Consider the following 56,162-nt stretch of genomic DNA (forward strand, 5'->3'; position numbering starts at 1 on the left):
GCTGGCCTCGATATCGATGAACTTGCCGTGGCGGGTCACGTTGTCGACGAGTGTGCCCTCGACGGCGGTCAGCGGCGGGTCGTAGGTCTTCAGCGCGCTGAACTGCGCGACGTGCACCTTCGTGATCGCACGGTCCCTGAGGCGCCCGCGCAGGTCCTCGGCGAGTGCTTCCACCTCGGGGAGTTCCGGCATGTTCGCGAGTCTAGATCGTCACGCTTGCGCGCGGGGAGGAAATCCGACTATCATCGAACACACGTTCGACGCTGGCGATCGATGTAGGAATCTTCGCCTTTCTAAGATTGGTCCTAGAAAGGCGAATAGAGACCTACGCTCGCAAATGATGTGCCTCGCTAGCGAAATCTAAGACGCGCCCTATATATGCGGATACCGTCTGATCATGGACCCCATCCGCAATCCGTACGCTCCCGGCGCCGGCCAGCGGCCCCCGGAGCTCGCTGGTCGTAACGAGCAGCTCGGGCAGTTCGACGTCGTGCTGGAACGGGTGGCGCGCGGCCGCCCGGAGCGGTCGCTGGTGCTCACCGGTCTGCGCGGCGTCGGCAAGACGGTCCTGCTCAACACCCTGCGCTCCGCGGCGGTCCGCAAGGGCTGGGGCACCGGGAAGATGGAGGCGCGACCCGACCAGTCGCTGCGCCGGCCGCTGTCGAGCGCGCTGCACCAGGCGGTGCGCGAGCTGGGCCATCCGAACTCCGACGACGTCGACCATGTGCTCGGCGTGATCCGGAGCTTCGCCCAGCGGGAAGCGGGCCCCAACGCGAAGCTGCGCGAGCAGTGGTCGCCGGGCATCGAGGCACCGGCGGTGCGAGGCCGGGCCGACTCCGGTGACATAGAGATCGATCTGGTCGAGCTGCTCACCGATGTCGGTGGGCTCGCCGCCGACGTCGGCAAGGGCGTCGGGGTCTTCATCGACGAGATGCAGGACCTCGGTCCGGACGACGTCTCGGCGATGTGCGCGGCCTGCCACGAGATCAGCCAGTCGGGGCTGCCGGTGATCGTCGTGGGCGCCGGCCTGCCACACCTGCCGGCCGTGCTCTCGGCGAGCAAGTCCTACTCCGAGCGGCTCTTCTCCTATCAGCGCATCGACCGCCTCGAGCGCGAGGCCGCCGACCGCGCCCTCGCCGCCCCCGCGGGCGAGGAGGAGGCCGAGTTCGAGCCCGACGCCCTCGCGGAGATGTACGCCGCCACTGGTGGTTACCCCTACTTCATCCAGGCCTACGGCAAGACCGTGTGGGACCAGGCGCCTCGCTCCCCGATCACGGCCGAGGACGTGAAGGTCGCGGCTCCCGAGGCCGAGCGCGAGCTGGCGGTCGGCTTCTTCGGGTCCCGCTACGAGCGCGCCACCCCCGCCGAGCGGGACTACCTGCGCGCGATGGCCGACGCCGCCGTCGAGCTCGGCGCCGACGACATCGGCACCGTCGCGACGGCCGACGTCGCCGCCTTCCTCAACAAGAAGCCGCAGTCCCTCTCCCCTGCGCGCGACGCGCTGATGAAGAAGGGCCTGATCTACTCCGGTGAACGCGGCCGGATCGCCTTCACCGTCCCTCACTTCGGCCGCTACCTGCGTCAGCAGGGCTGAGACCGGCCGGGCCATCGGTCACGTTCGCGAAGGCCGTACGACCCTCCCCGCAGCCTGACGAAATGCCGCAGCGTGGTGACCCCATCACCTGCGAAGGGAAGCCCGATGGCGCACTCCGAGACCCTTGCCGTCGGCGACATCGACCCCGGCGCATCCCGTTCGACGCATCCCGCGCTGGTGTTCCTCGGGGCATCCGGCACGGTGACCGGAAGCCGGTTCCTGGTCACAGACGGCTCCGATCGGCTGCTGGTCGATGCCGGCCTCTACCAGGGGTTGCGCGAGCTGCGGCGGCTCAACTGGGCTCCGTTCCCGGTGCCGCCCGCGGACATCGACGCCGTCGTGCTCACCCACGCCCACCTCGACCACACCGGCTACCTGCCACGGCTGGTGAGCGACGGCTTCTCCGGTGAGGTGCTGTGCACGCCGGGCACCGCCTCGCTCACCGCCATCGTGCTCCGCGACAGCGCCCACCTCCAGGAGGAGGATGCGCGCTATGCCAACGAGGGCGGCTGGACGAAGCACGACCCGGCCCTGCCGCTCTACACCTCGGCAGACGTGGAACGGACGCTGGAGCGCCTGCACCCGGTGGCGTTCGGAGAGCCTCGGCCGGTTGACGGGATGACTGTGACGATGCAACGCGCCGGCCACATCCTGGGCTCGTCGGTGGCGGTGGTCGACGTCGGTGGTGAGCGGGTGGTGTTCAGCGGCGACCTGGGTCGCCCGGGTCACCCGATCCTGCGGTCGCCCGCCAGACCTCCCGCAGCCTCGGCGATGGTGCTCGAGTCGACCTACGGCGATCGACGGCATCCGCCGGCCGACCCCGATGCTCTCGCCGACACCGTACGCCGCACGGTGGACCGGGGTGGTGTCGTGCTGATCCCCGCGTTCGCGGTGGACCGGACCGAGCTGGTGCTGCTCGAGCTACTCCGGCTCCGCCGTGCGGGCCTGATCCCGCAGGTCCCGATCTTCGTCGACAGCCCGATGGCCCTGGCCGCGCTAGACGTCTACCGGGCGGCGCTGAGTGCGCACAGCGACGAGATCGACGGCAAGCGCGCGGCGCCGCTGCAGGACCTCGAGCATCTCGAGGTCTACCGGATCCGGGACGCCGCCGCCTCCGAGCAGCTCAATCGCCCCAAGAGCCCGTGCATCATCATCTCCGCCTCCGGCATGGCCACCGGCGGCCGCGTCGTCCACCACCTGCTCCGCCAGCTCCCCGATCCCCGCAACAGCGTCGTGCTCACGGGCTATCAGGCGCAGGGCACCCGCGGCAGGCAGCTGGTCGAGGGTGCCCGGGCGGTGAAGATGCACGGCCGGTACGTCCCGGTCCGGGCGGAGGTGGTCGCGATCTCGGACTTCAGCGTGCACGCCGACGCCGACGAGCTGGTCGAGTGGGTCGCCTCGGCGCCCGAGCTTCCCCAGACCGTCTACGTCGTGCACGGCGAGCCCCCGTCGTCCCGGGCTCTGGCGGACCGGATCCAGGACGAGCTGGGGATCGTGGCCGTGGTTCCCCGGCTGGGTGAGCGAGTGCTCCTGGGCTCGTGAGGCCGGTCGGTCTCACCGGTGCTCTTGCGGCCCGGCCTCGTGCTCGAAATGCTCCACGAAGGCATCCGGTCCCGGAAACACCAACGCCTCATGGCCGTTGTCGGACCAGCGTACGACGTAGGGCGGGCTGCCGTCGTCGTGGCGGACTTCGAGGATCTCGGCGTCGCGCACGGGCTCCCCGACGTGGTGGCCACGGACCACCAGTCGGTCACCGACTGCTGCGTACATCATCTCGGGTCTCCATCCTTCTTCAGTTGCGCTTGCGTAGCCGGTTCATCTGGCGCGCGATGCCGTTCCGGTCGTCCATGGTGACGTCCCCCTTCGGTCCGTTGTCCCACGTTCGTCCTCGACGCTAGGGGCCGGCCATGCCGGGAGCAGCGGTCCAAAGGCCCCCTCCGGTGAGTCCTCGGACCCGTCGGCCCGTGACGCGCCGGCTCCGCCTCCGGATCGGGGACCACCGTCCCCGGGTGCGGGAAGTTCGTCCCTCCACGGTGGGGCGTGGGAGCACCTAGCGTCGACGGCAAGCGCAGTCGTGGACGTACCGGAAAGGTGGGATCGCCATGACGATCATCTGGTTAATCGTCTGGTTCATCGCGAACATCGTGGGGGCCCGCGAGCCCCTCCAGCTGGACCCGGTCAACGTCTGGACCGGCACCCTGATCCTCGCGATCGCTCTGGATCTCGGCGGGTCGCATGCCGGAACGGTCTCGTCGAGGCGAGAACGGTGAGCGTCGCTGGCGCCGACGGTAGGGGCCGCCTCAGCGTCGACCGGTGCCGCCGCGGCGGTCGGGGACCAAGGACCAGCCCTAGCGGCACTTCGTCTCTGGGTACGCCCCGTCGTCTCGTCGGATGCTCGACCGAGACGAAAAGGAGACAGTCATGGCACATCCTGTGGTGCACTTCGAGATCGCCGGCCCGGACGGGGAGCGACTCGTCGAGTTCTATCGAGACCTGTTCGGCTGGGAGATCCAGGGGGCCGGTCCCGACTACTGGCTCGTGACGGCCGGTAAAGAGGGAATCGGTGGCGGCGTGATGCAGACCCGCGACGAGATGCCCTCCTACGTCACCGTGTACGTCTCGACCGACGACCTCGAGGCCAGCCTCCGTCGTGTCGGGGAGCTGGGTGGCGAGACCGTTGTGCCGCCCATGGAGATCCCCGGTACCGGGTTCTTCGCCATGTTCCGCGACCCCAACGGCAACATCATCGGCCTGTTCCGTGAGTGACGGGCCTGGACAGCAGAGAGAGGTTCGACCGATGACGAGTGAACGAGCCGCGGAGTCTCTCCCGGACCGACCGCGCTGGACTGCTGGGCGGGTCATCGCCGTCGTGGCGGGCAGTGTCCTCCTGCTGATCGCGTTCGGTCTCATCGCCGGTGGCGGCGCCCTGGCTGTGGCCTCGGCCCAGCGAGACGCTGACGGCTACCTGATGACCGACGAGACGACGATCTCAGCCGCCGGTTACGCGATCACCACGGAGACGATCACCATCGAGACCGATGCCGGGGTCGACGTCCCCGGCAGGCTGATCGGCGATACCAAGCTGGTCGTCACCTCGGCCGAGGAGGGACCGTTGTTCGTCGGTCTCGCTCCCACGGCAGAGGTCGACGCCTTCCTCGCCGACGTCGGACATTCGACGATCGACGGCTTCGACGGCCGGCGCCCGACGTACGACGTCGTGGACGGCGGTTCGCCCGCGATGCTTCCCGCGGAAGCCGGCTTCTGGACCGCCTCGACGTCCGGCACCGGGACCCGGACGCTGACCTGGGAGGTCGAGTCGGGCGACTGGACCCTCGTGGTGATGAACGCCGACGGGCATGCTCCGGTGACCGCTGAGGCGGCCGTCGGTGCCACCCTGCCGGCGCTCGGCACGGCGATCGGTGTGCTGCTCGGCTCCGGTGGCGTACTCCTGCTGGTGGCGCTCGCCCTGCTGCTCGGTGGCCTGCTGTCGGCGAGTCGTGCGGAACAACGGGCGCCCGCGCCGGCCAGGTGACGTGTTCGCCGCGCGCAGATAGCCCGAAACGGTCGTCCGTTCGGTCAACGGGTTCACCCAGCCGCGGCCCGTACGTCAGCTCTTCTTCTTGGCGGTCGCTTTGCCGCCTTTGCTACCCGCCTTCTTCTTCTGGGCGGTGGTGCCGCCCTGTCTACCGTCGTTGTTCTTCTTTCCGCTGCCGCTCTTCTTGCCGCCCTTCTTGGAGGCGTCAGGAGTGTTGGCGATCTTGGCGGCGCGCTGCTTGGACATCCCCTTGTCCTTGAGCGCCTCATACTGCTCTTCGTTCTTCACGTTGGCGGACTTGCTGGGCATGGCTCCTCCATCGTCCGTGGTCTGCCAACGGCGGTACCCGCGGTCCGGGTCGGCATGCACCTCCCGGGGATGACCCCGGACGAGGTCGACGTCGACGTCGAGTAGAGCCGGACGCCGGCCGGTGAGGCTCTCCGGCACGCGAGTGCGGGCTGGAGTGCTCGTCACTACCGATCGCGCCCCGCGGTCTCGAGCAGACGGAGCCAGATCTCGCTGACGGTCGGGAAGGCGGGGACCGCGTGCCAGAGCCGGTCGAGGGGGACCTCGCCGACGACCGCGATGGTGGCGGCGTGCAGGAGCTCGGCGGTGTCCGGGCCGACGGCGGTGAAACCGACCAGCGTCTTGCGCTGCTCGTCGATGACCATCCGCGCCTTGCCGCGGTAGCCGTCGGCGTGCAGCGACGCACCGGCGACCGAGCCGAGGTCGTAGTCGACGACGCCGACGTCGATGCCGGCCGCTTCGGCCGACTCGGCGGAGTGTCCGACGGCGACGACCTCGGGATCGGTGAAGATCACCTGGGTGGTGGCGCGCTCGTCGGCGGTGGCGGCGTGACGCCCCCACGTGCTCAGGTCGGGCTCCTCGCCGCGGGCCTTGGCCGCGATCAGGTCGCCGAGGGCGCGGGCCTGGTACTTCCCGTGGTGGGTCAGCAGCGCCCGATGGTTGACGTCACCGGCCGCATAGAGCCAGCCGGCCTCGAGCTGGCCGTCGTCGTCGACCACGGCCAGGGAGTCGTCGACACTCAGCCAGCTGCCGGGTTCGAGGCCGACGTGCTCCAGACCGAGGTCCTTGGTATTCGGCACCCGACCGGTGGCAACGAGGACCTCGTCCGCGGTCACCTCGGTCCCGTCCGAGAGCGTCAGGTGCACCTCGCCGTCATCGTCGCGACGGACCTCGTCCGCGCCGACGTCCAGATGCAGCGAGACCCCGTACGTCCGGAGCGCACCGGCCACCTGCTCACCCGCGAACTTCTCGACCCCCGGCAGGAGCCGGGTGCGCGAGATGAGGGTGACCTGCGACCCGAGCGCGCTGAAGGCGGTCGCCATCTCGGCGCCGACCACACCGCCGCCGATGATCGCCAGGCGACCCGGGACGGACGTGGCGCCGGCGGCTTCGCGGTTGGTCCAGGGCGAGGCGTCGGCGAGCCCCGGGATCGGCGGGACGAGGGCTGCGCTGCCGGTGGCGATCACCACCGCGTGACGGGCCTGGAGGTCGGTGGTGGTGCCGTCGGAGGCGGTGACCGTGACGGCACGGGGACCGGTGATCCGCCCGTGCCCGCGCACCAGCGTGATCCCGGCGCCGGTCAGCCACTCGACCTGGCCGGAGTCGTTCCAGCTGGCTGCGAACTGGTCGCGCCGGGCGAACACGGCGGCTGGGTCGAGTTTGCCGGTGACCGCCTGGCCAGCGGCCGGAAGCGCCTGGGCGGCGCGCAGCGCCGCAGCGTCCCTGAGCAGCGCCTTCGTCGGCATGCAGGCCCAGTAGGAGCACTCGCCACCGACGAGCTCGTTCTCGACGATGGCTGCGGTCAGGCCACCCTGCGCCACGCGGTCGGCAACGTTCTCGCCCGTGGGTCCGGCGCCGACGACGATGACGTCGACGGTGAGATCTTGGCTCGTGCTCGTCATGTCAGTCGACCCTACTCGCGCGCCTCATGTCCGCCGGGCGTCAGTTCACGCCGTTGTCGGCGAGGAACTCCTTGGCGACCGTGGCCGGGTCGGCCTTGTCGACCTGGACCTTCGCGAGGGCCTCGGTGAGGTTGTCGGTGGTCAGGGCCTCCGAAACGGCGTTGAGCGCGGTCTCGGCCTCGTCGCTGAGCGCCTCGGAGCGGATCAGCGGGACGACGTTCTGGGAGAGGAAGAGGTTCTTCGGGTCCTCCAGGACGACCCAGCCGTTGGTAGGGATCTGGGAGTCGGTGGAGAAGACGTTGGCGACGTCGATGTCGCCCTTCTTCAGTGCGCTGGACGTCAGTGGACCGCCGGCGTCGAGCGGCTTGAACTCCTTGAACGTGACCCCGTAGACCTCGTCGAGACCGACCAGTCCCTGGTGGCGCGTCTTGAACTCCGGGGCGCCGCCGAGGGTGAGGTCCTTCGCGACCGGTGCGAGGTCCTCGATGCTCGTCAGCGAGTACTTCTCGGCCGTCTCCTTGGAGACGGTGAGCGTGTCCTTGTCCTCGGCCTCGGACTGCGGCAGGGTCTCGCTGCCCTCCGGCAGGACGTCCTGAAGCGCCTCGTAGACGTCCTCGGGAGCGGAGACGTTCTCCGGCACGCCGTCCGGCTTCAGGTAGGCCAGCAGGGCGCCGTTGTACTCCGGCAGCAGGTCGATGTCGCCGCTCTTGAAGGCCTCCATGTAGACCTCCCGGGATCCGATGTTGGGCTTGGTCTCGACCTTGACGCCCTCGGCCTCGAGAGCCTGGGCGTACATCTCCATGAGCAGCTCGCTCTCGGGGAAATTGGCCGAGCCGACGACGATCGTGCCGCTGCCGGAGTCGGAGTCCGACCCGGAGTCGAGCGGGTCACCGCCGCAGGCGGTCAGGGTGCCTGCCACGGCGAGCGTCGCGAACAGGTACGCGGTGGTGCGGATTCGGCGGGACATTGAATACCTCTCGGGTTGCTGGATTGGTCAGCCGGCGAGTGTGGGTTCGGGGCGGGCGGTGGCGGGGCGGTCGCCGGCGCTGCGGCCGTCGACGCCGGGCGACACGAGGAGCCGCTGCGCCCCGGCGAGCGCGAGGTCGATCAGGACCGCGAGCACGGCGAGCACGATCGCGCCCGCGACCACCTGGTCGTACTGGAGGGTCGCCAGGCCGTCGAAGAGATAGCGGCCGAGGCCGCCGAGACCGGCGTACGCGGCGATGGTGGCGGTCGAGACCACCTGGAGCGAGGCGTTGCGCAGGCCGCCGATGATGATCGGCAGCGCGATCGGGACCTCGACCCGCCAGGCGATCTGGGCCTCGGTCATCCCGACGCCTCGCGCCGCGTCGACGGTCTCGTCGGCGACGGCCCGGATCCCGGCGTACGTGGTGGCGAGGACGGGTGGGATGGCGAGCACGACCAGGGCGATGGTGACCGGCACCAGGCCGATCCCGACCAGGCCGAGCGCGAGCATGAGCACGCCGAGGGTCGGGAGTGCGCGGCCGGCGTTGCCGAGGTTGATGGCGATCAGCGCGCCGCGTCCGGTGTGGCCGATCAGGAGGCCGATCGGGAACGCGATCACGGCCGCGATCGCCAGCGACAGGAAGGTGTAGCCGAGGTGCTCGAGGATGCGCTGCGGGAAGCCGTCGGGGCTGTTCAGCGACCAGTTGGCCGCGTCGAGCAGGTAGTCGAGAGTCATCGTGCACCCGCTCTCGACCACGGGGTGAGCCCGCGCTGGACGATGACGATCAGGACGTCGGCGACGACCGCGAGCACGACCGAGAGGATCAGTCCGATGATGATCGGCGGCAGGTAGAAGCCGAGCTGGAACCCTCGGGTGAAGAGCTGTCCCAGACCACCGATGCCGACCAGGGCCGCGATGCTGACCATGCTCACGTTGGCCACGGTCGCCACGCGCAGCCCGGTCAGGATCACCGGCATCGCGAGGGGCAGCTGGACCGTGAACCAGCGGCGCAGGGGCCGATAGCCCATCGCGGTGGCCGCCTGGAGGACCGTGCTGTCGACCGCGTCGAGGCCGTCGGCGGTCGTGCGGACGAGCAGAGCGAGCGAGTAGAGCGTGAGCGCGACGACCACGTTGAGCGGATCGAGGACGCTGGTGCCGAGGATGCCCGGGAGCAGCAGGAGCAGCGCGAGCGACGGGACGGTGTAGACCACGCTGCCGGTGGTGAGCGCGATGTGTCGCACCGGGAGGTAGCGGTGGACGAGGGCGCCCAGGGGCAGCGAGAGGACGAAGGCGATCGCGACCGGCAGCAGTGCCAGCCAGATGTGCTGGACGAGCGCGGTCAGGACATCACCGCTGTTGGTCTCGAGATAGCCCCAGATATCGCTCACCCGAACTCCTTCGAGGAGGACAGGGCCGCGAGCCGCTCCCGCTGCTGCGAACGTACGCCTCCGGCCAGGTCCTCGAGCAGGACCAGCCCGTCGGCACGACCCTCGGCGTCGACCCGCACCGCGGCGCCCGCGGGCGAGAGGATGGCCAGATCCGCGACCGTACGCAGGTTCGCACCGTCGCGGAAGGTGCCCTCGGTCGGGAGGAGGCCGTCCGGCCCTCGCCAGCCCAGTGGCCGGCCGTCGGCGTCGACCTCGAGGGTGAGCCCGTCGACACCGTGGTCGATGGTCTTGAGCACGATCTCGTTCCCGTCGGCGAACGAGAGGCCGCGGAAGCCGCGGTCGCGGCCGACGAGCGAGGCGACGAAGTCGTCGGCGGGTGAGGCGAGGATGTCGGCCGGAGGGGCGAACTGGGCGGGTCGGGCGCCGTTCGCGAGGACGGCGACCCTGTCACCGAGCCGGATCGCCTCGTCGATGTCGTGGGTCACCAGCACGATCGTCTTGCCGAGCTCGCCCTGGAGCCTGAGCAGCTCCTGCTGGAGGTCGTCGCGTACGACCGGGTCGACCGCAGAGAACGGCTCGTCCATGAGCAGGACCGGCGGGTCGGCCGCGAGCGCCCTGGCCACGCCGACACGCTGCTGCTGGCCACCGGAGAGCTGGGCGGGGTAGCGCTTGCCGAGGTCGGAGGAGAGCCCGACCCGCTCGAGCAGTCCGAGCGCGCTCGTGCGTGCGTCCCGGCGGGAGACGCCCTGCAGGATCGGGACGGTCGCGACGTTGTCGAGGACCGTGCGATGCGGGAAGAGCCCGGCACCCTGGATCACGTAGCCGATCTCGCGGCGCAGCTGCGCCTCCGGGCGGGTGGTGATGTCGTCACCGTCGATCAGGATCCGGCCGGAGGTCGGCTCGATCATCCGGTTGATCATCCGCAGCGCGGTCGTCTTGCCGCATCCCGATGGCCCGACGAACACAGTGATCTCACCGGTCCCCACCTTCAGGGTGAGGTCGTCCACGGCCACTGTGCCGTCCGGATAGCGTTTCGTGACGCCCTCGAACTCGATCACAGCCACCGCTCCTGTCTTTCGTTCTCCACCTGCGGACGCTGTTGCACAAGATCCTCAGCCTGCCAGATCGACGGGCGTAACAGAAAGTATTAAACGGATAGCCGAACTGGGGTTTGCCGTCCGAGCGCCGGCCCTCGATGCTTGAAATGTGCCACAGATGGCCCGATCCGTCGCTCAACCGGGACCCGGCGCCCGAGATGTCGCCCACTTCGCCTTCAATCGCAACGACGTCGACGTACGTCTCATTCCAGACGACCTCGACCGGCTGGTTGAGCCGAGTCAGTCCTCCAGCGGGCGCAGCTCGTCGGCGTAGGAGACCGAGACGCGGCGCATCACGCCGTCGTCGCCGATCGCGTACTGCCCCATCCGCCACAGCGGGGGCGAGTAGGCGTGGATCGAGGTCGATCCGTCGACCGCGCCGCTCATCCGGTGGATGTGGTCGGGGCCGAAGCCGAAGCTGCGCCCCGCGCCGATCTCCCGCTGCACGGGCTCGCCGCCGAGCCTCGGCTGCTGCTCGACGACCGCTCCCTGGGTCACCGCGACCGCGCCCGAGGAGATGTCGTGGTCGTGCCAGCCGGTGTCGTCGACGGTGTTCCAGCACAGCAGCCAGATGTCGATGTCCTTGTCACGGTAGAGCGAGACGTAGTGGCGCTCACCGGTGTCGTGGCGCACCAGGTGCTCCCACAGCTCGGGGTGCGCGGCGAGCTCGTCCACCCAGGCACGGAGCTGGCCGGGGGTGAGGGCCCGGCCCGGCAGGGCGGGCAGGTCCGCGGCGCTCAGCACCGTGTCGACGATCGGTCCGGTGACGGTCATCGGTCTCCTCCGGTGAGCAGATGGTGCGGGTTGGCCACGAAGATCGCCCGGCCCAGAGCCTCGCCGAGGCCGGGCTCGAGGGCGGGATCGATCGGCTCGGCGTACGGCCGGTCCGAGCCGTTGACCAGCGGGTCGACACCGACCACGCGGGACATCGCGTCGATCGCCTGGGCGCCGTAGGACGAGGTCTCGTAGTAGACGTGCCGGTCGATCGCGCCCAGGTTGCCGCCGCGCTGGGCGAGGCGCTCGTGGTGGAGCGGCGCGAGTCCGGCCAGCGCCACGAACGCGATCCGCAGGGTCGGGAGCAGCGACCTGCCGGCGACGTGCCAGGAGTGCCACGCGGCGCTCTGCTGGGCGACGTACGAGGTCAGCGCGGGCCACCAGCCGGGCAGCTCGACATCGCCGGCCGTGGCGCCGGCCGCGGCGTCGGCGGGGCCGGGATGGACGAGGACGGGCAGGTCGGCCTGTTGGGCGGTGGCGAGCACCGGAGCGAGGGCCTCGAGCGCGGACGGCGTCGCCAGGGCCGTCGCCGGCACCTGGAGGCCATGGACGCGGTCGTTCGTCAGGACCGTCGCCAGATCGTCGAGATCCGGCTCGACGAGCCCGGGCGCCGCCCAGAGCCCGTAGTCGGCGGGGAGGTCGTCGGCGAGGCTGTGCCAGGCATCCAGCAGCCGGCGGGACTGGTCCGGCACGAGCGACTCGATGCCCAGCGGGCTGGAGAGCGACAACAGCACCAGCCCGTCCTCCCGCGCCGCACGACCGGCGAGGTCATGATCCGCGGGATCGACAGGGTAGGGCGGCTCGCCGTCGAGATGCAGCACCCAGCCGTCGAGGTAAGGAGGCCGCCGTCGGCGGCGCAGCTCCTCGACCAGTGCCGGCGGCCACAGGTGCTGGTGGACGTCGACCGAACGTTTCATGAGTTAAGTCAATAAGATTAATCGTGATTAAGCAAGCCTGCCCGCCGGTGAGGCACCATGGCCGGATGACCGACACGAACACCCAGATCCTGCTCCGCGCCCGCCCGGTCGGCGAACCCACCGCCGACGACTTCTCGATCGTCACCTCCGAGGTTCCGTCGCCGGCGGAGGGCGAGGTGCTGCTGCGTACGAGATTCCTCTCGCTCGACCCCTACATGCGCGGACGGATGAGCGATGCGCCCTCGTACGCCGAGCCGACCGCTCTCGGTGACGTGCTGCCTGGTGCGACGGTCGCCGAGGTCGTCGAGTCGCAGGACCCGTCGCGGCAGGTGGGCGATGTGGTGCTGGCCTACGGAGGCTGGCAGTCGTTCTCGGTGGCGCCGGCCAGGCACACCCGTCGCCTCGACCCGTCCGCCGCGCCGGTCTCCACCGCTCTGGGGGTCCTGGGGATGCCGGGGTTCACGGCGTACGCGGGGCTGACCCAGATCGGGCAGCCGAAGCCCGGCGAGACCGTCGTCGTCGCGGCCGCGACCGGTCCGGTGGGTGCCACGGTCGGGCAGATCGCCAAGATCCTCGGCTGCCGGGCGGTGGGGATCGCCGGAGGGCCGGAGAAGGTCGCACACCTGACCGAGCTCGGCTTCGACGTCGCCCTGGACCACCGTGCGCCCGACTTCAAGGACCAGCTGAAGGCGGCCGTCCCGGACGGCATCGACGTCTACTTCGAGAACGTCGGAGGGCACGTGTGGAACGCGGTGCTGCCGCGGCTCAACAAGTTCGCCCGAGTGCCGGTCTGCGGTCTGATCGCCCACTACAACGACACCGCCGCGCCGGAGGGGCCCGACCGGGCGCCCGGCCTGATGCGGCACGTGCTCAACAAGTCGCTGCTGATCAGGGGCTTCATCCAGACCGAGTTCGTCCGTGACCACGAGGAGCGGTTCCTCACCGAGGCGACCACCTGGCTTGCCGAGGGCAGGCTCCGCTACCGCGAGGACATCACCGAAGGGCTCGAGAACGCGCCCGCCGCGTTCAACCGGATGCTTCGCGGACAGAACTTCGGCAAGACGGTGATCAAGGTCTGACCGAGCTCAGGCCGTCGGCGCAGCGTCGCCGTCGGTGGTCTCCGGCGCGGTCGTCGCTCGGCTGGCGATCTCCTCCTCGGTGGCGCCCGGCTGGAGGGTCTCGTAGCCAGTGGTGCCCGCCAGGCTGCGTACGAACTCCCGCAGCGCCAGGTCGGTCGGCATCGCCGCGTCGTCCTCGAACTCGGCGATGCAGTCGTCGATGATCTGCTCCTGCATGCTCGCCTCGAGCGTGGTGCCGTAGACGTCCTCCATCGCCTTGCGGCTGGGCGCGGTCAGGGTCTCGGCCGTGGTCACGTCGACGGGGTCCGGAGTCGGAGTCGGCGTCGGTGTGGGAGTCGGGGTCGGGGTGGGCTCGCTGGTCTCGCCGTCGCCGGGGTCCGTGCCGTCGGTGGGCTCGGTGCTGGGGTCGGTGCTGGGGTCGGTGCTGGGGTCCGTGCTGGGATCCGTGCTGGGATCCGTGGACGGGTCGGTGCTGGGACCCGTCGAAGGGTCCGGATCGTTGTCGCCGGAGCCGCTGCCGGACTCCACCGGCTCGGCCGGCACCGGGGTCTTGGCTGCGCCGTCTGCGTCGGCGTCGGGCTTCGTGACGTTGTTCGAGGTGCGCGGCAGGGTGGACACGTTCGATCTCATCGAGGAGGGCGACCCGCCATCGATGCTCGGCGATCCGGGGAACTCCCCGTTGCGGTACTGGTCGGCGATCTTCAGCACCGCCTCGACGTACGTGTCGCTCTGGTTGTAGCGGTAGACCGCGGCGTTGGCGCCGGAGTCGGTGCTGACGTCCTCGGTGCCGGCGCACAGGAATGCCGCCGTGGCGACGGCGGCATCATCGATGTCCTGGGGGTCGCGGCGGTTGTCGCCGTCGCCGTCGGTGCCGGCGAAGGTCCAGGTGGAGGGGATGAACTGCATCGGGCCGACGGCGTGGTCGTAGACGGTGTCGTGGTCGTAGAGACCGTTGTCGGTGTCGCGGACCGCCGCGTAGTTGCCGGCGCCGTTGAGCTGCGGGCCGATGATCGCAGGGAGGGCGAGGCCGTTGGAGTCGAGCTCGCTGCCCCCGAAGCGGCCGTGGTTGCTCTCGACCATGCCGATCGCGGCGATGAGTGCCCAGTCGATGCGGCAGGAGGGGTCGGCGTCGTTGAGCACGGTGGCCGAGCGCTGGTAGGCGGCCAGGGCGACCGGCGGGATCGACAGCTCCTCGGCGTTGGAGGCCAGCCTCACCGCGTCGGTCGGGGTCAGGTTCTTCACGCCGCCCAGGCCGTCGGCGATGCCCAGCGGGTCCTGAAGCGCGCCCGGATCGGGCAGCTCGGGCTGCTGATGACCGGTGTCGAGGCTGCCCTCGTCGGGGGCCATGACCGCGAACGCAGCGGTCAGCGCGACGGCAGCGACGGCCCGAGGCCCGAGGCTGGTCAGCGCAGCTGTGCTGATGCTTCTGGCCCAGAACTTTCGGGGTGCTTTGGTCATGCCGATCTCACCTCATCCACGCGTGGGGGACGTGTACGTCTCCTGAGCCTACCCAGGTATTCCACTTCGGCGCCTGGCAATAAGAAATCCACCCTTTGTGGTGATGAATCGCAACGGTCGTGCCACCTGACGTTGGGCTGGTGTTCCACGGCTCGCCGCCTGGTCTCACCTTGCGGCTGTCACCGTGTAGGGCATGACTGAACGGACGCGTCTGTGGATGGTTCCGCTGGTCGCGGCCGCGGGTTGGGGCGTCGGGTTCCTGCCCCAGCTCGTCCAGCCGCAGCCGCTCCTGCTCGCCCCGATGGTCGCCGAGCTGGTCTCGTTCACCCTGCTCGCCGCCGCGCTCGGCGGGCTCGCCGCCGGGCTGCGCCCGGACCGCCGGCTGCTCAGCGCCACCCTGGCCGGGACCGGTGTCGTGGGCGCGGTCCTGCTCGGGCTGACGCTCGCCGCGGGACCGGCGGCGACCAACTCGAGGATGCTGACCCACCTGGTCGTCGTCGCCGCGGTCACGACGGTCGCGGGTCTCGCCGCCGGGATCGCGGCGAGCCTCGGGCCATGCGTGCTGCGGGCTCCGATGCTGGCCGCACCGGCCGTCTGCGTACCGCTCTGGCTGGACGGCATGCTCCCCGGGAAGCTGCCTTCGTCGGTGATCGACGCACTCCTGGCGGCTGCGCTGGTGACCGTCCTGGTGACGTCCGTACGCCGCGCTGTCGACGTCGTCGCCTGGGTGCCGGCCTGGATCCTGGGCTGGGCGATGCAGACGCTGCTGACGGTGCTGGTGGCCATCGGCGTACTCATCCAGGAGGGCCGCTCGGTCGACGCCGGGCTGCTCTCCTCGCACCTGGTTTACTTCCACGAGCGCTGGAACGAGCCTGCGGTGCACTACCCGGCAGGGTGGGCGCTCGCCGGTGTCCTGGCGCTGGCGCTGGTGGCGTGGAGGCTGCGTGACACCCTTCGGGTGTGAAACGGACGCTCATCACCGGAGGCACCCGCGGCATCGGTGCCGCCATCGCTCATCGCCTGGCCGCTGACGGCCACTCGCTCGTGCTCGGCTTCCTGTCCGACGAGGCATCCGCCGCGGCGACGCGGGACGAGATCCGGGCCCTCGGGGTCGCCTGCGAGATCGTGGGCGCTGACATCACCACCGACGCCGGGATCGCCGCGCTCTTCGAGGCCGCCGGGCCGATCACCGGCGTGGTCAACAATGCCGGCGCGACCTACCGCTACGCGCCCCTCGTCGACACCCCTGCGGACGAGATCCGGAAGACGTACGACGTCAACCTGGTCGGTCCCACCCTGGTCGCCCGGGCGGCGGTGTCCGCGCTGGCCGAGGGTGGCGTGATCGTCAACATCTCCTCGGGCGCCGCGACCCTGGGATCGCCGGGAGAGTACGTCCACTACGCCGCCGCCAAGGCCGGGATCGACGCGCTCACCAAGGGGCTCGGGCTCGAGGTCGCCCCGCTCGGTATCCGGGTCGTCGCGGTCGCCCCCGGCCTCACCGAGACCGATCTGCACGCCGCCACCGGTGACCCCGGCCGGATCGAGCGGATGGCTCCCCAGATCCCGATCGGCCGTGCGTCCTCACCCGACGAGGTCGCCGAAGCGGTCGCCTGGCTGATGAGCGAGAAGGCCTCGTACGTCACCGCTACCACCCTGCGGGTGGCCGGCGGGCGGTGATGTCACAGGCTCGAGGTCGTGCCGTTCTCGGCAGTTCCGCTGCAGGCGCGAGCGGACGTGACCACTGATCGCGTCATTGGTTACATCTCGCTCGTGTCGCGCGACGGGACTTGCCGCATGGCCCACAATCTCCTCATGAGGCCCCAGGTCGTCGCGCATCGCGGCGCCAGTCATGAGATCGCGGAGCACACCCTGGCTGCGTACGTCGCGGCCCTGGATGCGGGTGCGGACGCCTTGGAGTGCGACGTACGCCTGACGATGGACGGGCATCTCGTCTGCGTCCACGACCGGCACCTGCGCCGGATCGGCGCGCGTGGGCTGGTCTCGGAGATGACGCTCGCCGAGCTGCAGGCGATCGACTTCGCGGCCTGGAAGAACGGGTTGTGGGACGGCGAGGACGAGGCGCCGGACCGGGACATGCGCGGCGTGCTCACGCTGCACCGGCTGCTGAAGATGGTGCGCGACTACCCCCGGCACGTCGAGATGGCGATCGAGACCAAGCACCCGACCCGCTACGGCGGGCTCACCGAGGGGCGGCTGGTCGACGTGCTCAACGACTTCGGCTGGGCGGGCCCGGGCAGCCCGGTGCGGGTGATGAGCTTCTCCTTCACGGCGCTGCAGCGGGTGGAGCGGCTGGCCCCGGGCGTGCCGCTGGTGCAACTCATCGACCGTGCCGCCAACTGGTCGCTCCTGCGGCACGCGATCGGTCCCGACTGGTGGCTGGGCGCCGGGATCGAGATGCTCACCGCCCACCCCAAGCTCGCCCGGCGGCTGGCGTCGAAGGATCGCAACCTCCACGTCTACACCGTCAACACCGAGGAGCAGCTCAAGCTCTGCCTCGACCTCGGGGTCAGCGCGGTCATCACCGACCGTCCGGGGTTCATGCTGGAGCTGCTCGGCCGTTAGGGTTTGGCCGTGGCCAAGAAGTCCCGAGTGAAGAACCGTCAGGCGGCTGCGGCCCCGACGGACGGTCCCAACCCGCGCGCGGCGTGCCCGTGCGGGTCCGGCAAGCGTTACAAGGCGTGCCACGGTGCCGCCGGCGGCGCGTTCGTGGGGCGCCCGTTCGAGGGCCTGCCCGGTGAGTGCGACCTGGTCGCGCTGCGCGAGCTGGTGCCCTCGGCGACGGTGTCGCTGTCTGTGAAGGGCTATGAGTCGACCCCGGTCACGCTCGGCACCCTGCTCCCGGGCGCCGCGCCGGCGATGTCGCGCGACTCGGGCGAGGTCTGGGCCGGGCTGCAGGTGCAGCACAACTACGGCGACGTGTCGCGTGACGTGGCGGCAGCGCTGCTCCAGGCGCTGGAGAGCCGCGCCGCGGGCGAGTCCGGCATCTTCGGTCTCACCTCCGCGCCGGGCGCCGGCCCGCGGCTCCAGGACATCGTCACCAACGAGTCCCTGGACGTCACCGTCCACGAGGGCTTCGACTGGTGGCTCGGCGACGTCGAGGACAAGGGCGACTTCGAGCACGCGCTCGAGCACGCCAACGAGTCGGTGATGCCGACGGAGCGACTGACCTCGGTCGAGGCTGCGTACTGGACCTCGGTGGGCTCCAAGGAGCACCTGCGCTGGGTCATGCCCGAGCCCGAGGACGCCCTCCTCACTGCGCTCGCGCGGCTGCACGTGGCCGGCGACGACGTGATCGTCCCCGACGCTCGTTTCGTCGGCATGTTCCGCGCCCACGGCCTGCTCGCCCCGGTCTGGGACCTTCCGGTCGGCACCGGCGCCGAGGCGCTCGAGGAGCCGGCGGTGGCGTTCAAGAAGCTCCTCGACGAGGCGCTCGCCGACGACTCCGAGATCACCCCCGAGGTGCGCTCGGCTCGTGCCGGGCTCGCCAACCGGCAGGTGACGATCCGCTGAGGTGTGGATGCTGACCGAGTTACCTCGGTCAGCACTCACCTTCTTCGTGGAGTTCCGCCAGGGCAGTGACCGTTCACCGAGTCACCTCGGTGAACATTCACCGCTCGACCGGCAACCAGAGCTCGCAGGACGCGTACGTCTCGGTGAGCTCGAGGTAGCGCAGGACGGACGGCCCGGGGCGGAGCCGCCACGGGTTCGACGGGAACCAGTCGGTCGCGGTCGCGGCCCAGAGCCGCTGCAGCGTCTCCGGGTGTGGCCCGGTGGCGGCGAAGACCGCCCAGGAGCCTGCCGGCACCGTGATGCTGTCGAGCCCCTCGGGCATCGTCGCCGACGGCGTGACCGCGACCCCGTGCAGGTAGGTGATCATCGACCCCTCCGGCGCATCGGGCGACGGGGAGTCGGTGACCGCGAGGATGCCGCGCGGGTCGGTGTCGTTGAGTTCCTTGAGGAGGACATGATCCTCCGGCGCCAACGAGGCGATGTGTTCCTGGATGTGCGGGTTCACGCCCTCGTAGATCAGCGGAACCTTCGCGGCGTGGCCCACCAGCCGCAGCTCGGGCATGTCGTTGATGGTGACGTCCATCGGGGTGCTCCCTTCGACGCTCAGACGGAACCTGAGCGTGGGTTGTGTGCGTAGCGGACCACCAAAGCGGCGTACGTCGGCGGGAGCCGTTCCGTGCACCGCACGGAACGCGCGCCCGAACGCCTCGGTCGAGCCGTAGCCGTAGCGCACCGCGACCTCCAGGAGATCGGGGGCGCCGGCGACCAGGTCGGCCGCGGCCAGGGTCATCCGGCGGCGGCGTACGTACTCGGACAACGGCATCCCGGCCAGGGCCGAGAACATCCGGCGCAGGTGGTATTCGGTGGTGCCGTGGTCGCGAGCGACCCGAGCCACGTCCACCTCGCCGGCGAGACCGTCGTCGAGCTCTGCCTCGACCAGGTCGACCAGGGTGTTGAGCGTGCCGATCATGTGGTCCTCCTTTCGCCGTCAAGCCTGGCTCGGGAGCACCCCTGTGGGCCCGACTTTCCTGGCCCGGTTCGGTCGGGCGGGTTCAATCGGACGAGGACCGTAGCCGGAACGCCTGCAGGCGGGAGTAGCCCTTGACGCTCGTACGCCGCATCTTCTCGACCTGGAAGCCGTCGACGCCCTCGAGCGCGGCCGCCGCGTTCTCGTCGATGACCACCGACGAGGGCCGGGCGACAGTAGTGAGGCGCGCGGCGATGTTGACCGTCGGGCCGAAGACGTCGCCGAGCCTGAGCACCACGTCGCCGTAGGAGATGCCGGCCCTGACGTGGGGAAACGCGCTCTCCTTGTCTTCCCCGAGGGCCGCCAGCTCCAGCGCCGTCCGGGCGGCGGAGGCGACGTCCTCGAAGGTGAAGAACACCCCGTCGCCGAGGTACTTGATCACCCGGCCGCCGTGCTCGACGACGACGTCGGAGCAGGTGTCCTCGAACTCCTCGACCCAGTCGACCAGCTCCTTGTCGCTGAGCCGCTTGGAGCGGGCGGTGTAGCCGACGATGTCGAGGAACCCGACCGCCAGCGGCACCGCGGATGCGTCCGCGACGGTGAGCATCCGCCGGGCCGCGCTGACCAGGTGGCGGCGCCACACGTAGTCCTGCAGCGACTCGACCAGCGGCAGAACCTGGGCGGTCAGCGCGACCAGGTCCTCGACCTCGTCGCCGCCCCGCTCGCGGGCGACCTCGGCCAGCAGCGACGTCTGCCACTCGGCCAGGCGGGCGTAGGACCGCCCCCAGGTCCGCACGAGCGCAGCCTGCCGGTCCTCGCTGAGCACCCCGAGACGTACGAGCTCCTGCGTCATCCGCAGCGCCTCGACATCAGCCTCGGTGAAGGCGATCTCGTCGTCGCCCGCGTGCGGGAAGCCGAGGTGGTGCCAGAGGTCCTCGGCCACCTCCATGGGCACGCCGACCGCGCCCGCGACGTCGGCGCGGGTCAGCGTGGGCGTCTGGCCGAGGACGAAGGACTCGACCACGGCCAGCGCCTCGGCCAGCTCGATGTCGGCCTCACGGCTACGGCCCTGGCCGAGGCCCTCGTCGGTCTGGTCGTCGAGGGTCAGGAGCCGAACCTGTCCTTGGCGACCTTCTCCAACGCCCTCGCGAACGACGGCATCTCCACCGAGAGCTGCTGCAGCTTGTCGGCGCTGAGGTGGATCAGGTCGAGCGGCGTGAGGGCGACGATGGAGGCCGTACGCAGCGAACCGCGCATGATCGCCGCCTCGCCGATGATGTCACCGGGCCCGCACTGGGCGATCTCCTCCTTGTCCCGGCGGACCGAGACGGTGCCGTCGAGGATGATGTAGGCCTTGTCCGGCGGGGTGTCCTCCCAGATCGGCGACCAGCCCTCCGGCAGATGCACGCGGGTGCCGGTGGCGCTGATGTGCGCGATCTCCTTGGGCGTGAACATGGAGAAGAACGACTCGGTCACGAGGTTTTCCTTCGGTCGGCTGTGGGGACGGTCACAAGGACAACGACTTTCCTACTGGCGAGTTACCCCCGGCGGGTCATCCCAGCGGGTCGCGGGCGATCGGGCAGCTCATGCATCGAGGACCACCTCGGCCGGAGCCCAGCTCGGACCCGGCGATCGCGATGACCTCGATCCCGGCGGCCTCCAGCGCCTCGTTGGTCTGCGTGTTGCGCTCGTAGCCGACGACCACACCCGGCGCCAGTGCCAGAGTGTTGTTGCCGTCGTCCCACTGCTCGCGCTCGGCGGCGACCGGGTCGAGGCCGGTGTCGACGTGGTGGAGCTTGTCGATGCCCATCGCCTCGGCCGCGACCTCGAGGAACGGACGCGGGGCCGCGATGTGGACCTGGTCGGTCTCGCCGGCCGGCGTGACGGCGTACGCCACCAGCGAGTCGACCGCGTTCGGGTAGATCACCATCTTGTCGGTGTTCACCAGCGTGGCGATGGTGTCGAGGTGCATCGTCGCGCGCTCCTGCGCGATCGGCACCGCGAGCACGGTGTGGGCGAGGCCCTCCGCGAAGACCTGGCGCGCCAGCCGCTCGGCGCCTGCCGGGGTCGTGCGCTCGCCGACACCGACGGCGACGACGCCAGGAGCGAGCAGGAGCACGTCGCCACCCTCGACGTGCTCGAGGTGGGAGCCGTGCAGCCGGGGGCTGGACCGGAACCGCGGGTGGAACTGGTAGATCAGCTCGGTGAGCGCGGTCTCGCGCTTGCGGGCCGGCATCGCCAGGCTCGTGACGGTCGCCCGGTCACGGATCCAGACCGACGAGTCACGGGTGAAGAGCAGGTTCGGGAGCGGGTCGATCAGGAAGTCGTCGTGGGCGAGGAGGCTGGTGACCAGGCCGTGGCCGCCGCGCACCTCGTCGTTGCGGATGCCCGCGGTCAGGTGGCCGGTCAGCTCGGCCGGTCCCGCGTCGGCGAGGGCGCCGCTCAGGTAGTCGCGCAGGGTGTCGCCCAGGGTGAGCGAGCCCAGCACATTGTCGAGCGCCAGCTTGCGGGCCTCGGGCACCTCGAGGGTCTCGGTGAGCAGGTCGGTCAGGTAGAGCACCTCGACGTCGCGATCCCGCAGCGCGGCCGCGAAGGCGTCGTGCTCGTCCTGTGCCCGCTTCACCCACGGAATGCCGTCGAAGAGCAGCTTGTCGTTGTTGCGCGGTGTCAGCCGGGTCAGCTCCCGCCCGGGTCGGTGGAGCATTACCGTACGCAGCCGTCCGACCTCGCTGTCGGCGCCAAGTTCAACCATGTCGGCAGCCTAGGCGACGCTCGCTCAGGCGAACACCTCGACCAGCGTCAGGATGGCCAGGACGAGGCACACGAGGGCTCCGACGTAGTGCAGGACGTGCAGCTTGATGAACCGGAGCAGCGTACGTCCCAGCAGCACCGCGAGCCCGGACACCGTCAGCAGCGCGGCCCAGGAGCCGATGAAGACCGAGACCGGCTCGTGGTAGCGAGCCACCAGCGAGACGCTCAGCAGCTGGGAGAGGTCGCCCCACTCGGCTGCGAAGAGGACCATGAAGCTGGCCAGGACCTGACGGAAGCCGCGTACGTCCTTCGCCTTCTCGGCGAACTCGCTGCCGTCCTCCTCGCTCGCGATGCCATGGTGGCGGCGCCCCTCGACGAGCAGGAGCACCGCGCCGCTGAGGAACAACAGCGCGGCGACGACGTGGATCAGGGTGGTCGGCAGGAGCGTGGCCACGCCCCCGATCGCCACGGCGATGAGCGTCTGGACCGCGAACGCGGAGCCGACACCGAGCCACACGAAGATCGGCCGGTACTTCGTCGACAGCACCAGCGTCGCCAGGAACGTCTTGTCCGGCAGCTCGACGACGAAGATCGCGGCGAAGGCCAGCGCGATGACGGTGATGTCCACGGGGTCATGGTCGCACTCGGCGGGGCGGGGATGTTCGTCTAGGTATGCAGGCGAACAGTCGCTCCCCTGGCGGAACTCCACGAGGGATGCGGATGCTCGGCTACATACCTAGACGAACCGCCAGCGCCTTGGCCGCCGCCAGGACATCGATCGCGGGGCGGTCGAGCGCGGCGGAGGCGCGGGCGACGTCGTCCCACTCGGGCTGCAGGTTGACGATCTCGCCGTCGAGACGGGCGGTCTTGACGGCGATCGGGTGTCCGCCGACGGTCACCGTCAGCATCTCGCGGGGCAGGGCGTGCTTGACGACCTCGTGCTCGCGTACGCCGATCGTGGAGGTCTCCCGGAAGAACACCCGCCGGACCGCCTCGGCGGCAGCGGGAGGGGTGAGGGCGTGGAGCGTGTGGGCGGGTCGGCCCTTCTTCATCAGGATCGGCGTGACCCAGGCGTCGTGCGCGCCGGCGGCGAGGAGCGCTTCGAGAGCCCCGGGGATCAGCCTCGGGTCGAGGTCATCGATGTTCGCCTCGACGACGAGCTCGGTCGAAGCCGGAGCGTCCTCCGCGTACCCCACCATCAGGCGCAGCGCGTTCGCCCAGCCCTCCGGGTCGCGACCGCCCGCACCGACCCCGATCGCGCGGGTCACCATCGGCGGCTGGTCGCCCCACGAGGTGGCGAGGGTGGTGAGCAGCGCCGCGCCGGTCGGCGTGCACATCTCCATCGACGGATGCCCGGGAGGCCCCGCGAAGGAAGGTACGCCGGTGAGCAGCCGTGCCACGGCCGGCGGCGGCACCGAGAGGGTGCCGTGAGCGGCCCGGACGGAACCCGAGCCGACAGCGACCGGGGAGACCACGACGTCGGTCGCGCCCAGGTGCACGAAACCCGCACAGACCCCGACCACGTCGGCGATCGCGTCCAGCGCCCCGACCTCGTGGAAGTGGACCTCCTCCGGTGAGATCCCGTGGACGGCCCCCTCGGCGACGGCGAGGCGCTCGAAGACCCGCAGCGCCAGGTCGCGCACCGCACCGTCCAGCGAGGCGTCGGTGAGCAGCGCCCGGACGTCGGCCCAGGTGCGGTGATGGACCGACTCCGCGATCGAGACATGGCACCGGGTCGCGGCCAGGCCGCCGCGCCTCACCTGGTCAGCGTCGAGATCCACCGGCTCGGGAGCCACCGCATCCACCGCCGAGGCGATCACGGGCAGTGGCACGCCGGCGCCGACCAGCGCGCCGAGGAGCATGTCTCCAGAGGCCCCGGACGACGCGTCGACCCAGACGACGCTCATCCAGCCCGCCGGGCGATCCGCGCCGCCGCGACCCCGGCCCCGTAGCCGTTGTCGATGTTGACCACGGTCACGCCGGGAGCACACGAGTTGAGCATCGCCAGCAGCGCGGCCAGCCCGCCGAAGGAGGCGCCGTAGCCGACGGACGTCGGCACCCCGATCATCGGCACCCCGACCAGCCCGCCGACCACGGAGGGCAACGCACCCTCCATCCCGGCGACGACGATCAGGCAGTCGGCGTCGTCGAGCCGGTCGCGTACGGCCATCAGGCGGTGGATCCCGGCGACACCCACATCGGTGATCCGTTCGACGCCGGCGCCGTGGACCCGGGCGGTCAGTGCCGCCTCGGCCGCGACCGGCCCGTCGGAGGTGCCGGCGGCCACGACGCAGACCCGGCCCTGCGGGGCTGGCAGCGGCCCGAGCGTGATCGCCCGGGCCTCGGCGTCGTGGGTCGCCGAGGGCAGCTCGGCGGCGACGAGGGCCGCTGCCTCGGCCGAGACCCGGGTGGCCAGGACGGCGCGCGTGGGATGCGCACGGTGCAGCCGGGCCAGGATCGCGACGACCTGCTCGGGGGTCTTGCCGTCGGCGTACACGACCTCCGGGTCACCCGTGCGCCGCTCACGGTCGAGGTCGACGCGGGCGAACCCGAGGTCCGCGGTCGTCTCCTGGTCGGGCATCCTCAGAACCGGGCCGGGTCGGCCGGGTAGACCCCGAGCAGCTTCACGTCGGTGGTGAAGAAGGCCAGCTCCTCCAGGGCGCGCTTCAGCCCCGGCTGGTCGGGGTGGCCGTCGACCTCGGCGAGGAACTGGGTCGCGGTGAACTTCCCGTCGACCATGTAGGACTCCAGCTTGGTCATGTTGACGCCGTTGGTCGCGAAGCCGCCGAGCGCCTTGTAGAGGGCGGCCGGGAGGTTGCGTACGTTGAAGATGAACGAGGTCACTACCGGACCCTGGTCGGAGGGCGCCTGGATGAAGTCGGGCGAGAGCACGACGAAGCGGGTGGTGTTGTGGTCGGCGTCCTCGATGTCGGTGGCGAGCACGTCCAGCCCGTAGATCGAGGCGGCCAGCGGCGGGGAGATCGCGGCCATCGTCGGGTCACCGGCCTCGACGACCTCGCGCGCGGCACCGGCGGTGTCGCCGGAGACGACCGGCGTGAACCCGTGCTCCCGGATGATGTTGCGGCACTGGCCCAGCGCGTGGACGTGGGAGTGGACCGTACGGATGTCGTCGAGATGGGCGCCCGGAAGACCGAGCAGGTGGAACCGGATCCGCAGGTAGTGCTCGGCGATGATGTGCAGGTTGGACTCGGGGAGGAAGTGGTGGATGTCGGCCACCCGCCCGGCGAGGGAGTTGTCGATCGGGATCATCGCCAGCGACGCCTCACCTGCCTCGACGGTCGCAAAGACGTCCTCGAACGAGGCGCACGGCACCGACTCCAGCTCGGGGTAGTGCCGTTGGCAGACCATGTGAGAGTTGGACCCTGGTTCGCCCTGATAGGCGATGCGATGTGGCTCGGACACAGCGACAGTCTAGATTCGCCCGTTGTGCTCGCTCTTGCCATTCTCAGTCTGCTGACAGCAATCGCCTCCCTGGTGTTCGCCGGGGCGGCCTGGCAGAGGACGAAGGACGTACGCCGCCCCGACCCCGCCGCCGTCGAGTCGCTGCCGACCGACGTCGCCGGTCTGCGTGCCGAGGTCGCGGCCCTGCGGGCGGAGTCGGCGATGAACCTGCGCCACCTCGCGGTGGTGCGCTTCGACGCGTTCGGGGACGCCGGTGGCCACCTGAGCTGGTGCCTCGCCCTGCTCGACGACAACGGTGACGGGGTCGTGCTCACCTCGATCCACGGCCGCACCGAGGCGAGGTCGTACGCGAAGAGCATCAGCGGCTGGGAGTCGTCCCAGCTGATGTCGCCCGAGGAGACCGAGGCGGTCCAGCAGGCGAAGCCGAGGAGCTGATCCGAGGCGACCGGATCGGGCCGAAAACGACGCCGGCACGCTCGGGCGTGGCGGGGGAACCGTTCCGAGCGTGCCGGTTTTCAAACCCGGGCTGCGGGTGGGACGGCCCGGGAGTCGAACACTGGTCGCGGGGGATTTCCGACCAGTGTGTGGGTCTTGCACGTCACCGGCCGGAGTCAGGCTGAGCCCGATCGGGGACGCCGACTCGGCTCACGCCGAGTCGTGTCAGACACCTTATGAACATTTACTGATCAACAAGACATCTGTGCCCGCGAGTCGCCATCGAGTCGCACGAAAATTGATCCCAAACACGCTGAAAATACGCTTGATCCGGGACTTTGGACCCTGATTGCCGGGACTTTCTGCTTGGCTGCGTGTCGTTGGATTCGGGACCGAATCGGGACCGCGTTTCAGCGTGGCACGCGGACGAGCAGGCGTCCCGGAAGGCACGTCATGCGCAGCTCCCGACCCTCGGAGATGGTGTCGCCGTCGAGCTGGCGGGGCTGGTCGTGGTTGGTCCGGATCACGACGCTGGCGCCGGTCATCCGGTTGACCAGGTTGTCGGTGCGCGGCCGCTTGCTCAGCACCCGGAACGCGAGCGGCAGCCAGGACCAGAACCGCTGCGGATAGAGCAGCACCACGTCGACGAGTCCGTCGTCGAGCGCGGCCGCCGGCAGCAGCGGCATGTTGGCCTGGAGGTAGCCGACGTTGCCGACGACGACCGTGCGCGCCCGGTGCCTGGTGAACTCGCCGCCGTCGACGGAGATCTCCAGCCGCATCGCCGGGAACATCAGGCTCTTGAAGGCGGAGAGGACGTACGCCATCCAGCCGATCTTCTTCTTGATGTCCTCGTTGACGCCGCTCATGATCGCGGCGTCGAAGCCCATCCCGGCCATGACCAGGAAGTTGGTGTCCTCGAGGTTGTCGCCGGAGACCTCGACCAGGTCGATCGCCTGGTCCTGCCCGGTGAGCGCGACGTCGATCGCGGCGCGGATGTAGAGCGGGATCGACAGGTTGCGGGCGAGCAGGTTGCCGGTGCCGCCGGGGACGATCCCCACCGCGATGCCGGTGCCGGCCAGGGCGGAGCAGACCTCGCGTACGGTGCCGTCCCCGCCGCACACGAGCACCAGGTCGGCGCCCTCCTCCTGGGCGGCGCGCGCCATCCCTCGGCCGGGGTCATCGACCGTGGTCAGGTGCCAGGTCGGCGTCTTCCAGCCGGACTCCTTGGCCATCGTGGTGACCATGGTCTTGAACTGGTCGACCGACTCGACCTTGATCGGGTTGAGGACGACCGCGATCTTCCGGTTGCCGCGCACCGAGTCCACCAGCGGCCGCCGCCCCAGCGCGTGCGAGGTGGGCAGCGGCGTGTAGATCGCCATGCCGAGGAAGACCGCGCCGGCGGCGAAGGCGATCCCGCCGAGCACGTCGGAGGGATAGTGGCGTCCGAGGAAGACCCGGTCCGCGGCGACGAGCACCACCAGCAGCGTGAGGCCGGTGTAGGCGAGGCGACGGATGCCGCGGCGGCGCACGAACATCGTCACGACGACCGCGATCACGCCCGCAAGGACCGCTGTCCCGGTCACGTGACCGGAGGGGTACGCAGGCGACTCGTGCAGCCACGCCGGCAGCTGCCACTCCGGCCGGTCCCGGTCCACGAGGTGCACCACCCCGCGGCGTACGACGAGGGTGACCACCACGACCCCGAACACGTAGACCGCTGCGCGCAAGTACTTGCGGAACAGGCCGGCAGCGACCAGGAGGGCCACCCCGACCGGGAGGTACCAGTCGGTGACCACCTCGACGATGCGCCAGAAGTCGAGCATCCAGCCGTGCTCCGCCGTCACCGCCGCGGCGTCGCGGCCGAGGTCGTCGAACGTCGAGACCGGCGGCCATGCGTTGATCGCCGCGATCCCGATCAGGGCGCACAGAGCGAACAGCGAAGCCGCCCAGAGCAGCAGGGCACGGCGCGAAAGGTCAAGCACGGTGAGTCAGTATGCGCGAAACGGCTTCCACACAGTGAATGAACGACCTGGAAAAAAGCCGAGGCAGCGCCCGGTTGTCGGCGCTACTCTTCCCTCTCCGCGCATGATTCGGGTCGGCGCCGGCACTCCTCGGTCCTTCGTCGTTGTGAGGTCTCTCTCATGCGCTCTCGCGTGTCCTCGTACGCCCTCCTCGGGCTCTTGTCCGTCCCCGCCGTCGCTCTCGGCGTCGGTGGCCTCCTCGCCGGCTCGGCTGCTGCGACGGAAGGCGAGTGCGGCGGCAAGCCCATCACCGTCGACCTCGCCGTCGAGGGTCAGACGCCGACGGAGGGAGACGACGTGATCGCCGTCCCCGCTGGTGTGGCGGTCGACGCCCTCGGGGGACACGACACCATCTGTGTCTTGGGGCAGGGCGCCGCCGAGATCATCGGTGGTGTCGGTGATGACACGATTTACGGGGCGCTGGGCAACACCGTCCTCGGAGGCGAGGGCGACGACACCATCCTGGGCAGCAACCGTGCGGCGTTCGGAGAGGCTGGTAACGACGTCTTCAAGCTGGCCGAGCAGCAGGACTTTGCCTACGGCGGAGGCGGGAACGACGCCTTCTACGGAGGTCCCGGAGCGAACATGTTCCGTGGCCATGACGGCGACGACCACTTCTCCGGTGGTGGTGGCTCCGACCAGGCGTTCGGGGACGACGGCAACGATGTGATGTCGGGTGGCGACGATGGCGACCTTCTCCAAGGGGATCGTGGTCTCGACACGATCGACGGCGGCGGCGGAGGTGACCGCCTCCTCGGCGGTGCGGACGTCGACGACCTGCGTGGAGGGCTCGGCGACGACATTCTCGAGGGCGGCGACGGGGACGACATGCTCTCGGGTGAGGACGGTCGCGACAGTGCCTGGGGCGATGCCGGCAACGACGTCATCGACGGGGGAGTCGACGACGACCGTCTTCACGGAGATGAAGGCATGGACACGGTGAACGGTGGCACGGGATCCGACGAGATCACCGGCGACGACGGGTCCGACACGATCGACGCAGGTTCAGGCGACGATCACGTCGAGGCTCACGGAGGCAACGACATCGTCCACGGCGGTGACGGTGCCGACCTGATCGAGAACTTCGACACGGTCGTCGAAGCCACCGGGGACGACACGTTCAACGGTGGCGCGGGTGATGACCTGATCTTTGCCGGCGATGGCGCCGACCACGTCAACGGCGGAACTGGTGACGACTTCCTGTCGGGGTACGTGGGCAACGACGTCTTGCGTGGTGACGACGGCGCGGACCGTATCGCGGGCGGCTCGGGTGACGACGCCATCGACGGTGGGACGGGGTCGGACAAGGCGACGTACGCCGAGGCGACCTTCGGCATCGTCGCGACGACGACGAAGGTGACCGGCGGCCTCGGCACGGACGCCCTTGCCGGCATCGAGGAGCTGACGGGGACCGACTACGCCGACCGGTTCACCGGTGGCTCGGGGAACAGCATCATCGACGGGCGTGCCGGCAACGACTGGTTCGCGCCCGGGGCCGGGACCGACCTGATCACCGGCGGCTCGGGGGTGGACACGGTCAGCTACGCCAACCTGACCAGCGGCGTACGCATCTATCTCGGGCAGCCTGCCTACTACGGTGCCGGCGCCGGCCGCGAGACGATCGAAGAGGTCGAGAACCTCACCGGAAGTCCGTACGCCGACAACCTCGTCGGGGACCTGGGCGGCAACGTGATCCTCGGTGGCGGCGGTAGCGACTACATCAACGGGCTCAACGGCAGCGACCGGCTGGACGGCGGGAGCGGCAACGACACCTTCTGGCCGGGCAAGGACAACGACACCGTGATCGGCGGGACCGGCACGGACACGATCAGCTACAAGGGCTATTACAGGCCGATCCAGATCAGCCTGGCCACGACCCGAGCTCAGAACACGGGGAGCTCCGGTTACGAGACGGTCAGTCAGGCCGAGAACATCATCGGCACCTCGTACTCCGACCGCCTCGCCGGAAGCTCGGGCCGCAACACGATCACGGCCGGCTACGGGAACGACACCGTGCTGCCCGGCCACGGCGACGACGTCGTCAGCGGTGGAGCCGGGTCGGACACGATCAGCTACCGGAACGTCGGTGTCGGCGTCCGGGTGTCTCTCGCCGCGACGTCCCGGCAGAGAACCAACGCCGGCTACGACAAGATCACCTACGTCGAGAACGTCATCGGCACCACGCGCGCCGACGTCCTCAAGGGGAACGGTTCTGCCAACAAGCTCTACGGAGACGCCGGTGGCGACAAGCTCTACGGCAGCGGCGGCGCCGACAAGCTCTACGGCGGCACCGGTAGCGACTACGGCGACGGGGGCACGGGCCGGGACAGCTCGTACTCGGTCGAGCGGCGCGTGCGCATTCCGTGACGCTCACTTACTGAAGTGAGATCTGATGGCCCGGTCGACTAGCCTTGCCGCATGATCGACCCGCGCATCCTCCGCGAAGACCCCGACCGCGTACGTGCCTCGCAGGAGCGCCGCGGCGCGTCCTCCGACGTGGTGGACCGGGCGCTGTCCGCGGACAGCGCTCGCCGGGCGGCGATCGCGGACTTCGAGGCCAAGCGGGCCGAGCAGAAGCAGATGGGCAAGAAGGTCGCCCAGGCCAAGGGCGAGGAGAAGCAGGAGCTCCTGGCTCAGGTGAAGGACCTCGCGGCCGCGGTGAAGGAGGCCGAGGCGGCGCAGAACGCTGCCGAGGAGGAGTGGAAGAAGGCCCTCAAGGCCATCCCCAACCTCGCCGACGACGCTCCGGCCGGCGGTGAGGACGACTTCGTCGTGATCGAGACGGTCGGTAAGCCGCGTGACTTCGAGGCAGAGGGCTTCGAGCCGCGCGACCACGTCGAGCTCGGCAAGATGCTCGGCGCGATCGACCTCGAGCGCGGCGCCAAGGTCTCGGGCAGCCGCTTCTACTTCCTGACCGGCGTCGGCGCCGAGCTGGAGTTCGCGCTGATCAACCTGGCGATGGAGCAGGCCCGCGAGGCCGGGTTCACCCAGGTCATCGCGCCGGCGCTGGTGCGCCCGGAGGCGATGGAGGGCACCGGCTTCCTCGACCAGGTCGACGACGGCGTCTACAAGATCGAGGACGACGACCTCTACCTCGTCGGCACCTCCGAGGTGCCGATGGCCGCCTACCACGCCGACGAGATCCTCGACCCCGACACGCTCCCGCGCCGCTACGCCGCCTTCTCGTCGTGCTTCCGCAAGGAGGCCGGCTCGGCGGGCAAGGACACCAAGGGCATCATCCGGGTCCACCAGTTCGAGAAGGTGGAGATGTTCGTCTACACCACCGTCGAGGACTCGTACGCCGAGCACCAGCGTCTCCTCGAGTGGGAGAAGGCGTTCCTGGACAAGCTCGAGCTCGCCTACCAGGTCATCGACGTCGCCGCGGGCGACCTCGGTCCTTCGGCGTTGAGGAAGTTCGACTGCGAGGCGTGGATCCCGACCCAGGGGAAGTACCGCGAGCTCACCTCGGCGTCCAACTGCACCACGTTCCAGGCACGTCGCCTCGACATCCGGGCCCGCACCGAGAACGGCACCACCCCGGTCGCCACCCTCAACGGCACGCTGACCGCGATCACCCGCGCGATCGTCGCCGTCCTGGAGACTCACCAGCAGCCCGACGGCTCGGTGCGGGTGCCGAAGGCGCTGCAGAAGTGGCTCGGTCGCGAGGTCCTGGAGCCGGTCCAGAAGTGAGCACGACCGAGAGCACCACGGCGTGGCCCGGTGACGCCGCCTGGCAGCCGAAGCTCGTCGCGCTCGACATCGACGGCACGCTGCTGCGCTGGATCGAGGGCACGGGAACGACCTCCGAGGCGCTCTCGGACAAGGTGCGCGACGCGGTCCGCCGGGCGTACGACGCCGGTGCGCACGTGGTGCTCTCCTCGGGCCGCTCGGCCCACTCGATGACCGGGATCGCCGACCTGCTCGGGCTTCCCGACGAGGGCGCGGAGCGGTTGTGGATCGTCGCGTCCAACGGGGCGGTGGTGCTCCGCTACCCGCCGGTCGACGTGGTGCACGAGGAGACCTTCGACGCTCGCGCCGCCGTCGAGAAGATCATGGAACGCCGTCCGAACGTCCTGGTCGCGGTCGAGAACCGGGGGCTCGGCTACCGGTTCAACCGGCCGTTCCCGGAGGGCGAGCTCGACGGCGCACACCTGATCGCTCCGATCGAGGAGATGGTCGCCGAGCCGGTCTCCCGCGTGATCATCCGCGACCCCGACGCGACCCCGGAGGACTTCCTCGCCCTCGGTCGCGAGCTCGGTCTGCACGGCATCGACTACGTCGTCGGCTACACCGCCTGGCTCGACCTCACCCCGGTCGGCGTCTCCAAGGCATCCGGACTCTCCTACGTCTGCGACCAGCTCGACCTCGAACCCGCCGACGTACTCGCCATCGGCGACGGCCGCAACGACGTCGAGATGCTCGAGTGGGCCGGCCGAGGAGTGGCCATGGGCAACGCTCCCGACGTCGTCCAGGAGATCGCCGACGCCGTCACCGCCCACGTCGCCGACGACGGTGCGGCGCTGGAACTCTCCCGCTGGTTCTGAGATTGCAGTTCTGAGAGTCTTGGCGCTCGTGACTCTTCCCACCACCATCCTCACCGAGCGGCTGACGCTGCCGTTGTGGACCCGCGCCGACGTCGACGCCATCCGAGCCACGAACGGCGATCTCGGCCGCCCGCAGGCCTGGCACCCGCAGTTCCCGCGCGTGGACGATCGCGACGCGGCGACGATGTGGGTCGAGGGCGACCCGTGGAGCTCCCGCTACATCATGCGCAACGGGACCGTTCTCGGCTCGATCGGCTTCTTCGGACCGCCCGATGCCGCGTCCGACGGCACCCCGGAGACCGAGGTCGGCTACGGCCTGGTCGAGGAAGCACGCGGCTGGGGTTTCGCGACCGAGGCGCTCAAGGGTCTGCTCGCAGGCGCCGACGAGGAGGGCGTACGCATCCGGGCCTCTGTCGAACCCACCAACGCGGCCAGCCTCCGTGTGCTCGCCAAGTGCGGGTTCACCGAGCTCCGTGGCGCCGACGAGGACGGGCATCTGGTGATGGCCCGGCCGATGCCCGGTGGCAGAATGAAGGAATGAGTACGCCGAAGCTCGTTGCCACCGACCTGGACGGCACTCTGGTCAGAGCGGACGGCTCGGTCTCGGACTTCACCCGTGACGTGCTCGTGAAGCTCGAGGAGATCGGCGTGCCGGTCATCTTCGTGACGGGCCGGCCGTTGCGCTGGACCCGTGAGCTCTTCGAGCACATCGGCAGCGTCGGCCTCGCGATCGTGTCCAACGGCGCGCTGGTCTGGGACGTCGCCATCGATCAGCCGCGGCTCACCCGTCTGATCGAGCCCGCCCTGACCGCCGAGGTGGCGGTGACGCTGGCGGCCGAGCTACCCGGTCTCGTCTTCGCGACCGAGTCGCTCGAGGGCTGGTCGTGCGAGCCGGCTTTCGTGACCCACACCTCCGACGCCCTCCGGCCCGCGAGGCGGGTCGCAGCGATCGAGGAGCTCGCCGACGAGCCGCTGATCAAGCTGCTGGCCCGGCGCCACGACGACGATGACGCCGACGAGCTGCTCGCGGCCGCGGTGGCCGCCGTCGGTGACCGGGTCAACGTCACCCACTCCTCGTTCCCGCTGCTCGAGATCAGCGCTCCCGGGGTCACCAAGGCCTCGACGCTGGAGCTGGTCTGCACCGAGCTCGGCATCTCCGCGACCGACGTGATCGCCTTCGGCGACATGCCCAACGACCTGCCGATGCTGACCTGGGCAGGGACGTCGTACGCGATGGCGGACGCCCATCCGAGCGTGGTCGAGTGCGCGTCACATCTCGCGCCCGGGCACGAAGATGACGGTGTCGCGCGGGTCCTGGCTGGAGTCTTCGGCCTGTGACTGGTTTGATCTTCGCCATGCGCCGCGTCCCCCAGCCCAGAGACCGCGCGAGCCGGGCGATGCCTGCTGCGCGTCGCCCCAGCACGCACCCGGCGGCGTTGTCGTCGGTCGACGGCCAAGGCCACTTCGTTCAGGCCTGGGCCGCCTCCCTCCTCCGCCTTGCCGTGTACGCACTGGGACGACGCTCGCGACGGCACGCCCGACTCGCGCGGTCTCTCGCTGCCCTCGCTCTTGCGGTGACAGCGGTGGTCACGACGAGCCCAGCCTCCGCCTCCGCGGCCCCGGTGACGGCTCCCGCGAAGTGCCCCGAGTTCAAGCTCAGCGACGCGGTCAAGGAGCCGCTCGTCTTCCACGCACGGGTGACCGGTCCCGGCAAGGCCACCCGAAAAGGCGGCCCGGTCGTCTACCCCGTGATGGTCGTCAAGGCACTCAAGGGCGTCATCAGCGGCAGCAGCCTGCAGGTCACCCTCAACACCGGCCCGTGCCAGCGGAAGTCGCTGACCGCCAACGAGGACTACTACTTCTTCGTGCAGCAGAAGGGCGACACGATCCTCGCCGCCGGCAGCGCCCCGCGCGTCGAGGAATACACCGACAAGCTCCAGGCGGAGATCGCCCAGGAGTTCCCGGAGGTGATCGCCCCCGAGCCTCAGCAGGTGAGCTTCAGCGAGCCGGCGTCCCCCGAGGGCGCGAAGCTCGTCGAGGTCGCCGCCCCGGGCGTCGTGCTCGTCGTCGTCGGCCTGCTCGGCCTGATCATCGTGATGATTCTGGGGCGACGGCGGTCGGCCTGACGGCCTGGATGTTCGTCTAGGTATGTAGCCGAACCGTCACATCCCTAGCGGAGCTCCACTAGGGATGTGAAGACTGATCTGCATACCTAGACGAACATTCGCGCTCCGGCGTCCACCCCGGCGGCCGGAACACATAGCTCAGCTTGAGCCGCCAGCCGTCGGCGCTGCGTACGTCGTTCCAGAGCTCGCGGAACGCGCCGTACTCCAGGCGGAGAAGGTTGTAGGTGTCGACCTTGTAGGTCAGGCCGTACGTCGGGCGCTGGACCTCCGGCTGGAAGGTGCCGAAGAGGCGGTCCCAGATGATCAGGATGCCGGCGTAGTTCTTGTCCAGGTATTCCGGGTCGGAGCCGTGGTGGACGCGGTGGTGCGACGGGGTGTTGAGCACGAGCTCCAGCGGCCGCCAGAGTCGGCCGATCGTCTCGGTGTGCACGAAGAACTGGTAGATCAGGTTGATCGAGAAGGCGATGTAGATCGCCGCCGGTGAGATGCCCAGGAACGGCAGCGGCAGGAAGAAGAAGAACTCGAACCACGGGTTCCACTTCTGCCGCAGCGCGGTCGCGAACGTCATGTACTCGCTCGAGTGGTGAGCCTGGTGCGCCGCCCAGCCGACGCGCGTCCGGTGCACGAAGCGGTGGTTCCAGTAGTAGGCGAGGTCGACGACCACGATCGAGATCGCCAGGCCCCACCACGTCTCCGGGATCTGCCACAGCGACGCGTAGGCGAAGATCGCCGCGTAGACCGCGAAGGTCAGCACCTTGAAGACGGTCATCGACACGATCGACCCTGCGCCCATCAGGATCGAGGTGCGGGCGTCCTTGAAGACGTAACCGGCCAGGTTGTCGTCGTGGTCGAGCCATTTCAGTGCTGCCAGCTCGATGAGGATCGAGAGCGCGAAGAACGGGATGGCGTACGTCAACGGGTTCTTGAGCGGGTCGAGCATGTCGTTCATGGGGGACCTCCCAGGGATATGACCTTTGAGTAAGTTACCTCAAGGTCATATGCCGCCGCTAGACTCCAGGACATGTCACGGGCCAACGCTGGAACCAAGGGCGTCCCACGCGCCGACCGCGAGCTGCAGATCGTGCGAGCCGCCTGTGAGGTCTTCGGCACCGTGGGGTTCGCCAAGGCGTCGGTGGCGGGGATCGCGGCCGACGCCGGCATCTCGAAGCCGTTGGTCTACCAGTACTTCGGCTCCAAGGAGGGTCTCTTCTCGGCTTGCCTCACCCACGGGGCGGAGCTGCTCGCCAGCGATATGGAGCGCGTGGCCGCCGACGACTCGGTCGGCCTCGAGCGCGGTCTGCGCACCCTCGACGGGATCTTCCGCATCCTCGAGCCCCAGCCGTGGCTGTGGCGGCTCTTCTTCGACCGCACCGCCCCGGAGTCGGGCGACGTCGCGGCTGCTCGGGCGTTCTACACCGACCGGATCACCCGGCTCGCGATGGAGGGCGTCGGCGAGCTGATGGCGCTCGTCGGTGACGACGACCCGCTCGACGTCTCCGCGATGACCGCCGTCTGGATGAACGTCGTCGACACGCTGGTCACCTGGTGGCTCGACCATCCCGAGGTGACGCCGAGCCAGATGACCGAGCGGTGCTACCGGCTCATCGTGGCGCTCTCCGGGGCCGAGCCGCCCGCTCAGATCGTCGCGGACCCGGCTGCTCGCTAAGCGGCCGGGCAAATTCCCGCCATGGCGGGAAAATGCCCGCCGCGAGTAGCCTACGCGGCGTGAGCATCGGCAGAGACCTCCAGTCCGCGATCTTCCGCAAGGGCCTGTTCGGCCACCGTCCCGTGGTGCCGACCGAGCCCTCGGTGCTGGCCGACGCCGCCCGCCGGGCCATGAGCAAGGAGGCCTGGGCCTACGTCGACGGCGGAGCCGGGCAGCAGCGCACCGTCGCCGCCAACACCTCGGCCTTCGACCACTTCCGGCTGGTGCCCCGCATGCTCGCCAACGTGGAGAACCGCGACCTGCGCACCACGCTGTTCGGCGTGGACATGCCGGCGCCGCTGATGCTCGCCCCGGTCGGGGTGCTGGAGCTCGCCCATCCGCGCGCCGAGCACGAGGTGGCCGCGGCGGCCCGCGCGACGGGCATCCCGATGGTGATCTCCACCCAGGCGTCCGTCCCGATGGAGGAGGTCGCCGAGGAACTCGGCGACACCCCGCGGCTCTACCAGCTCTACTGGTCCAAGGACGAGTCGATCGTGGAGTCCTTCGTACGCCGCGCCGAGGCCATCGGCTCCCACGCGCTCGTCGTCACGCTCGACACGCACATGCTGGGGTGGCGTACGCGTGATCTCGATCTGGGCTACCTGCCCTTCGCGAGGGGCCTCGGGATCGCGCAGTACACCTCCGACCCGGCCTTCCGCGCCCTCGTCGAGGAGCGGCTGGCGACCGGGCCCGGGACGAGCGTGCGACCCGGGTTTCGGGAGATCCCCTCGGCGCTCACCGCCGTGGCCTCGATGGCCCAGCACCACCCGGGCAAGCTCGTCGACAACCTTCGCTCCGGTCATGCCCGTGCCGCGGTCGAGACCTTCCTCGACGTCTTCTCCCGCTCCGACTTGATCTGGGACGACCTGGACCGGCTCCGCGAGATGACCGACCTGCCGATCGTGCTGAAGGGGCTCCAGGCGGCCGATGACGCCCGCCGCGCGCTCGAGCACGGCGTCGACGGGATCATCGTCTCCAACCACGGCGGCCGCCAGGTCGACGGCGCCATCGCCTCGATCGACGCGCTGCCGAGCATCGTCGACGAGGTCGACGGCCGCATCCCGGTGCTCTTCGACTCCGGCATCCGCTCCGGCGCCGACGTCCTCAAGGCGCTCGCCCTGGGTGCCGACGCGGTCCTCCTCGGCCGTCCCTACGTCTACGGCCTGGCCCTCGCCGGCGCTGCCGGTGTCCAGGCCGTCGTGGAGCACATGCTCGCCGAGCTCGACCTCTCCCTCGGCCTGGTGGGCTGCCGCTCGGTCGACGAGATCGGCCGCGAGCTCCTCGGCTGAAGCCCTGGTCGTGCTGGGAGCGCCGCCGAGACGCTCCCAGCACCACCACGTCGGATCAGATCGCCTTCGGGTACGACGTGACGGTCTTGGACGTGTACCCCGCCCGTGAGCCGATCACGGTCACGGTGACCTGCTTGCCGTTCCAGGCCCTGCTGAGGAACAGCGAGGCCGACGTCCCCCGCTTCACGACCGTCCCGTTGATCTTCCAGACGTACGTCACCGACGACGGGGACGGCGACCAGGTGCCCCGCACAGCGGTCACGGTGTGGCCGTACTCGACGGTGCCCTTGAGGTAGGGGCGCGGAGCGGTGAACGTGCCCGCCGCGACCGTGGCGGTCTTCGCGCTGGTCACCGTCTTCGTCGTGTAGCCCGAGCGGGCCCCGACCACGCTCACCGTGATCTGCTTCCCCTTCGCCGAGGCCGGGACGACCAGCTGGTTCGAGCTGCTCGACTTGATCGTCGTGGTGCCCGCCTTCCAGACGTACGTCACCGTGCTCGGCGTCGGCGTCCACGTGCCCCGCGACGCGGTCAGGGTCTTGCCGACCTTGGCGGTGCCGCTGATCGTCGGCGTCGGCGCGACGAACGTGCCGACGACCTTGACGACCTTGGTGGTCGACCACTTCGGCGCGCCGGGGAAGGCCTGGTAGGTGTAGGTGAGCGTGTGCGAGCCGACGGCGAGCTTCTTCGCCGGGATCGTCACCGACTTAGTGCGAGCGTCGAACGTCGCGGCCCCGAGGACGGTGGAACCCACGCTGACGGTGACCGCGCCGTACGGGGTGGCCGCGTCCGTGCTGAGCGTGATGGCGGAGGTGTAGCTGCTGCCGTAGCTGTAGGAGGAGCCACCGCTCACCGTGATCGCCGGCGGGGTCGCCACGACGCTGTCGCTGCTCGCCACATCGAAGACGTAGGTCGAGGTCTGGCTCCAGTTCCCGGCCTTGTCGACCGCGCAGGCGACGACCCGTCCCTCGAGGTACACCGCACGTGAGTCGGGCGTGTAGGAGAAGCCGGTCGCCGCGGTCGCGGGGGACGAGGTCCCGGTGCCGCACGATGCGCTCGAACCTCCGGAGATCCGGTAGGCCTCGACGTCGGAGCCGCCCCCGCTGATCCAGAAGTAGCCGGGGATCCCGGCGCCCCCGCGGGGTTCGCCCGCGACGTAGACGGCCTCGCCACCGACGACCGGGGTGATCGTCGGGGGTTCCGGGTCGGTGCGATCCACGCCGAAGGTGCAGTGCGCGGGTCCGCTCACCTCGCCGTAGCCGTCCCGAGACGTGACCCAGAGGTCGTACAGGGCACCGTCCGCGAGCAGGTCGGGCGGGATCCTGACGGCGATCCGGGCGTCGGCGTACTGCTCGGTGGCGGTGAGCTCGAAGAGCGGCGTGCTCTCCGGCGACTGGCCGGTCGGGAAGACCTGGAAGGTGGCGGTCACCTTCTCGGAGTTGGCGTGGTGCGGGGTGTCCGGGTCGGCGACGTACGCACTGGCGTAGATGTCACTGTTCAGCCACTGCGGTGTCGAGGTGCACGGCTCGGTGCCCGGGTAGAACGTGCCGACCTGGAGGTCGGCCGGGGTCTCGGGGGCGCGGTTGAAGACGATCCGCAGGGTGCCGCTCTTGACCTGGTTCCAGCCGCAGGACATGCAGGTCTCGTCCGCCGCCTTGAGACCGATGGTCAGGGAACCGTCGCCGGACGCGGCCTGCTTGGCGAGGTCGGTGGCGTCGAACCCGAAGTAGCCGTTCCACGCCCGAGTGCCCTCGCAACCGCTGGCGGCGTACGTCTCGACGCCCATGGGGCTCTGGGACCAGTCCGCGTCCCGGTAGAGCTCGAGCGCACCCGGTCGGCAGGTCTCCTTGTCCACCCAGGCGAGGTCGGCCCGGACCTGGAACGTGGCTGACTCGATGTCCTCCGGGGCGAGCTCCGCCAGCACGCTCTGGTCGAAGTCCCAGACCATGCGCTGGCTCGAGGGAGTCTCGCCGCAGGCGTCGATGATCACCGTGCCGTAGTCCTCCTCGGGGTCGACCTCGGCCGAGTCGCAGAAGCCGACCCAGGTCCGGTCGTCCCACGGGTCGAAGGTGGTCGAACCCGAGACGGAGTTGTGGACGGTGCCGCTGGTGGCGTACTCGAGCGTCGGGACGATGGGGCTGGGTTCGTCGGCGGAGGTCTCGGCCGTTGCCGGTGCCGGGGTGAACGTGAGAGCCGCACTCAGCACGGCGGCTGCCGTCGAGGCGGAGATCAGCGCGATCCTGCGCCGATGTGGAGACATGTGTGCTGCCTTCGAGACGAGTCAGCGCCGGCGACGGCGCTGCCGAGGTGGGGGTGTGGCCGGGCGACCCTGAGCAGATACCCCATGAGGCGTATTCGCGCCGGACCGGCGGAATCTAGCATCCGCGGCGCGTCGCTGTCCGGCGGTACGTGACGAACCGCGCATGAGAGCAGGGACACGTCCGAGCCGCGCCATGTTCATACTTTATGAGGGGGCGCGATCCGAGGACCCCACCTACGATTCAGGTGATGAGTCCACACCCACCGCCAGACATCGTCGTGATCGGCGGCTCAAACATGGATCTCCACGCTCGTGCGCACGAGCAGGTGGTGATGGGTTCGAGCATGTCCGGGTCCGCCGGCCTCTCGCCTGGTGGCGTGGGCCGAAATGTGGCCGAGAACCTCGCCCGGCTGGGCGACGCGGTGGCGCTGGTCTCCGTCGTCGGTGACGACCCGATCGGTGACGAGGTGATCAGCTACACCGAGGACGTCGGCGTCGACTGCACCTACGTCCGCCGCCGGGCAGACGTACGCACCGGCACCTACAACGCCGTGCTCGACTCCTCCGGTGAGCTGGTGGTCGCCGTGGCCGACATGGCCGCGACCGACGAGTTCTCCCCGCTGGTCGTGGAGGCGGCCCGCGACCTGATCAAGAATGCTCGCGGGGTGCTCGTCGAAGGCAACATCCCGGTCCGCACGGCCGAGGTGGCGATCGACCTCGCCCACGAGTTCGACGTGCCCGTCGGCTTCGACCCGGTCTCGGTCTCGAAGGCGAGACGGGCGCGCGACCTGATCCGCGCCGACCGCGAGCTCTACCTGGTCACGCCCAACCAGGCGGAGCTGGCCGCGCTGACCGATCTGCCCGCCGGCACCGACGCGGAGATCGAGAAGGCCGTCCATGCCCTGCACGACCGGGGTGTCGGCGTCGTCTGGGTGCGTCTCGGCGCCCGGGGTTCGGTGATCAGCTACAACGACGTCTACCAGGAGCTCTCCGCGGTGCCGACCGACGTCGTCGACGTGACCGGCGCGGGCGACGCGATGCTGGCCGCGTTCACCCACGAGCTGCTCCGTGACGTCGACCTGGTCGAGGCGGCACGGTTCGGGCACGCCGCGGCCGCGCTCACCTGCGGCACCCACGACACCGTCCGGATGGACCTCAACGAGAGCCTCGTCAGGGATTGCGCGGGCGGGCGCGCAGCAGGCGACCCTGTCCGCGCAATCCCTGAGGAGCTGGCGTGAAGGTCCGGCTCACCGAGGAGGTCGGGGTCGCGCTCGCCGAGGGCCGCCCGGTCGTCGCGCTGGAGTCGACGATCATCAGCCATGGCATGCCCTATCCCGACAACGTCAAGATGGCCACCGAGGTCGAGCAGATCGTGCGTGACAACGGAGCCGTGCCGGCGACGATCGCGCTGCTCGACGGCATCCCTCGCGCCGGCCTGTCCCACGACGACCTCGAGCTGCTCGCCTCCGACCCCGACGTGACCAAGGTCAGCGTCCGCGACCTTCCCTACGTCGTGGCCCGCGGTCTGCACGGTGCGACCACGGTCGCGGCCACCATGCGCCTGGCGGCCATGGTCGGGATCAGGACGTTCGTGACCGGTGGGCTCGGTGGCGTACACCGGGGGGCGTCGACGTCCTTCGACATCTCCGCCGACCTGACCGAGCTCGCCCGCACCCAGGTCGCGGTGGTGAGCGCCGGCGTGAAGTCGATCCTCGACATCGGGCTCACCCTCGAGACGCTGGAGACCTACGGGGTGCCCGTCCTGGTCAACGGCAGCGACGAGTTCCCGGCCTTCTACTCCCGCAGCTCCGGCTTCGCGGCGCCCCTGCGCATCGACGGTCCCGATGAGGCGGCGAACGTCATGAAGGCCACCTGGGACCTGGGTCTCCCCAGCGGCCTGGTCGTCGCCAACCCGGTCCCCGTCGCCGACGAGATCCCCGCCGAGGTGATCGGGAAGCACATCGACCAGGCACTCGCCGACGCCGAGGCGCGTGACATCCACGGCAAGGACATCACCCCCTTCCTGCTGGCCCGGATCGTCGAGCTGACCGGCGGAGACTCGCTGGCGACGAACATCGCGTTGGTACGTGACAACGCAGCCTTCGGCGCGCAAATGGCGGCAACCTACGCTGCGAGCGCCTAACTTCTCACCACTCGTTCACCCTGGAGACACCGCAGGCGGCCTAACGTCTCGTCTACCTATGCGTTGATCCTCCCGTGACCGTCAGCCCCCACTCCGGCCCCGCTCGCATCGGCCCGTCCCGGCGCACCCTGCTCAAGACCGGCCTGATCGGTGGCGCCGGTGTCGTCGCCGGCCCGATGCTGTGGACCCAGGCGGCCAGGTCGGCCGCACCGGCCACCGGCGTACACCTGTCCTACGGTGCCAACCCGGTCAGGCAGATGAACGTCTCCTGGTCGACCGCCGGTTCGGTGCAGGCGCCGCGACTCGATCTCGGCATCACGCCCGACTACGGCCTCACGCTCCGGCCGGAGTCGCTCTCCTCGATCCGCGTCGACAGCGTCTACCACCACGTCGACCTCAGCGACCTGAAGCCGGGGACGCGCTACTACTACCGGCTCAGCCACGACGGAGGTACGCCGACCAGGGGCTCGTTCACCACCGCCCCGAAGGGCAGGGAGAGCTTCCGCTTCGCCGCCTTCGGTGACATGGGTGTGGCCGAGGACGCCGCCCGCAACGTGAACCTCATCCGCCAGCAGGGCGCCGAGTTCGCGTTCGTCGTCGGCGACATCGCCTACGCTGATACCGGCGGCCAGGGCAAGAGCGGCGAGCTGCAGCAGGACTTCGGGGTCTGGGACGAGTTCCTGACCCAGATCCAGCCCAGCGCCAACGCGATCCCGTGGATGACGGTCGTCGGCAACCACGAGATGGAGAACGGCAACGGCGAGCTCGGCTACGACGGCTACCGCGCCCGCTTCCGCCACCCCGGCAACGGTGCCGGTGGCGGAGAGGAGACCTACTCCTTCGTCCGCGGCAACGTGGCCTTCATCGCCCTCGACGGCAACGACGCGACCTACGAGTACACCCGGAACGCGGGCTACCTCGGCCAGACCCTGGACACCTGGCTCGAGCAGCGGCTGGCCGACTTCCGGGGCCGTGACGACATCGACTTCATCCTGGTCGGCTTCCACCAGTGCGCCTACTGCACCAACATCGCGCACGCCTCCGACGGCGGCATCCGCGACCGCTGGGAGGCGCTCTTCGACCGCTACCAGGTCGACGTGGTGATCAACGGTCACAACCACTGCTACGAGCGCACCCACCTGATGCGCGGCGGCAAGCCCGTCCAGGAGGCGCCGCGCGGCTCCAGGGTCAGCACCAACGAGGGGACCGTCTACATCACCGCCGGCGGCGGTGGTGGCTCGACCTACCCCGACGTCCTGCCGGTGCTCTCCTACTACACCGACAAGTTCGGCCTGAAGATCCCTGAGCCGACCACCTACCGCGCCGTCGGCGACGCGACCCACTCGGTCGCGTTCTTCGATGCGCACCCGCGCGACGCCCACGGGCAGGCGAAGCTGGACCTCGAAGTCATCGCCACCGACGGGTCCGAGGTCGACACGCTCACCATCACTAGGTCGCGTTGATGCAGACCCAATTAGAGTTGATGGGCGTGGGGGGATTCAGGAGGAGGAAGCCGAGACTGCTCAGCGTCGTCGTGCCCGTCTACAACGTGGCCGGCTACGTCGCCGCGAGCCTCGACAGCATCCTTCGTCAGCCGCTGCGTGAGGTCTGTGCCATCGAGGTGATCGTCGTCGACGACGGCTCGACCGACGGCTCGACCGAGATCGTCAAGGACATCGCCGCCCAGGACCATCGGGTCACGCTGATCACCCAGCCCAACTCCGGAGTCTCGAGAGCCCGTCACACCGGGATCGAGGCCGCCACCGGTGACCTGCTCACCTTCGTCGACCCCGATGACATCCTGCCGCGCGACGCGTGGAGCTCGATGATCAAGACGCTGCGGCGTACGGGCTCCGACTTCGCGGTCGGCTCCGCCGAGCGCCTCACGGTCGTGAACGGCGAGGAGCGGAGGTACGTCACCCCGCTGATGCGCCGCAACCACACCCGCACGCGCCTCAGATGCCAGATCGAGGACGCGCCGCTGATGCTCGCGGACGTGTTCGTGTGGAACAAGATCTTCCGGCGCTCCTTCTGGACCGACAACGACATCACCTTCCCCGAGCGCACCCGCTACCAGGACCAGGTTGCCCTGACGCAGGCGTTCCTGGCCGCCCGGGCCTTCGACGTCCTCACCGATGTCGTCTACGACTGGCGGGTCCGCTCCGACCTCTCCTCCGCCACCCAGAAGCGTGCCCAGATCGCCAACCTCGTCGAGCGGATCACCACGAAGCGGCAGACCGTCGAGCTCGTGGCCGCAGCCGGATCGGAGAGGCTGATGCGGACGCTGCGTGCCGAGATCCTCCCGATCGACATGTGGGAGCACTTCCGGGCGGCGGTCAACCCCACCACCGAGGACCCCGACCGCTACTGGTCGCTGCTGCGCGGCGTCGTCCTCGAGCTCTGGTACGACGCCGGCGTCCCGTTCGAGGAGACCACCGTCCCGCGCGGCCAGCGCCTGATGGCCTGGTTGGTCGCGCGCGACCGCCGCGACGACCTCGCCGATCTCATCGAGATGATCGACGAGCGGGGTCCGGCCAAGGCGATCGAGGCGTTCGCCGCCGCCGAGGACCTTCCTGTGGGGCTATGAGTGCCCCGGTTCCACCCGACACCCATGGGTGTATCACTCGGCCCTAGTGGCTCAGGGACTTAAGACCCCCGATATACCCAGATGCGCGGGGAATTGGGCGATTCCCGTTGCACGGGGGTTCCCCGGGGGGCAAGGTGTGGGCACCCCACGTCATTGCTTCGAGGAGCCCACTGAATGCCCAGCGTCCAGCTGTCGGCCGGTCCGATCGATTTCGACGATACCGGCGGTGACGGCCCTGTCCTCGTACTCCTCCACGGAGTGCCCATGGACGGCCGTCTGTGGCGTCGTTCGATGTCCTATCTCGGTGGGTTCCGGGTGATCCGGCCGACGCTGCCGCTCGGTGGCCACCGTAAGCCGATGAACCCCGACGCCGACCTCAGCCAGGTCGGCGTGGCCAACATCCTCGGTGACTTCCTCGACGCGCTCGACCTCCACGACGTCACTCTGGTCCTCAACGACTGGGGCGGCGGACAGTTCCTCATCAACCAGGGCCGCACCGACCGCATCGGGCGGCTGGCGCTGGTGGCGTGCGAGGCCTTCGACAACTACCCCCCGAAGGCGGCCAAGCCGCTGGCGGTGCTCTCCAAGGTGCCGCCGCTGTTCACCGCCGGGCTGCAGCTGTTCCGCATGCAGAGCTTCCGACAGGCCCGCGGCGGTTACGGCGGGATGTCGGTCGACAAGGAATACCACCTCTACGACGACCTCGTGCACGGCTGGTTCGCCCCGGCGCTGACCGACAAGGCGATTCGCCGCGACTTCATCAAGTTCGCCGGCGGCGCGCCTGGGCGCGCCGAGCTGCTCGAGCTGGCCGAGGGTCAGCAGAAGTTCACCAAGCCCGTCCTCGTGGTCTGGGCCGACCAGGACACCCTGATGCCCGCGGAGCATGGTCCGCGCCTGGCCGCGCACTATCCCGACGCGCGCCTGGAGATCGTCAAGGACTCCTCCACGCTGGTGCCGATCGACCAGCCCGAGCTGCTCGCCGGGCTACTTCGTGAGTTCGTGCTCGGCGGGCGCGGGCCGGTTGACCCGGTAGGCGAGGAAGCTCGGGACCAGTAGCGCGCACAGCGCGATCCCGAGCAGGTTGAGCAGGCCACCTCCGGTGGTCGCGATCGCGGTGCCGACCACGGCTGCCGCGCCTCCGTGCAGGACGTCGGCCACTCGCGGGCCACCCGCGACGACGACCGTGAAGACCCCCTGCAGCCGGCCGCGTACGTTGTCGTCGGCCGACGACTGCAGGATCGACATCCGGATGGCCGCCGAGGCCACGTCGGCGGCGCCGGCGACCATCATGAAGAGCACGCCGAGACCCAGCATCAACGTGGTGAAGTGGTCCGCGAACGTCACGGTGACCCCGAACAGGGTGATCCCGAGGGCCCATACGGCGATGCACCAGATCACCACCCGCCCCTGGGCCTCGATGCGGGAGACCCAGCCGGAGAAGATGCCCCCGATCACGGCGCCGGCCGGGATGGCGGCGAAGAGCAGCGCGAACGCGATCCCGCCCTCCGAGGGCCCGCCGAAGGACTCGTGCGCGATCTGTGGGAACAGTGCCCGCGGCATCGCGAAGACCATCGCGATCAGGTCGACCACGAAGCTCATCAGCAGCACCGGCTGGTGGCGCAGGTAGGCGAAGCCGTCCCACACCGACCGCAGCCCGGGCACCTTCGAGCCGGCGCCCTCGACGGGGATGCGTGGCAGCAGCACGACCGCGTAGAGGGTCGCGAAGAGCGTGACGGTGTCGATGGCGTACAGCCAGGTGAACCCGGTGAACGGGAGCATCACCCCGGCGACCAGCGGACCGGCGATCGCGCCGGCCTGGAAGACGGTCATGTTGAGCGAGTTGGCGGCCGGGAGCAGGTGCGTGGGCAGGATCTTCGGGAGCAGCGAGTTCCGGGTCGGCTGGTTGACCGCGAAGAAGGCCTGCTGCACCGAGAAGAGACACAGCAGCGCCCACACGTTGGTGTTGCCGAGCGCCGACTGGAGCCAGAAGAGCGCGCTGGTGGCGATCAGACCGGTGGTCGAGACCATCAGGATCGTACGCCGGTCGAAATGGTCCGCGAGCGCGCCGCCGTAGAGGCCGAACACGACCAGCGGGACCAGTCCGAAGACGCCCGTCAGCCCGACGTACGCCGAGGAGCCGGTGTCCGCGTAGATCTGGGCCGGCACCGCGACCACGGTCAGCTGGGCGCCGACCATGGTGATGATCCCGGCGATCCACAGACGCCGGAAGTGCGGCTCCTGGAGGGGGCGGGTGTCGGCGACGGCACCCTTGAGCTTGTCGGCGATGCTCACTTCTGCGGGGCCTTCAACATGGTTACCCATGCTAAGCGAATGAATTTACCTGGAGAAATTCTGAAGTGGGGTGTCGGATACCGACGTAGACGTTCGTAGCAAGGGTGAGAGGCGGTCATCGAGGCCGTCCGAGACGAAGGAGTGAGCAACCATGGCCAAGTACCTGATGTCCGTCTGGGGTCCCGACTCGGACTACGAGAAGGAGAACTACGGCTACGCCTCGCAGGAGGAGATGATGGCCTCGTTCGAGGCGACCGGGAAGTTCAACGACAAGCTCCAGCAGGAGGGCTACTTCGTCTTCGCCGACGGCCTCGACGCCGCGAAGACGGCGACCGTCGTCGACGGTCAGGGCGAGAAGCCGATCATCACCGACGGCCCCTATGCAGAGGCCAAGGAGTACATGGCGGGCTTCTGGATCATCGACGTCCCCGACCTCGATGTCGCGCTCAAGCTGGCCGCCGAGGCCTCGGCGGCGTGCCTCGGCAAGGTCGAGGTGCGACCGATGCAGACCGGCCCCGAGGCGTGACCCGCCGTTGATCGAGATCGACGAGGCGATCACCCGGGCCCACCACGAGGAGTGGGCGCGGGTGGTCGCCAGCCTCACCCGCCGCTTCGGCGACCTCGACGTCGCCGAGGATGCCGCCGCCGAGGCGTTCACGATCGCTGTCGAGCGCTGGCCGCTCGACGGCGTACCCCCCAACCCCGGCGCCTGGCTCACCACCACCGCCAACCGCCGCGCGATCGACCGGATCCGCCGCGAGTCCAAGCGTGACGACAAGCAGAAGGAGGCCGTCGCGATGCACGATGACACCCCGCACGAGCCTCTCGGAGCGATCGAGGACGACCGCCTCCGGCTGCTGTTCACCTGCTGCCACCCCGCGCTCGCGCCCGAGGCCCGGGTGGCGCTGACGCTGCGTATGGTCGGCGGCCTGACCGTTCCCGAGATCGCCAAGGCCTTCCTGGTCCAGGAGACCACGATGGGCCAGCGGATCACCCGCGCGAAGAACAAGATCAAGGCCGCCCACATCCCCTACCGGGTTCCGGAAGCGGCTGATCTCCCGGAACGGGTGAGCGGTGTCCTGGCGGTCCTGTTCCTGGTCTTCAACGAGGACTATCTCTCCTCCGGTGACCACGACAACGCCGTACGCGGCGACCTGACCGCCGAGGCGATCCGGCTGACCCGGCTGGTCCGTGCCCTGCTTCCTGACGACGGCGAGGTCGCCGGCCTGCTGGCCCTGATGCTGCTGATCGAGGCGCGGCGTACGGCTCGGGTCTCGGCGACCGGCGAGCTGGTCCGGCTCGACGAGCAGGACCGCGGCTCCTGGGATCTCGCGCTGATCGCCGAGGGGCACGCGCTGGTGCGGGAGCGGCTCGGGGTCGTCGCCAACGGCGGCCCGCGGCCCGGGCGCTACCAGATCCTGGCCGCCATCAATGCCGTCCACACCTCGGTGCGGGACGCCCGTGACACCGACTGGTCCCAGATCGTCGCGCTCTACGACCAGATGCTCCGGGTCGACGCCTCGCCGATCGTCCGGCTCAACCGCGCGATCGCCGTCGCCGAGCTGGACGGCCCCGAGGTCGCGCTCGCCGAGATCGACCGGCTCGGCCTGGAGGACTACCACGCCTTCCACGCCACCCGGGCCGACCTGCTGCGCCGGCTCGGCCGCAGCGGCGAGTCCCGCGCCGCGTACGACATGGCCATCGAGCTCGCCGAGAACGCCGCCGAGGTCGCGCTGCTGACCAGACGGCGAGACCAGCTCGGGCGCAGCTGAAGGAATTTCGCCCGAGGCTGTCGGATCGGGGTAGGTGCGTTCGTAGAGGAAGTGAGTGGCGGTCACCTGACCGCCCTGAAACGAATCCCGAGACGAGGAGAGACGAATGCCGGAATACATCATCGCGTTCAACGACGAGTGGGTCGCCGAGCACACGCTGGAGCAGCTGCGCCACAAGCGCGACACCTCGATGGCCGTGACCAAGGAGATGAAGGACGCCGGGGTCTTCGTCTACGGCAACGGCGGGATCGACGCCTCGACCGCTCTGTTCAGCGTCGAGCTCGGCGCCGACGGCGAGCCGGTCTTCACCGACGGTCCGTACGTCGAGACCAAGGAGCACCTCGGCGGATTCTTCGTCATCGACGTGCCTGACGACGATGCGGCGCGCTACTGGGCCGGCCGGATGTCGGTCGCGCTCGACTGGCCGCAGGAGGTCCACCGCTTCCCCAGCATGGACCGTTTCGACGATTAGGACGACCTGGATCGGAGCCCTGGCGGATGCCCGCTAGGGTACGTCCGCTGTGCTCGTTCGTGCCCGTTGCCCAGGAGTTTGGTTGCTTCATCACGGTGGTCGTCGGACCCAGCGCTCCAACGGGGCCTACTGCGCGAAGGGCGCCCGGCTCCGTGTCCACAAGGGGCCGCACCAGGGCAAGATGACCGTCCTGCTCGGCTCGACGAAGGTCGGCACGGTCAACGCGTGGTCGAGCACGACCGGGTGGAAGTGGGTCTCCGTCCGCCGGACCACCACTGCCTGCGGACGGCTGTGGCTGGCACCGCTGACGTCTGCTCCGGTGCAGATGACGAGGAACTACATCCTCTACTGACAGGGTCGTGGCAGGCTTGCCGCATGAGTACGCCAGAGCCGCTAGCCCTGCCCGACACCGAGGCCGCAGAGGCCTGGGTCAAGGAGCGTACGTCGGCGACGCTGACGCATGTGCGCGAGCTTGCTGAGCAGCTGCGGGCCGCACCGCCGAGCGAGGCGATCGAGGTGCTGAAGGCCTGGGACCAGCTCTCGCTCGAGCTCGGTTCGCTCGGCGGGCTGGCCGGTCTGCTCGCCAACGTGCATCCTGTCGAGTCGGTCCGCACCGCGTGCGAGGACACCGAGGTCGAGGTCGACCGGCTGCGCACCGAGCTCACCCAGGATCAGGCGCTCTACCAGGTCTTCGCGGAGCTGCCGGCGGAGCAGACCGAGGCGCTCGACCCGCTCGCCGCGCGGCTCCTGGAGAAGACGCTGCAGGACTTCACCCGCGCCGGCGTCGACCGTGACGAGGCGACCCGCGCCCGGCTCACCGAGATCAACGAGCGCCTCACCGAGCTCAACCTCGAGTTCGCGCGTGTGACCAGGGACGACGTACGCATCACCACGGCCACGCCCGAGCAGCTGGACGGGATGCCGGCCGACTGGCTCGAGGCGCACCCGGTCAACGACAAGGGGCTCGTGGAGATCACCACCGACTACCCCGACGCGCTGCCGGCGCGGATGTTCGTCAAGGACCCGGCGATCCGTCGCGCGGTCACGGTGGCCGGGCTCGAGCGCGGCTGGCCGCACAACGACTCGGTCCTCAAGGAGATGTTCGCGCTGCGCCACGAGCTGGCCAACCTGGTCGGCTACGAGGACTGGCCCGCCTTCGATGCCGCGGTGAAGATGATCGGCGAGGGGGCGGCGATCCCGGAGTTCATCGACAAGATCGCCGGCGCCGCCGAGGGACGGATGAAGCGCGACCTCGAGGTGCTCCTCGACCGCTACGAGCGCGACGTCCCGGGAGCCAGCGCGGTGTCCGCGGCCGACGCGCTCTACTACGAGGAGCTGGTGCGTCAGGAGAAGTACGACGTCGACAGCCAGGTGGTGCGCACCTACTTCGACTTCGCCAAGGTGCACCAGGGGCTGCTGGACGTCACCGGGCGGCTGTTCGGACTGCGCTATGAGCCGGTCTCCGACGTGGTCACCTGGCACGAGGACGTCAGCGTCTTCGACGTCTATCGGCAGGACGGCGCGGAGCGTCTCGGCCGCATCCATCTCGACCTCCACCCCCGCGAGGGCAAGTACAAGCACGCCGCCCAGTTCGACCTGGCCCCTGGGGTGGCGGGACGGCAGCTCCCCGAGGGCGTGCTGGTCTGCAACTTCTCCCGCGGCCTGATGGAGCACGACCACGTGGTGACCCTCTTCCACGAGTTCGGCCACCTGATCCACCACGTCCTCGGTGGGCAGGGCGAGTGGGCGCGGTTCTCCGGTGTCGCAACCGAGTGGGACTTCGTCGAGGCGCCAAGCCAGATGCTCGAGGAGTGGGCCTGGGACGCCGACGTGCTGCAGACCTTCGCGACCGACGAGGCCGGCGAGCCGATCCCGACCGACCTGGTGGCGCGGATGCGGGCCGCTGACGACTTCGGCAAGGGTTACCACGCGCGGCAGCAGATGTTCTACGCCGCGATCTCCTACTGGTTCCACAAGGAACAGCCCGAGGATCTCACCAAGCGGCTGCAGGAGCTGCAGGCGGCGTACTCTCCCTATCCCTATCTCGAAGGCACCCACTTCTTCGCCAACTTCGGTCACCTGGGTGGTTACTCCTCGGGGTATTACACGTACATGTGGTCACTGGTGATCGCCAAGGATCTCTTCAGCGCTTTCGACCCGGACGATCTGTTCGATCCCGAGGTGGCCGGGCGTTATCGCGATCTCGTGCTGGCTCGCGGTGGTGAAGAGGATGCGGCCGATCTGGTGGCCGATTTCCTCGGCCGTCCCTACGGTTTCGACGCCTACGCCGCCTGGCTGGTCGCCTGAGACCTGGCATAAGCAACGGCAAATACGGGTACGTCCGCTGCGGAGATGTAGCAGGCTCGGGGTGTTGGGTTTTCGTAAAGGTTGATGCATTTTGCGTCCGTTGGAGCGGCAAACTTGCGTCTTGAGCCTCGCTGGGTAAACGTCTCTAAAGCAGAGGTGCCTGTTGCGCGCGCCACTCGGGACTGCGCGTCGATTCCCAGGCACCCTGAATCCAATACCCGTATGGGGGGAGAGATACATGGATGCCTTGAAGGACATCGATTGGGTGGCTCTCGGCGGCAAGGTACTTGCCGCAATCGCCATCCTCGTCGTCACGTGGATCATCGCCAAGATCGTCGCGTGGGCGTTCAAGAAGCTGACCTCGAAGATCGGAGTGCTCCAGAGGGCCGGCTCGGACGGCGACAGCATCGGCGCGAGTCTCGGCTCGGTGGCAGCCCTTCTCGTCTGGCTGTTCGGCCTGATTGCGCTGCTGCAGCTCTTTGGGCTATCGCAGGTGCTCGCACCGATCCAGGGTCTGCTCGACGGGATCCTCGGATTCCTGCCGAACCTCATCGGGGCCATCTTCGTGTTCATCGTCGGTGCGCTGCTCGCCAAGGTCGTGCGCCAGCTCGTCGAGACCGCTCTCGGGGCGCTGCCGTGGGACCGCTGGCTCGGTGACGGCGCTCGCACGGCGAGCGACAGGATGGACGCCACGGTGGGGGTCGACCCGAACCGCACCCGAGTGTCGGGTGAGGCGCCGGGGACCGCTCCGCCGGGATCCGCGGCTACCACGGGTACCTCGCAGGGTCACCAGATCGTCAAGGTCATCGGCCTGGTCCTCTACTCGATGATCATGATCGTGGTCGCGATCGCCGCCCTGCAGATCCTCGGCATCTCGTCGATCTCCGACCCGGCCACCGACATGCTCGACATGATCCTGGCGGCCATCCCGAAGATCATCGCCGCGGGCATCCTGCTCGCGATCGGCGTCTTCATCGCCCGCTTCGCCGCCGATCTGATCGGTGGCATCGTCGACGGCGTCGGCCTGGACCGTTCGCTGCACTCGATGGACGTGCTTCCCGCCGACAAGAGCGCCACCCCGGCGATCACCAAGATCGTGCAGATCGGCATCGTGCTGTTCTTTGCCGTCATGGCTGCGCAGATGCTCGATTTCCCGCAGATCACCGCCTTCATCAGCGAGGTGCTCGAGCTGGGTGGCAAGGTCATCTTCGGTGCGGCGATCATCGCTGCCGGCTTCTTCATCGCGACGACGATCGCCAAGCTGGTCTCCGGTGCGGCGTCGCAGATCCTGAAGTACGCCACGATCGCGCTGTTCGTCGCCATCGGGCTGAAGTTCATGGGTCTGGCCGACTCGATCATCAACCTCGGCTTCGGTGCCGTGGTCGTCGGTGGTGCCGCTGCCGCGGCGCTCGCCTTCGGCCTGGGTGGTCGCGACGCTGCCGCCCGGCAGCTGGATCGGCTCCAGGCGGAGGGTGGTGTGCGCGCGGCCACCACGCCGACCACGCCCCAGACCCCGCCGACGACCCCGCCGCCGCCCCAGACGCCTGGCGTCTGATCGCAGCGCCGACCGTCAGGGTCTGACTCAGGGAGCCCCCGGATTTCCGGGGGCTCCCTTCCATTTCGCTTGAACGGGTCGGAGGAGCGGCGTAAGATCACGATATATCGCGAAGGAACGCGATCTAGTCTTCCGAATGAGAGTGAAACTGATGAGCTACAACAACAACCCTTGGGGTGAGTGGATCGACCAGATGGGTCGAGAGTTCGGCAAGGGCGGCCCGCGCCGCTCCCATGGCTGGCAGGGTGGTCCCGGCTGGGGCGGTCCCGGATGGGGTGGTCCCGGTTGGCAGGGCGGCCACCACGGTCGCGGCCGCGGACCGGCTGGTCCGCCGCCGTGGATCGCGGCGCTGCTCGGCTTCGACAACCAGCCCCCGCAGCGGCCTGGCCCCCGGGTCCGTCGTGGTGACGTACGGTCCGCGATCATCTACGTGATGGCCGAAGCGGCCGAGCAGGGCCAGGTCATCAACGGCTACCAGGTGATCCAGCAGATCTCCGAGCGCAGCTCGGGTGAGTGGCGGCCGAGCCCCGGCTCGGTCTACCCGACCATCCAGCAGCTCGAGGACGAGGGTCTCGTGGAGTCCGACGACGAGCACGGCCGTCGGGCGATCCGGCTGACCGAGGCCGGAAAGGCCTACGCCGCCGAGCACAAGGACGAGCTGGCCGCTGTGTGGAAGCCGTTCGACAAGGCCGTCGACAACGCCCGTGCCGGTGGCCGTGGTGGCCGCGGCGGTCAGGGAGTCGGCGACCTCGCCGGCTTCGGGATCCTCGGCGGCGAGCTCGCCCAGGTGCTCCCGGCCGTGTGGCAGCTCGCCACCTCCGGCACCGACGCCCAGCGCCAGGCCGCCGCAGACGTCCTCGCCGACACCCGCCGCAAGCTCTACGGCCTCCTCGCGGCCGGCGACGACGAGACCGTTCCAGGTGAGGGGGCAGTGACCGCCGAGCAGATCGACGAGGCCGAGGAGACGGAGGACGGTGACGCCGGCCCCGAGCCGAAGGCCTGATGTCCCACTTGTGGGGAGAGATCCCCACCCGCAGGTAGGTTCCCCACGCTCCGGAGCGTGGGGAACCTACACATTCGTGGGGGATGTCTGTGGGCCAGTTGCTGTCCACAGAGCATGCTCGGGACCAGGTTGTCCACAGGTCGTCTGATCACGGTTTCGCCTGCGACGGCTCGGGTTGATGCTGGCGCCATGAGGTCATTGCGCGCGGTCACCAGGAAGGCCGGGTTCTTCACGCGGGCTGAAGCCCTTGCGGCGGGCTGCACCGTCAACGACATCCGTGCGGCCGTGCGCCTCGGTGATTGGCGCCGTCTGCGGAAGGGCGCCTATGTCTTCGCCGACGAATGGGCGTCGCTCGAGGACACCGACCGACATTGGCTCCGCACACGTGCGGCGGTTCGGGCGCTCGGTGACGACGTCGCGGTCAGCCATGCGAGTGGCGTGGTCGCCCACGCCATCGACGACTGGCGGTTGGACCTGACGCGGATCCACGTGACCCGACTCGATGCCCGCTCGGGCCGAACCATCGGTGACGTCGTCCAACACGAGCGTGGGAGGGGCGATCTCGAGATCCGCAATGTCGCCGGCATTCGGGTGCTGGCGCCGCAGCGGTGTGTGCTCGAGGCTGCCGTTCACCTCGAGCCGGAGGCAGCTTTCTGTCTCTTGGAGTCCGGGCTGCGTTCGAAGCAGTTCGATCGCGGCGATCTGGAGACGGCGTACGCCGCGATGCACGCCCGGCATCGGATGGGGCGGCTGCAACCCCTCATCGCCTTGGCTGGTCCGCGTTCGGGGTCGGTGGCCGAATCACGCGGATCGTGGATCTTCGACCAGGCCGGACTGCCTCGGCCGCAGCAGCAGTGGGAGGTGCTGCGCGCGGACGGGAGTCTCGTGGGCGTGGTCGACTGGGTGTGGCACGAGTGGGGGCTGATCGTAGAGTTCGACGGCAAGGTGAAATACTCCGGCAGGTTCGGTCAGATCGGCACGGACGCCCTCTTCGCCGAGAAGCAGCGGGAGGACGAGATCCGCGAGCTCACCGGCTATCGGTTCCTGCGGCTGACCTGGGAGGACTTGGCCAACCCCGCTCAGATCGTCGCCCGCATCCGTGCGATGTCCCGGGCGGTGATCTGATGCCCCACTCCTCGGGAGAACTCCCCGCCCGCAGGTAGGTTCCCCGCCCTCCGGAGCGTGGGGAACGTCCCGACGGGTGGGGCACCTATCCGCAGGCCCGGTCAGAGTGCGTCGAGGTGGGCGACCAGGTGCCGGTGACCGACCGCCTCGTAGCCGACGATGGTGACCACCGGCGCCAGCGCGACGACGATGAGGCACCACGCCACGGGCACGCCCGCTGCCGCCATCACGACGCTCGCGACCAGCACGACTCCGGTGAGCACGACCAGGAGGATGTGGAACGGGTCGATCACGTGCATGAAGGAGTTGTAGAGGACGTAGAGGAGCAGGGCGTACGCCGCGACCGGGATGGCCACCGACGCGACCGTGCCGACCTCGCCCAGCTTGGACTCGTCCTGCAGCAGGTAGGCGGCGACGTGGAGGCCGGCGCCGGTGGCCGCGATCGAGGCGAAGAGCAGGATGTGCCCGTAGCCCCACAGGAACGAACGGTCGCGGCGGCGGTGGAGCACTTCGGCCCACGGGATCATGAAGTAGGTCCACCACTGGCCGAAGGTCAGACCGATGCCGGCGGCGAGCAGGAGGATCGCCTCGAGGGTCCAGCCGATCTCCGGGTCGTGGACGATCACCGACAGCACCGCGACGGTGCCGATCACGCCCTCGCCCAGGGTGATGATCGTCAGCAGGCCGTAGCGCTCGGCGATGTGGTGGGCGTGCCAGGGCGTGCCACCGAAGTGACGCTCGGCGATGAACGGGCCGACCAGTTCGATGATCAGCGGCACCAGCATCGCGGCGAACGCGGTCGCAACGTCGAGCGGCAGGATGGCGACGATGCACCACATCACCTGTGCGGTGAGGATCGTGATCAGGTAGACCCGGTGCGCGCTGCGGCGAGCCGGATCCTGGCGCCAGGCGCGCATCCACTGGCCACACAGGGCGACCCGCATCACGACGTACCCGGCGATGACGATCTCGTTGTGGAGGCGGTCGCCCTCGTGGATGCTCTCGAACGTCTCCGGCAGGCCGAGCGCCAAGATGATCACGCCGATCATCTGCACCATCGTGAGCAGCCGGAACGCCCAGTCGTCTGTGTCGTAGGCCGAGGCCATCCAGGAGTAGTTGA

At 69.4% G+C, this 56,162-nt stretch carries 56 protein-coding genes (2 of these 56 cut by a window edge); 32 read left to right on the forward strand and 24 right to left on the reverse strand.

Going from position 1 to position 56,162, the window contains the following annotated elements; translation table 11 throughout:
- On the reverse strand, positions 1-192 hold the 5' portion of the coding sequence (locus tag ACFVDI_RS00245) for an Fpg/Nei family DNA glycosylase (protein ID WP_378899105.1). The gene continues 672 nt to the left of window position 1, outside the view; 192 of the gene's 864 nt are visible here — the first part of the coding sequence; it begins with the start codon at positions 190-192; its stop codon lies off the left edge, out of view.
- Between the two features lie 205 nt (positions 193-397).
- Between ACFVDI_RS00245 and ACFVDI_RS00250 the strand changes: the two genes are divergently transcribed.
- Both ACFVDI_RS00250 and ACFVDI_RS00255 read left to right on the forward strand, forming a co-directional pair.
- Positions 398-1,594: an AAA family ATPase gene (locus tag ACFVDI_RS00250; protein WP_378899107.1), complete on the forward strand. Its 1,197-nt coding sequence runs from the start codon at positions 398-400 to the stop codon at positions 1,592-1,594.
- 105 nt (positions 1,595-1,699) lie between these two features.
- A complete protein-coding gene (locus ACFVDI_RS00255; protein ID WP_378899109.1) occupies positions 1,700-3,136 on the forward strand; it encodes an MBL fold metallo-hydrolase RNA specificity domain-containing protein in 1,437 nt (478 codons plus the stop codon).
- Between the two features lie 12 nt (positions 3,137-3,148).
- Here ACFVDI_RS00255 and ACFVDI_RS00260 read toward each other — a convergent pair whose 3' ends face one another.
- Positions 3,149-3,367, reverse strand: coding sequence for a DUF1918 domain-containing protein (locus ACFVDI_RS00260; protein WP_378899111.1), 219 nt, complete (start codon positions 3,365-3,367; stop codon positions 3,149-3,151).
- 329 nt (positions 3,368-3,696) lie between these two features.
- Between ACFVDI_RS00260 and ACFVDI_RS00265 the strand changes: the two genes are divergently transcribed.
- The 3 genes from ACFVDI_RS00265 to ACFVDI_RS00275 all read left to right on the forward strand — a co-directional run bounded on the left by ACFVDI_RS00265 (position 3,697) and on the right by ACFVDI_RS00275 (position 5,126).
- A complete protein-coding gene (locus ACFVDI_RS00265) occupies positions 3,697-3,864 on the forward strand; it encodes a hypothetical protein (RefSeq protein WP_378899113.1) in 168 nt (55 codons plus the stop codon).
- 151 nt (positions 3,865-4,015) lie between these two features.
- Positions 4,016-4,360 (forward strand): VOC family protein, encoded by a 345-nt coding sequence (locus ACFVDI_RS00270; protein WP_378899115.1) that lies wholly within the window; start codon positions 4,016-4,018, stop codon positions 4,358-4,360.
- A 31-nt stretch (positions 4,361-4,391) separates the two neighbouring features.
- Positions 4,392-5,126, forward strand: coding sequence for a hypothetical protein (locus ACFVDI_RS00275; protein WP_378899117.1), 735 nt, complete (start codon positions 4,392-4,394; stop codon positions 5,124-5,126).
- A gap of 75 nt (positions 5,127-5,201) precedes the next feature.
- On the opposite strand, the gene ACFVDI_RS00280 is transcribed toward ACFVDI_RS00275, so the two are convergent.
- The 8 genes from ACFVDI_RS00280 to ACFVDI_RS00315 all read right to left on the reverse strand — a co-directional run bounded on the left by ACFVDI_RS00280 (position 5,202) and on the right by ACFVDI_RS00315 (position 12,200).
- Positions 5,202-5,438 (reverse strand): hypothetical protein, encoded by a 237-nt coding sequence (locus ACFVDI_RS00280; protein ID WP_378899119.1) that lies wholly within the window; start codon positions 5,436-5,438, stop codon positions 5,202-5,204.
- A 164-nt stretch (positions 5,439-5,602) separates the two neighbouring features.
- Complete coding sequence (locus ACFVDI_RS00285; protein ID WP_378899120.1) at positions 5,603-7,057, reverse strand: dihydrolipoyl dehydrogenase family protein; 1,455 nt, start codon at positions 7,055-7,057, stop codon at positions 5,603-5,605.
- Positions 7,058-7,097: 40 nt separating this feature from the next.
- The gene (locus ACFVDI_RS00290; protein ID WP_378899122.1) at positions 7,098-8,024 is read right to left on the reverse strand and encodes an ABC transporter substrate-binding protein; all 927 of its coding nucleotides are present in this window, start codon (positions 8,022-8,024) and stop codon (positions 7,098-7,100) included.
- Positions 8,025-8,051: 27 nt separating this feature from the next.
- Positions 8,052-8,759: an ABC transporter permease gene (locus tag ACFVDI_RS00295; RefSeq protein ID WP_378899124.1), complete on the reverse strand. Its 708-nt coding sequence runs from the start codon at positions 8,757-8,759 to the stop codon at positions 8,052-8,054.
- Positions 8,756-9,412 carry an ABC transporter permease gene (locus ACFVDI_RS00300; protein ID WP_378899126.1) on the reverse strand — a complete coding sequence of 219 codons (657 nt, stop codon included), beginning with the start codon at positions 9,410-9,412 and terminating at the stop codon, positions 8,756-8,758. The genes ACFVDI_RS00295 and ACFVDI_RS00300 overlap by 4 nt, the downstream gene beginning before the upstream one ends.
- The gene (locus ACFVDI_RS00305) at positions 9,409-10,470 is read right to left on the reverse strand and encodes an ABC transporter ATP-binding protein (RefSeq protein ID WP_378899128.1); all 1,062 of its coding nucleotides are present in this window, start codon (positions 10,468-10,470) and stop codon (positions 9,409-9,411) included. The genes ACFVDI_RS00300 and ACFVDI_RS00305 overlap by 4 nt, the downstream gene beginning before the upstream one ends.
- A gap of 279 nt (positions 10,471-10,749) precedes the next feature.
- Positions 10,750-11,283 carry a cysteine dioxygenase gene (locus ACFVDI_RS00310; protein ID WP_378899130.1) on the reverse strand — a complete coding sequence of 178 codons (534 nt, stop codon included), beginning with the start codon at positions 11,281-11,283 and terminating at the stop codon, positions 10,750-10,752.
- Positions 11,280-12,200: an amidohydrolase gene (locus ACFVDI_RS00315; RefSeq protein WP_378899132.1), complete on the reverse strand. Its 921-nt coding sequence runs from the start codon at positions 12,198-12,200 to the stop codon at positions 11,280-11,282. Before ACFVDI_RS00315 ends, ACFVDI_RS00310 begins: the two co-directional genes overlap by 4 nt.
- Positions 12,201-12,265: 65 nt before the next feature.
- On the opposite strand from ACFVDI_RS00315, the gene ACFVDI_RS00320 reads away from it, so the two are divergent.
- On the forward strand, positions 12,266-13,279 hold the full coding sequence (locus ACFVDI_RS00320) for an NADP-dependent oxidoreductase (protein WP_378899134.1): 1,014 nt from the start codon (positions 12,266-12,268) through the stop codon (positions 13,277-13,279).
- 6 nt (positions 13,280-13,285) lie between these two features.
- Here ACFVDI_RS00320 and ACFVDI_RS00325 read toward each other — a convergent pair whose 3' ends face one another.
- Positions 13,286-14,737 (reverse strand): lytic murein transglycosylase, encoded by a 1,452-nt coding sequence (locus ACFVDI_RS00325; protein WP_378899136.1) that lies wholly within the window; start codon positions 14,735-14,737, stop codon positions 13,286-13,288.
- A gap of 193 nt (positions 14,738-14,930) precedes the next feature.
- Here ACFVDI_RS00325 and ACFVDI_RS00330 point away from each other — a divergent pair, with 193 nt between their 5' ends.
- The 4 genes from ACFVDI_RS00330 (at position 14,931) to ACFVDI_RS00345 (ending at position 18,268) form a co-directional block, all read left to right on the forward strand.
- Positions 14,931-15,701 (forward strand): hypothetical protein, encoded by a 771-nt coding sequence (locus tag ACFVDI_RS00330; RefSeq protein ID WP_378899137.1) that lies wholly within the window; start codon positions 14,931-14,933, stop codon positions 15,699-15,701.
- A complete protein-coding gene (locus ACFVDI_RS00335; RefSeq protein WP_378899138.1) occupies positions 15,698-16,414 on the forward strand; it encodes an SDR family NAD(P)-dependent oxidoreductase in 717 nt (238 codons plus the stop codon). The genes ACFVDI_RS00330 and ACFVDI_RS00335 overlap by 4 nt, the downstream gene beginning before the upstream one ends.
- A gap of 135 nt (positions 16,415-16,549) precedes the next feature.
- Complete coding sequence (locus tag ACFVDI_RS00340) at positions 16,550-17,320, forward strand: glycerophosphodiester phosphodiesterase (RefSeq protein WP_378899139.1); 771 nt, start codon at positions 16,550-16,552, stop codon at positions 17,318-17,320.
- A gap of 9 nt (positions 17,321-17,329) precedes the next feature.
- Positions 17,330-18,268 carry a DUF5926 family protein gene (locus tag ACFVDI_RS00345; protein ID WP_378899140.1) on the forward strand — a complete coding sequence of 313 codons (939 nt, stop codon included), beginning with the start codon at positions 17,330-17,332 and terminating at the stop codon, positions 18,266-18,268.
- 97 nt (positions 18,269-18,365) lie between these two features.
- On the opposite strand, the gene ACFVDI_RS00350 is transcribed toward ACFVDI_RS00345, so the two are convergent.
- The 8 genes from ACFVDI_RS00350 to ACFVDI_RS00385 all read right to left on the reverse strand — a co-directional run bounded on the left by ACFVDI_RS00350 (position 18,366) and on the right by ACFVDI_RS00385 (position 25,409).
- Positions 18,366-19,238 carry a GyrI-like domain-containing protein gene (locus tag ACFVDI_RS00350; protein ID WP_378899142.1) on the reverse strand — a complete coding sequence of 291 codons (873 nt, stop codon included), beginning with the start codon at positions 19,236-19,238 and terminating at the stop codon, positions 18,366-18,368.
- 82 nt (positions 19,239-19,320) lie between these two features.
- Positions 19,321-20,259, reverse strand: a complete 939-nt coding sequence (locus tag ACFVDI_RS00355) for an adenylate/guanylate cyclase domain-containing protein (RefSeq protein ID WP_378899144.1) — start codon at positions 20,257-20,259, stop codon at positions 19,321-19,323.
- Between the two features lie 80 nt (positions 20,260-20,339).
- Positions 20,340-20,711 carry a cyclic nucleotide-binding domain-containing protein gene (locus tag ACFVDI_RS00360; RefSeq protein WP_378899146.1) on the reverse strand — a complete coding sequence of 124 codons (372 nt, stop codon included), beginning with the start codon at positions 20,709-20,711 and terminating at the stop codon, positions 20,340-20,342.
- A 76-nt stretch (positions 20,712-20,787) separates the two neighbouring features.
- Entirely contained in the window at positions 20,788-21,987 is a 1,200-nt protein-coding gene (locus ACFVDI_RS00365) for an arginine deiminase (RefSeq protein WP_378899148.1), read from the reverse strand.
- 24 nt (positions 21,988-22,011) lie between these two features.
- The gene (locus ACFVDI_RS00370; RefSeq protein ID WP_378899150.1) at positions 22,012-22,614 is read right to left on the reverse strand and encodes a TMEM165/GDT1 family protein; all 603 of its coding nucleotides are present in this window, start codon (positions 22,612-22,614) and stop codon (positions 22,012-22,014) included.
- A gap of 100 nt (positions 22,615-22,714) precedes the next feature.
- Complete coding sequence (gene larC / locus ACFVDI_RS00375) at positions 22,715-23,893, reverse strand: nickel pincer cofactor biosynthesis protein LarC (RefSeq protein ID WP_378899152.1); 1,179 nt, start codon at positions 23,891-23,893, stop codon at positions 22,715-22,717.
- Positions 23,890-24,567, reverse strand: coding sequence for a nickel pincer cofactor biosynthesis protein LarB (larB, locus tag ACFVDI_RS00380; protein ID WP_378899154.1), 678 nt, complete (start codon positions 24,565-24,567; stop codon positions 23,890-23,892). Before larB ends, larC begins: the two co-directional genes overlap by 4 nt.
- Positions 24,568-24,569: 2 nt before the next feature.
- Complete coding sequence (locus ACFVDI_RS00385) at positions 24,570-25,409, reverse strand: prephenate dehydratase (protein WP_008355931.1); 840 nt, start codon at positions 25,407-25,409, stop codon at positions 24,570-24,572.
- Between the two features lie 24 nt (positions 25,410-25,433).
- Between ACFVDI_RS00385 and ACFVDI_RS00390 the strand changes: the two genes are divergently transcribed.
- Positions 25,434-25,844, forward strand: a complete 411-nt coding sequence (locus tag ACFVDI_RS00390) for a DUF4446 family protein (protein ID WP_307785708.1) — start codon at positions 25,434-25,436, stop codon at positions 25,842-25,844.
- A gap of 410 nt (positions 25,845-26,254) precedes the next feature.
- On the opposite strand, the gene ACFVDI_RS00395 is transcribed toward ACFVDI_RS00390, so the two are convergent.
- Complete coding sequence (locus tag ACFVDI_RS00395) at positions 26,255-27,826, reverse strand: diacylglycerol kinase family protein (protein WP_378899156.1); 1,572 nt, start codon at positions 27,824-27,826, stop codon at positions 26,255-26,257.
- A gap of 159 nt (positions 27,827-27,985) precedes the next feature.
- On the opposite strand from ACFVDI_RS00395, the gene ACFVDI_RS00400 reads away from it, so the two are divergent.
- The 6 genes from ACFVDI_RS00400 to ACFVDI_RS00425 all read left to right on the forward strand — a co-directional run bounded on the left by ACFVDI_RS00400 (position 27,986) and on the right by ACFVDI_RS00425 (position 34,535).
- Positions 27,986-30,232, forward strand: coding sequence for a calcium-binding protein (locus ACFVDI_RS00400; protein ID WP_378899158.1), 2,247 nt, complete (start codon positions 27,986-27,988; stop codon positions 30,230-30,232).
- 51 nt (positions 30,233-30,283) lie between these two features.
- The gene (serS, locus tag ACFVDI_RS00405; RefSeq protein ID WP_378899160.1) at positions 30,284-31,555 is read left to right on the forward strand and encodes a serine--tRNA ligase; all 1,272 of its coding nucleotides are present in this window, start codon (positions 30,284-30,286) and stop codon (positions 31,553-31,555) included.
- The gene (locus ACFVDI_RS00410) at positions 31,552-32,409 is read left to right on the forward strand and encodes an HAD family hydrolase (RefSeq protein ID WP_378899162.1); all 858 of its coding nucleotides are present in this window, start codon (positions 31,552-31,554) and stop codon (positions 32,407-32,409) included. Before serS ends, ACFVDI_RS00410 begins: the two co-directional genes overlap by 4 nt.
- 28 nt (positions 32,410-32,437) lie before the next feature.
- Positions 32,438-32,950 carry a GNAT family N-acetyltransferase gene (locus ACFVDI_RS00415; RefSeq protein WP_378899164.1) on the forward strand — a complete coding sequence of 171 codons (513 nt, stop codon included), beginning with the start codon at positions 32,438-32,440 and terminating at the stop codon, positions 32,948-32,950.
- Positions 32,947-33,747 (forward strand): HAD family hydrolase, encoded by an 801-nt coding sequence (locus ACFVDI_RS00420; protein ID WP_378899166.1) that lies wholly within the window; start codon positions 32,947-32,949, stop codon positions 33,745-33,747. The genes ACFVDI_RS00415 and ACFVDI_RS00420 overlap by 4 nt, the downstream gene beginning before the upstream one ends.
- 245 nt (positions 33,748-33,992) lie before the next feature.
- Positions 33,993-34,535: a hypothetical protein gene (locus ACFVDI_RS00425; protein WP_378899168.1), complete on the forward strand. Its 543-nt coding sequence runs from the start codon at positions 33,993-33,995 to the stop codon at positions 34,533-34,535.
- Between the two features lie 58 nt (positions 34,536-34,593).
- Here the strand turns inward: ACFVDI_RS00425 and ACFVDI_RS00430 are convergent, their stop codons facing one another.
- Positions 34,594-35,484, reverse strand: coding sequence for a sterol desaturase family protein (locus ACFVDI_RS00430; protein ID WP_328527909.1), 891 nt, complete (start codon positions 35,482-35,484; stop codon positions 34,594-34,596).
- 72 nt (positions 35,485-35,556) lie between these two features.
- On the opposite strand from ACFVDI_RS00430, the gene ACFVDI_RS00435 reads away from it, so the two are divergent.
- Entirely contained in the window at positions 35,557-36,201 is a 645-nt protein-coding gene (locus tag ACFVDI_RS00435; RefSeq protein ID WP_045548258.1) for a TetR/AcrR family transcriptional regulator, read from the forward strand.
- Positions 36,202-36,260: 59 nt separating this feature from the next.
- The gene (locus tag ACFVDI_RS00440; protein WP_378899171.1) at positions 36,261-37,529 is read left to right on the forward strand and encodes an alpha-hydroxy-acid oxidizing protein; all 1,269 of its coding nucleotides are present in this window, start codon (positions 36,261-36,263) and stop codon (positions 37,527-37,529) included.
- Positions 37,530-37,584: 55 nt separating this feature from the next.
- Here ACFVDI_RS00440 and ACFVDI_RS00445 read toward each other — a convergent pair whose 3' ends face one another.
- A complete protein-coding gene (locus ACFVDI_RS00445) occupies positions 37,585-39,786 on the reverse strand; it encodes a hypothetical protein (protein ID WP_378899173.1) in 2,202 nt (733 codons plus the stop codon).
- A gap of 248 nt (positions 39,787-40,034) precedes the next feature.
- On the opposite strand from ACFVDI_RS00445, the gene ACFVDI_RS00450 reads away from it, so the two are divergent.
- From ACFVDI_RS00450 to ACFVDI_RS00470, 5 genes are all read left to right on the forward strand, one after another.
- A complete protein-coding gene (locus tag ACFVDI_RS00450) occupies positions 40,035-41,024 on the forward strand; it encodes a carbohydrate kinase family protein (protein WP_378899175.1) in 990 nt (329 codons plus the stop codon).
- Positions 41,021-41,929: a pseudouridine-5'-phosphate glycosidase gene (locus ACFVDI_RS00455; protein ID WP_378899177.1), complete on the forward strand. Its 909-nt coding sequence runs from the start codon at positions 41,021-41,023 to the stop codon at positions 41,927-41,929. Before ACFVDI_RS00450 ends, ACFVDI_RS00455 begins: the two co-directional genes overlap by 4 nt.
- 74 nt (positions 41,930-42,003) lie before the next feature.
- Positions 42,004-43,392: a metallophosphoesterase gene (locus tag ACFVDI_RS00460; RefSeq protein WP_378899179.1), complete on the forward strand. Its 1,389-nt coding sequence runs from the start codon at positions 42,004-42,006 to the stop codon at positions 43,390-43,392.
- 20 nt (positions 43,393-43,412) lie between these two features.
- Positions 43,413-44,516 carry a glycosyltransferase family 2 protein gene (locus ACFVDI_RS00465; RefSeq protein ID WP_378899438.1) on the forward strand — a complete coding sequence of 368 codons (1,104 nt, stop codon included), beginning with the start codon at positions 43,413-43,415 and terminating at the stop codon, positions 44,514-44,516.
- A gap of 174 nt (positions 44,517-44,690) precedes the next feature.
- A complete protein-coding gene (locus ACFVDI_RS00470; protein ID WP_378899181.1) occupies positions 44,691-45,572 on the forward strand; it encodes an alpha/beta fold hydrolase in 882 nt (293 codons plus the stop codon).
- Here ACFVDI_RS00470 and ACFVDI_RS00475 read toward each other — a convergent pair.
- Complete coding sequence (locus tag ACFVDI_RS00475; RefSeq protein ID WP_378899183.1) at positions 45,501-46,808, reverse strand: MFS transporter; 1,308 nt, start codon at positions 46,806-46,808, stop codon at positions 45,501-45,503. The two genes, ACFVDI_RS00470 and ACFVDI_RS00475, sit on opposite strands and share 72 nt — an antisense overlap.
- A gap of 151 nt (positions 46,809-46,959) precedes the next feature.
- Between ACFVDI_RS00475 and ACFVDI_RS00480 the strand changes: the two genes are divergently transcribed.
- The 8 genes from ACFVDI_RS00480 to ACFVDI_RS00515 all read left to right on the forward strand — a co-directional run bounded on the left by ACFVDI_RS00480 (position 46,960) and on the right by ACFVDI_RS00515 (position 55,042).
- Complete coding sequence (locus ACFVDI_RS00480; RefSeq protein ID WP_328527900.1) at positions 46,960-47,334, forward strand: YciI family protein; 375 nt, start codon at positions 46,960-46,962, stop codon at positions 47,332-47,334.
- 7 nt (positions 47,335-47,341) lie between these two features.
- Positions 47,342-48,580, forward strand: a complete 1,239-nt coding sequence (locus tag ACFVDI_RS00485) for an RNA polymerase sigma factor (protein WP_378899186.1) — start codon at positions 47,342-47,344, stop codon at positions 48,578-48,580.
- 106 nt (positions 48,581-48,686) lie between these two features.
- Positions 48,687-49,052 carry a YciI family protein gene (locus ACFVDI_RS00490; protein ID WP_378899188.1) on the forward strand — a complete coding sequence of 122 codons (366 nt, stop codon included), beginning with the start codon at positions 48,687-48,689 and terminating at the stop codon, positions 49,050-49,052.
- A gap of 82 nt (positions 49,053-49,134) precedes the next feature.
- Complete coding sequence (locus ACFVDI_RS00495; protein WP_378899190.1) at positions 49,135-49,404, forward strand: hypothetical protein; 270 nt, start codon at positions 49,135-49,137, stop codon at positions 49,402-49,404.
- Positions 49,405-49,427: 23 nt separating this feature from the next.
- On the forward strand, positions 49,428-51,359 hold the full coding sequence (locus ACFVDI_RS00500; protein WP_378899192.1) for a M3 family metallopeptidase: 1,932 nt from the start codon (positions 49,428-49,430) through the stop codon (positions 51,357-51,359).
- 238 nt (positions 51,360-51,597) lie between these two features.
- A complete protein-coding gene (locus ACFVDI_RS00505) occupies positions 51,598-52,914 on the forward strand; it encodes a mechanosensitive ion channel (protein WP_378899194.1) in 1,317 nt (438 codons plus the stop codon).
- Between the two features lie 151 nt (positions 52,915-53,065).
- Entirely contained in the window at positions 53,066-53,917 is an 852-nt protein-coding gene (locus tag ACFVDI_RS00510; protein ID WP_378899196.1) for a PadR family transcriptional regulator, read from the forward strand.
- Positions 53,918-54,106: 189 nt separating this feature from the next.
- Positions 54,107-55,042, forward strand: a complete 936-nt coding sequence (locus tag ACFVDI_RS00515) for a type IV toxin-antitoxin system AbiEi family antitoxin domain-containing protein (RefSeq protein ID WP_378899198.1) — start codon at positions 54,107-54,109, stop codon at positions 55,040-55,042.
- 101 nt (positions 55,043-55,143) lie between these two features.
- Here the strand turns inward: ACFVDI_RS00515 and ACFVDI_RS00520 are convergent, their stop codons facing one another.
- Positions 55,144-56,162 carry the 3' portion of a low temperature requirement protein A gene (locus ACFVDI_RS00520; protein ID WP_378899200.1) on the reverse strand. The gene runs 214 nt beyond the window's last position, so the window shows 1,019 of its 1,233 coding nt (coding positions 215-1,233); its start codon lies beyond the right edge, outside the window; it ends in the stop codon at positions 55,144-55,146.

The organism is Nocardioides sp. NPDC057767, assembly GCF_042798275.1.
GTDB lineage: Bacteria > Actinomycetota > Actinomycetes > Propionibacteriales > Nocardioidaceae > Nocardioides.

Excerpts from the sequence above, each read along its gene's own strand:
- ACFVDI_RS00515 (WP_378899198.1), top strand. The coding sequence starts at position 54,107 with ATGAGGTCATTGCGCGCGGTCACCAGGAAGGCCGGGTTCTTCACGCGG.
- ACFVDI_RS00320 (WP_378899134.1), top strand. The coding sequence starts at position 12,266 with ATGACCGACACGAACACCCAGATCCTGCTCCGCGCCCGCCCGGTCGGC.
- ACFVDI_RS00330 (WP_378899137.1), top strand. The coding sequence starts at position 14,931 with ATGACTGAACGGACGCGTCTGTGGATGGTTCCGCTGGTCGCGGCCGCG.
- ACFVDI_RS00470 (WP_378899181.1), top strand. The coding sequence starts at position 44,691 with ATGCCCAGCGTCCAGCTGTCGGCCGGTCCGATCGATTTCGACGATACC.
- ACFVDI_RS00420 (WP_378899166.1), top strand. The coding sequence starts at position 32,947 with ATGAGTACGCCGAAGCTCGTTGCCACCGACCTGGACGGCACTCTGGTC.
- ACFVDI_RS00275 (WP_378899117.1), top strand. The coding sequence starts at position 4,392 with ATGACGAGTGAACGAGCCGCGGAGTCTCTCCCGGACCGACCGCGCTGG.
- ACFVDI_RS00365 (WP_378899148.1), bottom strand. The coding sequence starts at position 21,987 with ATGGTTGAACTTGGCGCCGACAGCGAGGTCGGACGGCTGCGTACGGTA.
- ACFVDI_RS00250 (WP_378899107.1), top strand. The coding sequence starts at position 398 with ATGGACCCCATCCGCAATCCGTACGCTCCCGGCGCCGGCCAGCGGCCC.
- ACFVDI_RS00290 (WP_378899122.1), bottom strand. The coding sequence starts at position 8,024 with ATGTCCCGCCGAATCCGCACCACCGCGTACCTGTTCGCGACGCTCGCC.
- ACFVDI_RS00285 (WP_378899120.1), bottom strand. The coding sequence starts at position 7,057 with ATGACGAGCACGAGCCAAGATCTCACCGTCGACGTCATCGTCGTCGGC.
- ACFVDI_RS00465 (WP_378899438.1), top strand. The coding sequence starts at position 43,413 with ATGGGCGTGGGGGGATTCAGGAGGAGGAAGCCGAGACTGCTCAGCGTC.
- ACFVDI_RS00435 (WP_045548258.1), top strand. The coding sequence starts at position 35,557 with ATGTCACGGGCCAACGCTGGAACCAAGGGCGTCCCACGCGCCGACCGC.
- serS (WP_378899160.1), top strand. The coding sequence starts at position 30,284 with ATGATCGACCCGCGCATCCTCCGCGAAGACCCCGACCGCGTACGTGCC.
- ACFVDI_RS00295 (WP_378899124.1), bottom strand. The coding sequence starts at position 8,759 with ATGACTCTCGACTACCTGCTCGACGCGGCCAACTGGTCGCTGAACAGC.
- larC (WP_378899152.1), bottom strand. The coding sequence starts at position 23,893 with ATGAGCGTCGTCTGGGTCGACGCGTCGTCCGGGGCCTCTGGAGACATG.
- larB (WP_378899154.1), bottom strand. The coding sequence starts at position 24,567 with ATGCCCGACCAGGAGACGACCGCGGACCTCGGGTTCGCCCGCGTCGAC.
- ACFVDI_RS00265 (WP_378899113.1), top strand. The coding sequence starts at position 3,697 with ATGACGATCATCTGGTTAATCGTCTGGTTCATCGCGAACATCGTGGGG.
- ACFVDI_RS00280 (WP_378899119.1), bottom strand. The coding sequence starts at position 5,438 with ATGCCCAGCAAGTCCGCCAACGTGAAGAACGAAGAGCAGTATGAGGCG.
- ACFVDI_RS00260 (WP_378899111.1), bottom strand. The coding sequence starts at position 3,367 with ATGATGTACGCAGCAGTCGGTGACCGACTGGTGGTCCGTGGCCACCAC.
- ACFVDI_RS00480 (WP_328527900.1), top strand. The coding sequence starts at position 46,960 with ATGGCCAAGTACCTGATGTCCGTCTGGGGTCCCGACTCGGACTACGAG.
- ACFVDI_RS00445 (WP_378899173.1), bottom strand. The coding sequence starts at position 39,786 with ATGTCTCCACATCGGCGCAGGATCGCGCTGATCTCCGCCTCGACGGCA.
- ACFVDI_RS00350 (WP_378899142.1), bottom strand. The coding sequence starts at position 19,238 with ATGATCGGCACGCTCAACACCCTGGTCGACCTGGTCGAGGCAGAGCTC.
- ACFVDI_RS00510 (WP_378899196.1), top strand. The coding sequence starts at position 53,066 with ATGAGCTACAACAACAACCCTTGGGGTGAGTGGATCGACCAGATGGGT.
- ACFVDI_RS00450 (WP_378899175.1), top strand. The coding sequence starts at position 40,035 with ATGAGTCCACACCCACCGCCAGACATCGTCGTGATCGGCGGCTCAAAC.
- ACFVDI_RS00255 (WP_378899109.1), top strand. The coding sequence starts at position 1,700 with ATGGCGCACTCCGAGACCCTTGCCGTCGGCGACATCGACCCCGGCGCA.
- ACFVDI_RS00325 (WP_378899136.1), bottom strand. The coding sequence starts at position 14,737 with ATGACCAAAGCACCCCGAAAGTTCTGGGCCAGAAGCATCAGCACAGCT.
- ACFVDI_RS00490 (WP_378899188.1), top strand. The coding sequence starts at position 48,687 with ATGCCGGAATACATCATCGCGTTCAACGACGAGTGGGTCGCCGAGCAC.
- ACFVDI_RS00315 (WP_378899132.1), bottom strand. The coding sequence starts at position 12,200 with ATGAAACGTTCGGTCGACGTCCACCAGCACCTGTGGCCGCCGGCACTG.
- ACFVDI_RS00270 (WP_378899115.1), top strand. The coding sequence starts at position 4,016 with ATGGCACATCCTGTGGTGCACTTCGAGATCGCCGGCCCGGACGGGGAG.
- ACFVDI_RS00505 (WP_378899194.1), top strand. The coding sequence starts at position 51,598 with ATGGATGCCTTGAAGGACATCGATTGGGTGGCTCTCGGCGGCAAGGTA.
- ACFVDI_RS00400 (WP_378899158.1), top strand. The coding sequence starts at position 27,986 with ATGCGCTCTCGCGTGTCCTCGTACGCCCTCCTCGGGCTCTTGTCCGTC.
- ACFVDI_RS00340 (WP_378899139.1), top strand. The coding sequence starts at position 16,550 with ATGAGGCCCCAGGTCGTCGCGCATCGCGGCGCCAGTCATGAGATCGCG.
- ACFVDI_RS00500 (WP_378899192.1), top strand. The coding sequence starts at position 49,428 with ATGAGTACGCCAGAGCCGCTAGCCCTGCCCGACACCGAGGCCGCAGAG.
- ACFVDI_RS00430 (WP_328527909.1), bottom strand. The coding sequence starts at position 35,484 with ATGAACGACATGCTCGACCCGCTCAAGAACCCGTTGACGTACGCCATC.
- ACFVDI_RS00310 (WP_378899130.1), bottom strand. The coding sequence starts at position 11,283 with ATGACCGTCACCGGACCGATCGTCGACACGGTGCTGAGCGCCGCGGAC.